General features: G+C 52.8%; 51 protein-coding genes and 3 tRNA genes (1 of these 54 running past the window's edge). 26 read left to right on the top strand and 28 right to left on the bottom strand.

Annotated elements, in window-relative coordinates:
* The first annotated feature begins 281 nt into the window (after positions 1-281).
* The 7 genes from AACU94_RS02705 to AACU94_RS02675 all read left to right on the top strand — a co-directional run bounded on the left by AACU94_RS02705 (position 282) and on the right by AACU94_RS02675 (position 9,363).
* Positions 282-1,466 (top strand): MFS transporter, encoded by a 1,185-nt coding sequence (locus AACU94_RS02705; protein ID WP_135488888.1) that lies wholly within the window; start codon positions 282-284, stop codon positions 1,464-1,466.
* A gap of 123 nt (positions 1,467-1,589) precedes the next feature.
* A complete protein-coding gene (ygaZ, locus tag AACU94_RS02700; protein WP_130210896.1) occupies positions 1,590-2,327 on the top strand; it encodes an L-valine exporter subunit YgaZ in 738 nt (245 codons plus the stop codon).
* Positions 2,317-2,652: an L-valine transporter subunit YgaH gene (gene ygaH, locus AACU94_RS02695; RefSeq protein ID WP_130210894.1), complete on the top strand. Its 336-nt coding sequence runs from the start codon at positions 2,317-2,319 to the stop codon at positions 2,650-2,652. The genes ygaZ and ygaH overlap by 11 nt, the downstream gene beginning before the upstream one ends.
* A gap of 90 nt (positions 2,653-2,742) precedes the next feature.
* On the top strand, positions 2,743-3,273 hold the full coding sequence (gene emrR, locus AACU94_RS02690) for a multidrug efflux transporter EmrAB transcriptional repressor EmrR (protein WP_000378441.1): 531 nt from the start codon (positions 2,743-2,745) through the stop codon (positions 3,271-3,273).
* A gap of 126 nt (positions 3,274-3,399) precedes the next feature.
* Positions 3,400-4,572: a multidrug efflux MFS transporter periplasmic adaptor subunit EmrA gene (gene emrA, locus AACU94_RS02685; RefSeq protein ID WP_001295175.1), complete on the top strand. Its 1,173-nt coding sequence runs from the start codon at positions 3,400-3,402 to the stop codon at positions 4,570-4,572.
* 16 nt (positions 4,573-4,588) lie between these two features.
* A complete protein-coding gene (gene emrB / locus AACU94_RS02680) occupies positions 4,589-6,127 on the top strand; it encodes a multidrug efflux MFS transporter permease subunit EmrB (RefSeq protein ID WP_135488887.1) in 1,539 nt (512 codons plus the stop codon).
* 623 nt (positions 6,128-6,750) lie between these two features.
* Positions 6,751-9,363, top strand: coding sequence for an autotransporter outer membrane beta-barrel domain-containing protein (locus AACU94_RS02675; protein ID WP_135488886.1), 2,613 nt, complete (start codon positions 6,751-6,753; stop codon positions 9,361-9,363).
* A 119-nt stretch (positions 9,364-9,482) separates the two neighbouring features.
* On the opposite strand, the gene luxS is transcribed toward AACU94_RS02675, so the two are convergent.
* The 13 genes from luxS to mltB all read right to left on the bottom strand — a co-directional run bounded on the left by luxS (position 9,483) and on the right by mltB (position 20,757).
* Complete coding sequence (luxS, locus tag AACU94_RS02670) at positions 9,483-9,998, bottom strand: S-ribosylhomocysteine lyase (protein WP_001130211.1); 516 nt, start codon at positions 9,996-9,998, stop codon at positions 9,483-9,485.
* A 148-nt stretch (positions 9,999-10,146) separates the two neighbouring features.
* Positions 10,147-11,703 (bottom strand): glutamate--cysteine ligase, encoded by a 1,557-nt coding sequence (gene gshA / locus AACU94_RS02665; RefSeq protein WP_087898588.1) that lies wholly within the window; start codon positions 11,701-11,703, stop codon positions 10,147-10,149.
* A gap of 72 nt (positions 11,704-11,775) precedes the next feature.
* Positions 11,776-12,204 (bottom strand): YqaA family protein, encoded by a 429-nt coding sequence (locus tag AACU94_RS02660; RefSeq protein ID WP_064529936.1) that lies wholly within the window; start codon positions 12,202-12,204, stop codon positions 11,776-11,778.
* Positions 12,201-12,767 carry a fructose-1-phosphate/6-phosphogluconate phosphatase gene (yqaB, locus tag AACU94_RS02655; RefSeq protein WP_000273309.1) on the bottom strand — a complete coding sequence of 189 codons (567 nt, stop codon included), beginning with the start codon at positions 12,765-12,767 and terminating at the stop codon, positions 12,201-12,203. The genes AACU94_RS02660 and yqaB overlap by 4 nt, the downstream gene beginning before the upstream one ends.
* A gap of 277 nt (positions 12,768-13,044) precedes the next feature.
* A tRNA-Arg gene (locus AACU94_RS02650) sits at positions 13,045-13,121 on the bottom strand.
* A gap of 64 nt (positions 13,122-13,185) precedes the next feature.
* Positions 13,186-13,262 (bottom strand) — tRNA-Arg (locus AACU94_RS02645).
* 3 nt (positions 13,263-13,265) lie between these two features.
* Positions 13,266-13,358 (bottom strand) — tRNA-Ser (locus tag AACU94_RS02640).
* A gap of 315 nt (positions 13,359-13,673) precedes the next feature.
* Positions 13,674-13,859, bottom strand: a complete 186-nt coding sequence (csrA, locus tag AACU94_RS02635) for a carbon storage regulator CsrA (protein ID WP_000906486.1) — start codon at positions 13,857-13,859, stop codon at positions 13,674-13,676.
* A 234-nt stretch (positions 13,860-14,093) separates the two neighbouring features.
* Positions 14,094-16,724 carry an alanine--tRNA ligase gene (gene alaS, locus AACU94_RS02630; protein ID WP_135488885.1) on the bottom strand — a complete coding sequence of 877 codons (2,631 nt, stop codon included), beginning with the start codon at positions 16,722-16,724 and terminating at the stop codon, positions 14,094-14,096.
* A 127-nt stretch (positions 16,725-16,851) separates the two neighbouring features.
* Positions 16,852-17,352 carry a recombination regulator RecX gene (gene recX / locus AACU94_RS02625; RefSeq protein ID WP_130221556.1) on the bottom strand — a complete coding sequence of 167 codons (501 nt, stop codon included), beginning with the start codon at positions 17,350-17,352 and terminating at the stop codon, positions 16,852-16,854.
* Between the two features lie 229 nt (positions 17,353-17,581).
* Positions 17,582-18,643 (bottom strand): recombinase RecA, encoded by a 1,062-nt coding sequence (gene recA / locus AACU94_RS02620; RefSeq protein WP_000963153.1) that lies wholly within the window; start codon positions 18,641-18,643, stop codon positions 17,582-17,584.
* Positions 18,644-18,722: 79 nt separating this feature from the next.
* Positions 18,723-19,220, bottom strand: a complete 498-nt coding sequence (gene pncC / locus AACU94_RS02615; protein ID WP_130214441.1) for a nicotinamide-nucleotide amidase — start codon at positions 19,218-19,220, stop codon at positions 18,723-18,725.
* A gap of 457 nt (positions 19,221-19,677) precedes the next feature.
* Positions 19,678-20,757: a lytic murein transglycosylase B gene (mltB, locus tag AACU94_RS02610; protein ID WP_135403802.1), complete on the bottom strand. Its 1,080-nt coding sequence runs from the start codon at positions 20,755-20,757 to the stop codon at positions 19,678-19,680.
* 253 nt (positions 20,758-21,010) lie between these two features.
* Between mltB and gutQ the strand changes: the two genes are divergently transcribed.
* Complete coding sequence (gene gutQ / locus AACU94_RS02605; RefSeq protein WP_001287397.1) at positions 21,011-21,976, top strand: arabinose-5-phosphate isomerase GutQ; 966 nt, start codon at positions 21,011-21,013, stop codon at positions 21,974-21,976.
* Here gutQ and norR read toward each other — a convergent pair.
* On the bottom strand, positions 21,973-23,487 hold the full coding sequence (norR, locus tag AACU94_RS02600; RefSeq protein ID WP_135488884.1) for a nitric oxide reductase transcriptional regulator NorR: 1,515 nt from the start codon (positions 23,485-23,487) through the stop codon (positions 21,973-21,975). The two genes, gutQ and norR, sit on opposite strands and share 4 nt — an antisense overlap.
* 186 nt (positions 23,488-23,673) lie before the next feature.
* On the opposite strand from norR, the gene norV reads away from it, so the two are divergent.
* Entirely contained in the window at positions 23,674-25,113 is a 1,440-nt protein-coding gene (norV, locus tag AACU94_RS02595) for an anaerobic nitric oxide reductase flavorubredoxin (protein ID WP_000029622.1), read from the top strand.
* Positions 25,110-26,243: an NADH:flavorubredoxin reductase NorW gene (gene norW / locus AACU94_RS02590; RefSeq protein ID WP_135488883.1), complete on the top strand. Its 1,134-nt coding sequence runs from the start codon at positions 25,110-25,112 to the stop codon at positions 26,241-26,243. Before norV ends, norW begins: the two co-directional genes overlap by 4 nt.
* Before the next feature lie 287 nt (positions 26,244-26,530).
* Here the strand turns inward: norW and hypF are convergent, their stop codons facing one another.
* The 3 genes from hypF to ascG all read right to left on the bottom strand — a co-directional run bounded on the left by hypF (position 26,531) and on the right by ascG (position 30,622).
* On the bottom strand, positions 26,531-28,783 hold the full coding sequence (hypF, locus tag AACU94_RS02585; RefSeq protein ID WP_135488882.1) for a carbamoyltransferase HypF: 2,253 nt from the start codon (positions 28,781-28,783) through the stop codon (positions 26,531-26,533).
* 152 nt (positions 28,784-28,935) lie between these two features.
* The gene (gene hydN, locus AACU94_RS02580; protein WP_001078777.1) at positions 28,936-29,463 is read right to left on the bottom strand and encodes an electron transport protein HydN; all 528 of its coding nucleotides are present in this window, start codon (positions 29,461-29,463) and stop codon (positions 28,936-28,938) included.
* Between the two features lie 148 nt (positions 29,464-29,611).
* On the bottom strand, positions 29,612-30,622 hold the full coding sequence (ascG, locus tag AACU94_RS02575) for a DNA-binding transcriptional regulator AscG (RefSeq protein ID WP_001374632.1): 1,011 nt from the start codon (positions 30,620-30,622) through the stop codon (positions 29,612-29,614).
* Positions 30,623-30,881: 259 nt separating this feature from the next.
* Here ascG and ascF point away from each other — a divergent pair, with 259 nt between their 5' ends.
* Together ascF and ascB are read left to right on the top strand one after the other, a co-directional pair.
* Positions 30,882-32,339 (top strand): PTS cellobiose/arbutin/salicin transporter subunit IIBC, encoded by a 1,458-nt coding sequence (gene ascF / locus AACU94_RS02570; protein WP_135488881.1) that lies wholly within the window; start codon positions 30,882-30,884, stop codon positions 32,337-32,339.
* Between the two features lie 8 nt (positions 32,340-32,347).
* Positions 32,348-33,772, top strand: a complete 1,425-nt coding sequence (gene ascB / locus AACU94_RS02565) for a 6-phospho-beta-glucosidase AscB (protein WP_135488880.1) — start codon at positions 32,348-32,350, stop codon at positions 33,770-33,772.
* Between the two features lie 157 nt (positions 33,773-33,929).
* On the opposite strand, the gene hycI is transcribed toward ascB, so the two are convergent.
* The 9 genes from hycI to hycA all read right to left on the bottom strand — a co-directional run bounded on the left by hycI (position 33,930) and on the right by hycA (position 41,792).
* On the bottom strand, positions 33,930-34,400 hold the full coding sequence (gene hycI, locus AACU94_RS02560) for a hydrogenase maturation peptidase HycI (RefSeq protein WP_000132961.1): 471 nt from the start codon (positions 34,398-34,400) through the stop codon (positions 33,930-33,932).
* Complete coding sequence (gene hycH, locus AACU94_RS02555) at positions 34,393-34,803, bottom strand: formate hydrogenlyase assembly protein HycH (RefSeq protein WP_001291925.1); 411 nt, start codon at positions 34,801-34,803, stop codon at positions 34,393-34,395. The genes hycI and hycH overlap by 8 nt, the downstream gene beginning before the upstream one ends.
* On the bottom strand, positions 34,800-35,567 hold the full coding sequence (gene hycG, locus AACU94_RS02550; protein WP_000067399.1) for a formate hydrogenlyase subunit HycG: 768 nt from the start codon (positions 35,565-35,567) through the stop codon (positions 34,800-34,802). The genes hycH and hycG overlap by 4 nt, the downstream gene beginning before the upstream one ends.
* On the bottom strand, positions 35,567-36,109 hold the full coding sequence (gene hycF, locus AACU94_RS02545) for a formate hydrogenlyase subunit HycF (protein WP_000493785.1): 543 nt from the start codon (positions 36,107-36,109) through the stop codon (positions 35,567-35,569). The genes hycG and hycF overlap by 1 nt, the downstream gene beginning before the upstream one ends.
* Before the next feature lie 9 nt (positions 36,110-36,118).
* A complete protein-coding gene (hycE, locus tag AACU94_RS02540) occupies positions 36,119-37,828 on the bottom strand; it encodes a formate hydrogenlyase subunit HycE (RefSeq protein ID WP_001288122.1) in 1,710 nt (569 codons plus the stop codon).
* Between the two features lie 17 nt (positions 37,829-37,845).
* Positions 37,846-38,769, bottom strand: coding sequence for a formate hydrogenlyase subunit HycD (gene hycD, locus AACU94_RS02535; RefSeq protein ID WP_135488879.1), 924 nt, complete (start codon positions 38,767-38,769; stop codon positions 37,846-37,848).
* Positions 38,770-38,771: 2 nt separating this feature from the next.
* Positions 38,772-40,598: a formate hydrogenlyase subunit 3 gene (gene hycC / locus AACU94_RS02530; protein WP_135488878.1), complete on the bottom strand. Its 1,827-nt coding sequence runs from the start codon at positions 40,596-40,598 to the stop codon at positions 38,772-38,774.
* Positions 40,595-41,206: a formate hydrogenlyase subunit HycB gene (hycB, locus tag AACU94_RS02525; protein WP_001079186.1), complete on the bottom strand. Its 612-nt coding sequence runs from the start codon at positions 41,204-41,206 to the stop codon at positions 40,595-40,597. Before hycB ends, hycC begins: the two co-directional genes overlap by 4 nt.
* A gap of 124 nt (positions 41,207-41,330) precedes the next feature.
* Positions 41,331-41,792, bottom strand: coding sequence for a formate hydrogenlyase regulator HycA (gene hycA, locus AACU94_RS02520; RefSeq protein ID WP_130207632.1), 462 nt, complete (start codon positions 41,790-41,792; stop codon positions 41,331-41,333).
* A gap of 211 nt (positions 41,793-42,003) precedes the next feature.
* On the opposite strand from hycA, the gene hypA reads away from it, so the two are divergent.
* The 7 genes from hypA to AACU94_RS02485 all read left to right on the top strand — a co-directional run bounded on the left by hypA (position 42,004) and on the right by AACU94_RS02485 (position 48,244).
* Complete coding sequence (hypA, locus tag AACU94_RS02515) at positions 42,004-42,354, top strand: hydrogenase maturation nickel metallochaperone HypA (RefSeq protein WP_130207634.1); 351 nt, start codon at positions 42,004-42,006, stop codon at positions 42,352-42,354.
* Positions 42,355-42,357: 3 nt separating this feature from the next.
* A complete protein-coding gene (gene hypB, locus AACU94_RS02510; protein ID WP_135488877.1) occupies positions 42,358-43,230 on the top strand; it encodes a hydrogenase nickel incorporation protein HypB in 873 nt (290 codons plus the stop codon).
* Positions 43,221-43,493, top strand: coding sequence for a hydrogenase 3 maturation protein HypC (gene hypC / locus AACU94_RS02505; protein WP_000334874.1), 273 nt, complete (start codon positions 43,221-43,223; stop codon positions 43,491-43,493). The genes hypB and hypC overlap by 10 nt, the downstream gene beginning before the upstream one ends.
* Entirely contained in the window at positions 43,493-44,614 is a 1,122-nt protein-coding gene (hypD, locus tag AACU94_RS02500) for a hydrogenase formation protein HypD (protein WP_130207636.1), read from the top strand. Before hypC ends, hypD begins: the two co-directional genes overlap by 1 nt.
* Positions 44,611-45,621 (top strand): hydrogenase maturation carbamoyl dehydratase HypE, encoded by a 1,011-nt coding sequence (gene hypE / locus AACU94_RS02495; protein ID WP_135488876.1) that lies wholly within the window; start codon positions 44,611-44,613, stop codon positions 45,619-45,621. Before hypD ends, hypE begins: the two co-directional genes overlap by 4 nt.
* A gap of 71 nt (positions 45,622-45,692) precedes the next feature.
* Positions 45,693-47,771, top strand: coding sequence for a formate hydrogenlyase transcriptional activator FlhA (gene flhA, locus AACU94_RS02490; protein ID WP_130207640.1), 2,079 nt, complete (start codon positions 45,693-45,695; stop codon positions 47,769-47,771).
* A gap of 44 nt (positions 47,772-47,815) precedes the next feature.
* Positions 47,816-48,244 (top strand): TOBE domain-containing protein, encoded by a 429-nt coding sequence (locus AACU94_RS02485; RefSeq protein ID WP_130221542.1) that lies wholly within the window; start codon positions 47,816-47,818, stop codon positions 48,242-48,244.
* A gap of 40 nt (positions 48,245-48,284) precedes the next feature.
* Here the strand turns inward: AACU94_RS02485 and AACU94_RS02480 are convergent, their stop codons facing one another.
* Positions 48,285-48,629, bottom strand: a complete 345-nt coding sequence (locus tag AACU94_RS02480; protein ID WP_130207644.1) for a nitrous oxide-stimulated promoter family protein — start codon at positions 48,627-48,629, stop codon at positions 48,285-48,287.
* 286 nt (positions 48,630-48,915) lie between these two features.
* Here AACU94_RS02480 and mutS point away from each other — a divergent pair, with 286 nt between their 5' ends.
* Positions 48,916-51,477, top strand: a complete 2,562-nt coding sequence (gene mutS, locus AACU94_RS02475; protein WP_135488874.1) for a DNA mismatch repair protein MutS — start codon at positions 48,916-48,918, stop codon at positions 51,475-51,477.
* 105 nt (positions 51,478-51,582) lie between these two features.
* Positions 51,583-52,239, top strand: a complete 657-nt coding sequence (gene pphB, locus AACU94_RS02470) for a protein-serine/threonine phosphatase (protein ID WP_135488873.1) — start codon at positions 51,583-51,585, stop codon at positions 52,237-52,239.
* Positions 52,240-52,289: 50 nt separating this feature from the next.
* Here the strand turns inward: pphB and ygbI are convergent, their stop codons facing one another.
* On the bottom strand, positions 52,290-53,057 hold the full coding sequence (ygbI, locus tag AACU94_RS02465) for a DNA-binding transcriptional repressor YgbI (protein WP_130214467.1): 768 nt from the start codon (positions 53,055-53,057) through the stop codon (positions 52,290-52,292).
* A 195-nt stretch (positions 53,058-53,252) separates the two neighbouring features.
* Here ygbI and ltnD point away from each other — a divergent pair, with 195 nt between their 5' ends.
* From ltnD to AACU94_RS02440, 5 genes are all read left to right on the top strand, one after another.
* On the top strand, positions 53,253-54,161 hold the full coding sequence (gene ltnD, locus AACU94_RS02460; RefSeq protein WP_135488872.1) for an L-threonate dehydrogenase: 909 nt from the start codon (positions 53,253-53,255) through the stop codon (positions 54,159-54,161).
* On the top strand, positions 54,158-55,420 hold the full coding sequence (otnK, locus tag AACU94_RS02455) for a 3-oxo-tetronate kinase (RefSeq protein WP_135488871.1): 1,263 nt from the start codon (positions 54,158-54,160) through the stop codon (positions 55,418-55,420). The genes ltnD and otnK overlap by 4 nt, the downstream gene beginning before the upstream one ends.
* Entirely contained in the window at positions 55,417-56,055 is a 639-nt protein-coding gene (gene otnC / locus AACU94_RS02450) for a 3-oxo-tetronate 4-phosphate decarboxylase (RefSeq protein ID WP_130214473.1), read from the top strand. Before otnK ends, otnC begins: the two co-directional genes overlap by 4 nt.
* Before the next feature lie 4 nt (positions 56,056-56,059).
* Positions 56,060-56,836, top strand: a complete 777-nt coding sequence (locus tag AACU94_RS02445) for an HPr family phosphocarrier protein (protein ID WP_135488870.1) — start codon at positions 56,060-56,062, stop codon at positions 56,834-56,836.
* Between the two features lie 88 nt (positions 56,837-56,924).
* Positions 56,925-57,287, top strand: the 5' end (the start) of a protein-coding gene (locus tag AACU94_RS02440) for a GntP family transporter (protein ID WP_130221535.1). 1,002 nt of this gene lie beyond the right edge of the window; the window shows 363 of its 1,365 coding nt (coding positions 1-363); its start codon is at positions 56,925-56,927; the stop codon falls past the right edge of the window.

Here is a 57,287-nt window from a genome sequence, read left to right as displayed (position 1 = left end):
GGGCGGATAGGCGTTTCGCTGCATCCGCCGTTCTGACTCAATGCCTGTATGCTCGACGCTGGCGCGTCTTATCATGCCTACAAACCCACTCATTCCGTAGGCCGGATAAGGCGTTTTTGCCTCATCCGCCGCTCTGTACACAATGCCTGATGCGACGCTAACGCGTCTTATCATGCCTACAAACCACACCGCACATTTCAACAATCTATCTTTCATCCCATATTCATCAACATCCGCTATTATTGATTTCCAGCTTAATCATCACCTGATGAACAAAAATAATGACTAAACCCAATCATGAGCTTAGCCCGGCGCTGATCGTGCTAATGTCTATCGCCACCGGTCTGGCGGTAGCCAGTAACTATTACGCACAGCCATTGCTCGACACCATCGCGCGTAACTTTTCCCTTTCCGCCAGTTCGGCAGGCTTTATTGTTACCGCCGCTCAGTTGGGCTATGCCGCAGGTCTGCTGTTTCTTGTTCCCCTCGGTGATATGTTTGAACGCCGCCGCCTGATTGTCTCGATGACCTTACTGGCGGCAGGCGGTATGTTGATTACCGCCAGCAGTCAGTCGCTGGCGATGATGATCCTCGGTACGGCATTAACCGGTTTATTCTCGGTCGTGGCACAAATTCTGGTTCCGCTGGCGGCGACGCTGGCTTCACCGGACAAACGCGGCAAGGTGGTTGGCACCATTATGAGCGGTCTGCTGTTGGGGATCTTGCTGGCGCGTACCGTTGCCGGGTTGCTGGCGAATCTCGGCGGCTGGCGCACCGTCTTTTGGGTCGCATCGGTGTTAATGGCACTGATGGCACTGGCGTTATGGCGCGGCCTGCCACAAATGAAATCTGAAACCCACCTCAACTACCCACAGTTGCTAGGTTCCGTTTTCAGTATGTTTATCAGCGATAAGATCCTGCGCACCCGCGCGTTGCTGGGCTGCCTGACTTTTGCCAACTTCAGCATTCTCTGGACCTCGATGGCCTTTTTGCTTGCCGCACCACCTTTTAATTACAGCGATGGTGTAATTGGTCTGTTTGGACTTGCAGGAGCAGCCGGAGCGTTGGGTGCTCGTCCAGCGGGCGGTTTTGCCGATAAGGGTAAATCGCACCACACCACAACGTTTGGTCTGCTGCTGCTGTTACTTTCATGGCTGGCAATCTGGTTTGGCCACGCTTCCGTACTGGCGCTAATTATCGGCATTCTGATACTGGATCTCACCGTGCAGGGCGTGCATATCACCAATCAAACCGTGATTTATCGTATTCATCCTGATGCGCGTAATCGCCTGACCGCAGGTTACATGACCAGCTACTTTATTGGCGGTGCTGCTGGTTCGCTGATCTCGGCATCCGCCTGGCAACATGCCGGTTGGGCTGGCGTTTGTCTGGCTGGCGCGACGATTGCCCTGGTTAACTTACTGGTCTGGTGGCGAGGTTTTCATCGTCAGGAAGTCGCAAATTAAGCAATCAGCAACCGTTTTCGTGGCTTTACACTTATAAGGGTGTTAAGAATCCCATCAGTCTGATAAGGTTAGGATATTCATCCAGACTATTAATAATATTAACAATCGTTAAGCGTACACTCTATGGTAAGCCCTACTCCACTGCCTGCTTCTGGTTCGGCGACCTTCATGGAAGGCTGCAAAGACAGTTTACCGATTGTTATTAGTTATATTCCGGTGGCCTTTGCATTTGGTCTGAATGCGACCCGTCTGGGATTCTCTCCCCTGGAAAGCGTTTTTTTCTCCTGCATTATTTATGCAGGAGCGAGCCAGTTTGTCATCACCGCAATGCTGGCAGCTGGTAGTAGCTTGTGGGTAGCCGCATTGACCGTTATGGCAATGGATGTTCGCCATGTACTGTATGGTCCATCGTTGCGTAGCCGCATTGTTCAACGCCTGCAAAAATCGAAAACCGCACTGTGGGCGTTTGGCCTGACGGACGAAGTTTTTGCCGCAGCAACGGCAAAACTGGTACGTAATAATCGCCGCTGGAGCGAAAACTGGATGATCGGCATTGCCTTCAGTTCATGGTCATCGTGGGTATTTGGTACGGTAATAGGGGCATTTTCGGGCAGCGGTTTGCTGCAAGGTTATCCCGCCGTCGAAGCAGCATTAGGCTTTATGCTGCCGGCACTCTTTATGAGTTTTCTGCTCGCCTCTTTCCAGCGCAAACAATCCCTTTGCGTTACCGCAGCGTTAGTTGGTGCCCTTGCTGGCGTAACGCTATTTTCTATTCCCGTCGCCATTCTGGCAGGCATTGTCTTTGGCTGCCTCACTGCGTTAATCCAGTCATTCTGGCAAGGAGCACCTGATGAGCTATGAGGTTCTGCTGCTTGGATTACTGGTTGGCGCGGCGAATTACTGCTTCCGCTATTTACCCCTACGCCTGCGAGTGGGCAATGCCCGCCCAACCAAGCGTGGCGCAGTGGGTATTTTGCTCGACACCATTGGCATCGCCTCGATTTGCGCTCTGCTGGTTGTCTCTACCGCACCAGAAGTGATACACGATTCACGCCGTTTCGTACCCACGCTGGTCGGTTTTGCGGTACTGGGAGCCAGTTTCTATAAAACACGCAGCATCATTATTCCCACTTTATTGAGTGCGCTGGCCTACGGGCTGACGTGGAAAGTGATGACGTTTCTATAGACCACAAGAATCATTTTTCTAAAACAATACATTTACTTTATTTGTCACTGTCGTTACTATATCGGCTGAAATTAATGAGGTCATACCCAAATGGATAGTTCGTTTACGCCCATTGAACAAATGCTAAAATTTCGCGCCAGCCGCCACGAAGATTTTCCTTATCAGGAGATCCTTCTGACCCGTCTTTGTATGCATATGCAAAGCAAGCTGCTGGAGAACCGCAATAAAATGCTGAAGGCTCAGGGGATTAACGAGACGTTGTTTATGGCGTTGATTACGCTGGAGTCTCAGGAAAACCACAGTATTCAGCCTTCTGAATTGAGCTGTGCTCTTGGATCATCCCGAACCAATGCGACGCGTATTGCCGATGAGCTGGAAAAACGTGGCTGGATCGAACGTCGTGAAAGCGATAACGATCGCCGCTGCCTGCATCTGCAATTAACGGAAAAAGGTCACGAGTTTTTGCGCGAGGTTTTACCGCCGCAGCATAACTGCCTGCATCAACTCTGGTCCGCGCTCAGCACAACAGAAAAAGATCAGCTCGAGCAAATCACCCGCAAATTGCTCTCCCGTCTCGATCAGATGGAACAAGACGGTGCTGTTCTCGAAGCGATGAGCTAACGCGTCATCTCGCTCAAAAATCCAGACTTATAAAAGAAAAACTGACCGGCCAGCATCGCAACGTGCTGGCCTTTTTGGCAAGCAGGTCGGCTCAGCCGATGAGTTAAGAAGATCGTGGAGAATACTATGAGCGCAAATGCGGAGACTCAAACCCCGCAGCAACCGGTAAAGAAGAGCGGCAAACGTAAGCGTCTGCTCCTCCTTCTCACCTTGCTCTTTATTATTATTGCCGTAGCGATAGGGATTTATTGGTTTTTGGTACTGCGTCATTTCGAAGAAACGGATGACGCATACGTGGCAGGAAATCAGATTCAAATTATGTCTCAGGTGTCAGGCAGTGTGACGAAAGTCTGGGCCGATAACACCGATTTTGTAAAAGAAGGCGATGTGCTGGTCACTCTCGACCCGACGGATGCTCGCCAGGCGTTTGAAAAAGCCAAAACTGCGCTGGCTTCCAGCGTACGTCAAACCCACCAACTGATGATTAACAGCAAACAGTTGCAGGCAAATATTGAGGTGCAGAAAATCGCCCTCGCCAAAGCTCAGAGTGACTACAACCGCCGTGTGCCGCTGGGAAATGCCAACCTGATTGGTCGCGAAGAACTGCAACACGCCCGCGACGCTGTCACCAGTGCCCAGGCGCAGCTGGATGTCGCCATTCAACAATACAATGCCAATCAGGCGATGATTCTGGGGACTAAACTGGAAGATCAGCCTGCCGTGCAACAGGCTGCCACTGAAGTGCGTAATGCCTGGCTGGCGCTGGAGCGTACCCGTATTGTCAGCCCGATGACTGGTTATGTCTCCCGTCGCGCAGTACAGCCTGGTGCACAAATTAGCCCAACCACGCCGCTGATGGCGGTCGTTCCAGCCACCAATATGTGGGTGGATGCTAACTTTAAAGAGACGCAGATTGCCAATATGCGCATCGGTCAGCCGGTTACCATCACCACCGATATTTACGGCGATGATGTGAAATACACCGGTAAAGTGGTTGGTCTTGATATGGGTACAGGTAGCGCGTTCTCGCTGCTTCCGGCGCAAAACGCCACCGGTAACTGGATCAAAGTCGTTCAGCGTCTGCCTGTTCGTATCGAACTGGACCAGAAACAGCTGGAGCAGTACCCGCTGCGTATCGGTTTATCCACGCTGGTGAGCGTCAATACCACTAACCGTGACGGTCAGGTACTGGCAAACAAAGTACGCTCCACACCGGTCGCGGTAAGCACCGCGCGTGAAATCAGCCTGGCACCTGTCAATAAACTGATCGACGACATCGTAAAAGCTAACGCTGGCTAATCCAGAGGTGCGTGTGATGCAACAGCAAAAACCGCTGGAAGGCGCGCAACTGGTCATTATGACGATTGCGCTGTCGCTGGCGACATTCATGCAGGTGCTGGACTCCACCATTGCTAACGTGGCGATCCCCACTATCGCCGGGAATCTGGGCTCATCGCTCAGCCAGGGAACGTGGGTAATCACTTCTTTCGGGGTGGCGAATGCCATCTCGATCCCGCTTACCGGCTGGCTGGCAAAGCGCTTCGGGGAAGTGAAACTGTTCCTCTGGTCGACCATCGCCTTCGCCATTGCTTCGTGGGCATGTGGTGTCTCCAGCAGTCTGAATATGCTGATCTTCTTCCGCGTGATTCAGGGGATTGTCGCCGGGCCATTGATCCCGCTTTCGCAAAGTCTGTTACTGAATAACTACCCACCGGCCAAACGTTCTATCGCGCTGGCGTTGTGGTCGATGACGGTGATTGTCGCGCCTATCTGCGGGCCAATCCTCGGCGGTTATATCAGCGATAATTACCACTGGGGCTGGATATTCTTCATCAACGTACCGATTGGCGTAGCCGTTGTGTTGATGACACTGCAAACCCTGCGCGGACGTGAAACCCGTACCGAGCAGCGGCGGATTGATGCCGTGGGGCTGGCGCTGCTGGTGATTGGTATCGGCAGCCTACAGATTATGCTCGACCGGGGTAAAGAGCTGGACTGGTTCTCATCACAGGAAATTATCATCCTTACCGTGGTGGCAGTGGTGGCTATCTGCTTCCTGATTGTCTGGGAGCTAACGGATGATAACCCGATAGTCGATCTGTCGTTGTTTAAGTCGCGCAACTTCACCATCGGCTGCTTGTGTATCAGCCTCGCGTATATGCTCTACTTCGGCGCTATTGTTCTGCTGCCGCAGTTGTTGCAGGAGGTCTACGGTTACACGGCGACGTGGGCAGGGCTGGCCTCTGCACCGGTAGGGATTATTCCGGTGATCCTGTCGCCGATTATCGGCCGCTTCGCGCATAAACTGGATATGCGCCGGCTGGTGACGTTCAGCTTTATTATGTATGCCGTCTGCTTCTACTGGCGTGCCTATACCTTTGAACCGGGTATGGATTTCGGCGCGTCGGCCTGGCCGCAGTTTATTCAGGGCTTCGCGGTGGCCTGCTTCTTTATGCCGCTGACCACCATTACGCTGTCTGGTCTGCCACCGGAACGACTGGCAGCGGCATCGAGCCTCTCCAACTTTACGCGAACGCTGGCGGGGTCTATCGGTACGTCCATAACGACGACGATGTGGACTAACCGCGAGTCGATGCACCATGCTCAGTTGACCGAATCGGTGAACCCGTATAACCCGAACGCCCAGGCGATGTACAGTCAACTGGAAGGTCTGGGGATGACGCAACAGCAGGCATCGGGCTGGATTGCTCAGCAGATCACCAATCAGGGGCTGATTATTTCCGCCAATGAGATCTTCTGGATGTCAGCCGGGATATTCCTCATCCTGCTGGGGCTGGTGTGGTTTGCTAAACCGCCATTTGGCGCAGGTGGCGGCGGAGGCGGTGCGCACTAAGGTTGTTCAAGGGAGCTGCGGCTCCCTTTTTTATATTCTCATTCTGTAAACGGTTGTTTAATCAACGCCAAATGATGCCATTATTGAGAGTTGCTTAATAAACAGTTCTGCAATCAAAAAAATAGACAATGTATTTATATTCTTCTTAAGAATTGTGTGCTTTATCTCATATTTTTATGCATTTTATCGATACACAGAAATCACATTTATATTATTTTTTTGATAAAAATCCTGGTGTTTACCCCCTTCTAAGAAGATGTGCAAACAATAAACACGCAATTAATTCATCATTTTTATTAAATTCAAAATAATATCTACATCATACATCTTAATGATTTTCCTCATTTTTCTTTTTATCATTTTTTACCGCTTAAGATATTTAAAGATTTTTGCCACAGAAAACTATGCAACTTATTTTTTAGCACAACGCCTAAACCATCAAAATAAATTAATATTAAATTAACCATAAATTAAACTGATTTATAAACATTGGTTTCACGCACTACTCTTCATTTGAAGAAACAGTAACCTGTTCCAAAGACGTTAAAATCTAATTTTCTTATGTGGTTACTGTGAGTTCATTATTTATCTAAAAATAAATCATAAGGATGAGAAGGAACTTTATGAACATCAAAAAGCATCCCTTGTCAACGCTGGCAATAGCTATTTCGACCGTGTTATCAATACCCGTTGCACTGGCATGGGCACCACCAACAAGTATCAACAGCGATGTTACTATCAACAATAATGATGTTGTAACGCTATCCTCATCCGAAAATAATTCATCAACCTGGGATCAATTTCGTTATCTTAATGTTGGAGCAACAAGTGAAGGAACATTAAATATAGACGGGCGTGATCTAACCACCTCCAAAATCACAATCGGTAATGCAACTTCAGGGATAATGAAATTAGAAAACAATGCTCATCTGACGATTAATAAGGCATCGCCTTATGAGCGCAATATTTATTTAGGTATCAATGGTGGTTCAGGAACCTTAATGGTGCTTAGCGGCAGTACTATCACCGATTTAAATGAATTCAGAATCGGTGAATATGATTACCAGGCACAAGGGCAAGTCATAATTGACGGTGCGGGTTCTTCCGTTTCTGCAACGTATGTGATGGTCGGCGATCAGGGAACAGGTAAACTCGAAATCACGCATGGCGGTCGTCTTACAGCATCAAAGGATGTGCTCATTGGTTTTACTGGAAGTTCACCTGATTTTCACGGGACTGGATACGGTGAAACTCTGGTTGATGGCGACAATTCTTCATTAACAGTGAATGAATATATCAACCTCGGAGGATTGAGTTCATTGCAGAACGAAGCCAAGGGGATACTTACCGTTAGTAATAATGCCACGGTCAGTGCTAATCAATTTATCTGGATTGGGATAGCAGAAACCAGCACCGGTATTCTAAACATTGGTGGAGCGCAGGGAGAAGCAGAACAGAAAGCGGGGATCATCAAGACGCCGATTATCCATATGGGAAGTGATGTCGGGGATAGTGCTGCACAAATTAATTTTAACCACTCCAGCGAAGATTTTATCCTGGCTGCAGATATAGTTGGTAAAGGCGAAGTTAACCAGGAAGGTTCCGGAGTCACGACGTTGACTGGCGCAAATACCTACTCTGGCCAAACGAATATAAATAAAGGCACCTTGCACGCCGGTATCAACGATACCTTCAGCCCAAACTCCGATTATGTTGTCTCCAGTGGAGGGAATATCGATTTAGACGGTTTTTCACAAACCTTAAATACACTGGATTTGGCGGGTACAGCAACACTATCTTCCTCAAAAAATGGCGACAAATTCACGCCTGCCACACTCACCATTAATGGCAATTACACTGCTAATAATGGTTTGTTAGTTATGCGTACCGAACTCGGCGATGATAATTCCGCGACTGATAAACTCATCGTAAAAGGGGATACTTCCGGTAGTACCCGCGTCATGGTCAACAATGCGGGCGGTCTGGGCGCGGATACTCTGGAAGGAATAAAAATTGTCGAGGTTGACGGCCTGTCAGAGGGCGTTTTCAGTAAAGAAGGTCGTATTGTTGCCGGTCCCTATGACTACAACGTGGTAAAAAGCGACAACCAGAACTGGTTTTTAACCAGTGAAATTCCCGCAGGACCGTATACTCCGGTACTACCCGTCATCCCGGAACCCGATCCTGAGCCACCTGTAACACCTGAGCCCCCTGTAACACCAGAACCGCCTGTGACACCGGAGCCGCCTGTTAGAAAACATCTGTATCGCCCGGAAATTGGTAGCTATCTGGCCAATATTCAGGCGGCAAATACGCTGTTTAATACCCGGCTGCATGACCGTCTGGGGGAAACACAATACACCGACCTGCTAACCGGCGAGCAGAAAGTGACCAGTTTGTGGATGCGTAACATTGGCGGACATAATCGCTTTAAAGATCGTTCGGATGAACTGAATACCCAGAGCAACCGTTATGTTCTGCAACTGGGTGGTGATCTCGCACAATGGAGCAGTAACGCACTCGATCGCTGGCATCTCGGCCTGATGGCTGGCTATGCCAACAGCAAGAGTCACACGCATTCCAGCCTGACCGGGTACAGCTCACGTGGGCAAATCGACGGTTACAGTGTGGGCGTGTATGGCACCTGGTACGCTAATGAAGCAGATAAAACAGGGACTTATGTTGACAGCTGGTTGCTCTATAACTGGTTTGATAACACCGTCTCCGGCGAGTACCTGCCCAGTGAGAAATATCACTCTGACGGCATCACCGCCGCCATTGAAGCGGGTTATACCTTCCGTCTTGGTGAAAGCGCAGATGCACGTACCAGCTACTGGTTGCAGCCAAAAATGCAACTGACATGGATGGATGTGAAGGCAGACAATCATACGGAAGACAATGGCACTCTGGTTGAGGACAGCACCGAAGGCAACCTGCAAACGCGTCTGGGGGTGAAAGCGTATCTGCAGGGTCATAATGCTATTGATGATCATAAAGAGCGTTCCTTCCAGCCTTTCGTGGAAGCCAACTGGATTTATAACTCCCGCAATTACAGCGTGAAGATGGATCACATCGGCGATGAGATCATCGGCGCGCGTAACACTGGCGAGTTAAAAGCGGGGGTGGAAGGTCAGATTACTCCGCGTCTGCAACTGTGGGGCAACGTCGCCCAGCAGTTGGGTGACAACGGTTACAGTGATACCCAGGGAATGTTGGGCATGAAATATCTCTTTTAATGCCACTTTGCCACCTGTCACGTACAGGTGGCATGCTCCCTGCGTCAACCAGATAAGCGTAGCGCACCAGGCAAGCCGGACGGTGCTGTTGCATCTCCGGCTGCTTCTGCACTAACCAACTAAATGTGCAGTTCCTGCAACTTCTCTTTCGGCAGCGCCAGTTCTTCATTGCTGTTGATGCGCACGTCACGTTCCAGAATGCTACGCGCAATATCCTGTGCTTCCTGCAAAGAGTGCATCTGGTAAGTACCGCACTGATAGACATTAAGTTCCGGGATCTGATTCTGATCCTGCACTTTCAGCACGTCTTCCATTGCCGCTTTCCAGGCATCAGCGACACGCTGCTCATCAGGCGTACCAATCAGACTCATATAAAAACCAGTGCGGCAGCCCATTGGTGAGATATCGATAATCTCAACGCCATTACCGTTAAGATGGTTACGCATAAAACCAGCAAACAGGTGCTCCAGGGTATGGATCCCTCTTTCTGGCATCACTTCTTTGTTCGGCACGCAGAAGCGAAGATCGAACACGGTGATTGCGTCGCCATGCGGGGTGTTCATTGTTTTCGCCACCCGAACTGCAGGCGCTTCCATCCGGGTATGATCGACTGTGAAGCTATCTAACAACGGCATTTAGCCACCTCCGGTAAATTTTTTTAAATATTCTGAACTCTTTCTTCCCAGGCGAGTCTGAGTATATGAAAGACGCGCATTTGTTATCATCATCCCTGAATTCAGAGATGAAATTTTGGCCACTCACGAGTGGCCTTTTTCTTTTCTGTCAGGCGTGTTTTTCCAGCCACACCGCAAACGGTTCGGTATCAGCGGCTTCCATTTCCTGCTGACGGCGTTCAGATGCCTCGCGCTCGGCTACAAAATCCTCTTCGCGCAGAATTTCCAGCGGCTCTTCACGCAGAAGATTACGGTAGGCTTCTGCAAACGCCTTACCTGTTCCGCCAATGCCAGTATCAATCATAGACCTTAAGATACGCGCAGAGAAAGTCAGATCAGGATTATCGAAGCAGGCGACCAGTTCATCACACACTTTCTGGTACGCTTCGCCGCCGTTAATGCTATCCAGCGTTTGCGCGACGCGTTTTAGATCGCGGAACAGATCTTTCCCCACCTGCGGCAACGGGAACTGCGCGGTTTCGCAACCGATCCCCAGCGTCAGGCCCGGTTTGCGACCTTCGAGGATCACCCGGTTCCAGTTAACGCGTGTACAGGCAAGTTCGCTACTGCTCATTTCCGGTGCATCAGCCAGCGCACACCAGACCATAAACAGGTCGAGGAAACGCACCTGCTGTTCATCTACACCAATCGGCGAGAACGGGTTGATGTCCAGCGAACGCACTTCAATATATTCAATGCCGCCACGTAATAGCGCATCAGAAGGTGACTCACCGCTGCGGGTAACGCGTTTTGGACGAATCGGCGCGTACAGTTCGTTTTCAATCTGCAGCACGTTGCTGTTGATTTGTAGCCGCTTACCGTCTTTCTCAATACCAATCTTCGCGTACTCTTCCGAGGGCGTTTTGATAGCCTGCTTGAGCCCTGCGACGTACTCGTAGAGATCGTTGAAGGTAATACCGAGATTGCTTTGCGATTTATTGGTATAGCCAAGATCGCTCAAACGAAGAGAGGTCGCATACGGCAGGTAATACATACCGCACTCGGTTTTCTCAAACGGCAGCGACGTTGGTTTTCCTTGCAGGAAAGAAGAACAAATCGCCGGAGACGCGCCAAACAGATAAGGAATGACCCAACCGAAACGATAGTAATTGCGGATAACGCGGAAATAGCCCGCAGAAATTTTCTCTTTGGCATCAACGCCAGAGATATCACCGCACTTCGCTTGCCAGAATGCCATTGGCAAAGAGAAATTGTAGTGCACGCCGGAAATGGTTTGCATCAGCGCGCCGTAGCGATTTTTCAGCCCTTCACGGTACAGCGTTTTAAAGCGTCCGGTGTTAGAAGTGCCGTACTGTGCCAGTTCGATGTCCTGACCTTCTGCGATGTAGCATGGCATGCTTAACGGCCACATCCGCTCATCGCCCATATTGCGCGCCGTATAACGATGCAGGTCGCGCATAAAGGTCAGCATATGTTCAATATCACCATCCACTGGTGTAATAAATTCCAGCAATGCTTCCGCAAAATCGGTGGTTATCCATTTATGCGTTAGTGCGGAACCTAATGCTTCAGGATGACCTGTTGTTGCCAGTGTGCCATCAGCATTAACACGCAAAGTTTCGCGCTCCAGCCCACGCTGTATCCCCTTTAACGCCTGAGGATGTTTTTCCAGCCAGGCCAGCGCCTGTGATACGTCCGGGATCAAATTGACCTCCCGCCTGTCAAAATCGTTTTATTTAGCATAACTGTAATGGTGGCCATGTGTGCAGGCCTACAATTAGTGCCACCACATCATGCCCTGAACGGTAGCTACTGCAATCGCAACATAGCGTAACGCTTTACCAAGGCACAAAAAAAAGATTACCGGTCCCCACGAGATGCGCATCCATCCCGCTAACAGACACAGTAAATCGCCAACCACGGGCATCCAGCTTAATAATAGTGTGATTGCACCATATCGTTTCAGCCAGCCGATGGCTTTCTCTTGCCAGCGCGATGTTTTGCGCAGTGGAAAGAAACGCCCAAGGATAACGTTAGTTAGCCCTCCAAGGCTATTACCCATTGTTGCTGTTAACACTAAAACCCAGGGGTGACTTACCCCGGAAAGTAACATTGCAACCAGGACGACTTCGGAATTACCGGGTAATAGTGTAGCGCTGAGGAAACTACTGGCAAACAACGAGAAAAGCGATAAAGCTTCACTCACAGCAAGCGAACATCCACTGCGTCCATGCCTGCAGCGCGAGCAGCCTGAATACCGAAATCAGCATCTTCAAAGACCACACACTGCGTTGGTTGCACGCCCATACGCTGTGCGCACAACAAAAATGTGTCTGGCGCAGGTTTATGGTGTTTGACGTGATCGGCGGCAACGACCGCATCAAAATAACGGCGTAATCCCAGGTGCGCCAGCAATGCCTCAGCGATGGCGCTTTCACTCCCCGTTCCAACAGCCATTGGTCGACGTCCGTGCCAGCTTTTCACCACTTCAACAAGAGGAAGCGGTTCGACGCTATCCAGCAGCATACTTCTTACTGCTTCTGTTTTTTCACGCGCTAACGCATGCGGGTCGAGATCGGCCTGATTCAGCTCAATAATCGCCTGAGCAATACGCCAGGTGGGCGAGCCATTAAGCGCAATCATCGCCTGAACATCGTACTGAAGACCGTAATGCCCTAATACTTCGCGCCACGCTTTACGGTGCGTAGGCTCCGTATCCAGGATTGTGCCATCCATATCAAAAATTAAACCTGCATAACGCTCGTACATGGTCTTCTCGCAAGTCGAAAAATATGACGCTACTTTAGCGTAATTGCTTGATTTTGTCGCTGATGGCGAAAGGGAAGATTATTCAGGATATGGATAAAATAGTTATTTAGAAATGAGATATTTTGAAGGAAATTTTTTGGAGAAGATGGTGCATCCGGGAGGATGACTCACTGGCGTTCGCCCTTCGGGCCGTTGCTAGCGCAACGTTATCCTCCCTGGTGCATACATCAATATTGCAGACCATGAAGATTATCAATCGTGAGTAATACAGAGAAGATGGTGCATCCGGGAGGATTCGAACCTCCGACCGCTCGGTTCGTAGCCGAGTACTCTATCCAGCTGAGCTACGGATGCATCGGGAAATTTATTTTACTGCTGATNTTTTGATACCGCTACTAAAGCCGTATCAAGTAAGAGATGGTGCATCCGGGAGGATTCGAACCTCCGACCGCTCGGTTCGTAGCCGAGTACTCTATCCAGCTGAGCTACGGATGCAAATGGCGGTGAGGCGGGGATTCGAACCCCGGATGCAGCTTTTGACCGCATACTCCCTTAGCAGGGGAGCGCCTTCAGCCTCTCGGCCACCTCACCACACGCCTCTTACGAGTGCTTCGAAGAACTTGTTTATCGCTCATCGTCGCTGCGTGGCGCACATATTACTTTCTGAGACTTATAAGTCAAACAATTTTTCCCACACTTTTATCGTTTGCACACTTCGCGCTCAATTAGTCTGTAAAAACGTCAAAAAGAGTGTTTTATCAACAGAAAAACAGGCCTCTGACAGGTAGCAGTGATAGAGAAAAATGAAGGCAAAAGTTAAATGAACGGGAGTAACGCGAAAAGAAAATGAAGTGAAGGAGAAATTTTGAGGGTGCGTCTCACCGTTAAAGATGAGACGCGGAAAGATTAGTAACTGGACTGCTGGGATTTTTCAGCCTGGATACGCTGGTAGATCTCTTCACGGTGAACAGAAACTTCCTTCGGGGCGTTTACGCCAATACGTACCTGGTTGCCCTTTACCCCTAAAACTGTCACGGTGACCTCATCCCCAATCATGAGGGTCTCACCAACTCGACGAGTCAGAATCAGCATTCTTTGCTCCTTGAAAGATTAAAAGAGTCGGGTCTCTCTGTATCCCGGCATTATCCATCATATAACGCCAAAAAGTAAGCAATGACAAACACATTACATCTAAGCAGTCATGGCATTACATTCTGTTAAACCTAAGTTTAGCCGATATACACAACTTCAACCTGACTTTATCATTGTCGATAGCGTCGATGCGAATGCCGTGAAGCAAGTCCACGGCATTGCCTGACACTTATATTATTGCAATTTCGCGCTGACCCAGCCTTTCACACTGGCTAACGCTGCAGGTAAGGCCGCAGCATCCGTACCACCGGCTTGCGCCATGTCAGGACGTCCACCACCCTTGCCGCCCACCTGCTGAGCGACCATACCAATCAGTTCCCCTGCTTTCACGCGATCTGTGACGTCCTTAGATACGCCTGCAATCAGAGAAACCTTACCTTCGGCTACCGTTGCCAGCACGATAATTGTCGACCCCAGCTGATTTTTTAAATCGTCAACCATGGTGCGCAACATTTTCGGCTCAACACCGCTAAGCTCACTAACCAACAGCTTAACACCATTAACATCAATTGCCTTACTGGAAAGATTTGCGCTCTCCTGTGCGGCAGCCTGTTCTTTAAGCTGTTGTAACTCTTTTTCCAGCTGACGCGTACGTTCCAGTACTGAGCGCACTTTATCAGCCAGATTATTGCTATCGCCTTTCAGCAGATGCGCGACTTCGCTTAAGCGATCGCTGTCTGCATGAACGGTGGCGATAGCACCTTCTCCGGTTACCGCTTCGATACGACGAACGCCTGCAGCAGTACCCGATTCAGAAATGATACGGAACAGACCAATATCACCGGTGCGGCTGGCGTGAGTACCACCACACAGCTCGGTGGAGAAATCGCCCATGCTCAGCACACGTACACGTTCATCATACTTCTCGCCGAACAGCGCCATCGCACCTTTCGCTTTCGCCGCTTCGAGATCCATGATGTTGGTTTCGATAGGCAAGTTACGACGAATCTGCGCGTTCACCAGATCTTCGACAGCACGAATCTCTTCTGGTTTCATCGCTTCGTTATGCGAGAAGTCAAAACGCAGCACCTTGTCATTAACCAGCGAACCTTTCTGGGAGACATGAGTACCCAGAACCTGACGCAGCGCAGCGTGCATCAGGTGCGTTGCGGAGTGATTCAGACGAATACGAGCGCGACGAGCTTCATCTACATCTGCCTGTACCGCGTCGCCCACTTTCAGAGAACCCGCAGCAAGTTTACCGATGTGACCAATCGCCTGGCCATATTTCTGCGTATCTTCCACCGCAAAGGAGAAGTTAGCGCCTTTCAGTTCGCCTTTATCGCCAACCTGACCGCCGGATTCTGCATAGAATGGCGTTTGATCCAGCACGACCACAGCTTCCTGGCCTGCATTGATGGCATCAACCGCTTTACCATCAACAAACAGCGCGGTCACTTTGCCGTTCAGTTCCAGATGATCATAGCCTTTAAATTCAGATGCGCTATCAACACGGATCATCGCGTTGTAATCGGCACCAAAGCCGCTGGCTTCGCGCGCACGACGACGCTGCTCTTCCATTGCTGCTTCAAATCCAACTTCGTCAACTTTGATGTTGCGCTCACGGCAAACGTCAGCCGTCAGGTCAACCGGGAAGCCGTAGGTGTCGTACAGGCGGAAAGCAGTTTCGCCATCCAGCGTATCACCAGAAAGTTTTGCCAGCTCTTCATCCAGCAGCGCCAGACCGCGCTCCAGAGTACGGGCAAACTGCTCTTCTTCAGTCTTCAGCACCTGCTCAACCTGCGCCTGCTGGCGCTTCAGGTCTTCACCCGCAGAGCCCATAACGTCGATCAGCGGACCAACCAGTTTGTAGAAGAAGGTTTCTTTCGCGCCCAGCATATTGCCGTGACGCACTGCGCGACGAATGATACGACGCAGTACATAACCACGGTTTTCGTTGGACGGCATTACGCCATCCGCGATCAGGAACGCACAAGAACGAATGTGGTCAGCGATAACGCGCAGCGATTTATTGCTCAGATCGGTCGCGCCAGTCACCTTAGCCACCGCCTGAATCAGCGTACGGAACAGGTCGATATCATAGTTGGAGTTTACGTGTTGCAGCACGGCGGCAATACGCTCCAGACCCATACCGGTATCTACAGACGGCTTCGGCAGCGGTTCCATCGTGCCATCTGCCTGGCGGTTGAACTGCATGAAGACGATGTTCCAGATCTCAATGTAGCGGTCGCCGTCTTCTTCGGGGCTTCCCGGAGGGCCACCCCAAATGTGGTCGCCGTGATCGTAGAAGATTTCGGTGCACGGGCCGCACGGACCAGTGTCACCCATCTGCCAGAAGTTGTCAGATGCGTATGGCGCACCTTTGTTATCGCCGATGCGAATAATACGTTCGCGCGGGATCCCTACTTCTTTTTCCCAGATTTCGTAGGCTTCGTCGTCGCTTTCATAGACGGTAACCCACAGACGCTCTTTAGGCAGGGCAAACCATTTTTCGCTGGTCAGCAGTTCCCATGCAAACTGAATGGCATCGTGTTTGAAATAGTCGCCGAAGCTGAAGTTGCCCAGCATTTCGAAGAAGGTATGGTGACGCGCGGTGTAACCGACGTTTTCCAGGTCGTTGTGTTTACCACCCGCACGCACGCAGCGTTGGGAAGTGGTAGCGCGGGAATAATTACGCTTGTCGAGCCCAAGGAAGACATCCTTGAACTGGTTCATCCCGGCGTTGGTAAACAACAAAGTTGGGTCGTTATGGGGTACCAGGGAGCTGCTGGCAACTACCTGATGTCCCTTACTATGGAAAAAGTCGAGAAACGCCTGACGGATCTCAGCGGTGCTCTTGCTCATAATTATCCTGAAATCAAGCTAACGAAATATCGCCACCAGCTACAGCGAGTCTTAACCGCCGGGCTGGTAACTGAAAAGTGGGAATAAGATAAGTTTTCTTGACTGGGAAGTAAAATACCGTATGCGTTCAGTCGGCAAAATTTCGCCAAATCTCCTGGATATCTTCCATCAGATAGCCACGATAGAGCAGAAAACGCTGGATCTTAACTTTTTCTGAAAAGACAGTTGGCAAAGGTTCGCCATATTTTCGCGTCGCCTGATCGCGCGCCAGTGCGCACCAGTCGATGTCACATTCACGCATCGCTTTTTCTGTCGCTTCGCGGGAAATACCTTTCTGATTCAGTTCCTGACGGATACGCGCAGGTCCATAACCTTTGCGGCTACGGCTGGCGATAAAGCGCGCCACAAATCGGCTGTCATCGAGATAGCCATGTTCATGGCACCAGGCAATAACGCGCTCGTAATCTTCTGCCGTGGCATCAATCTCTTCCGGGCCATTTTTGCCCATAATCGGTGCCGCGAGTTTACGTCGCAGTTCTTGCTCACTGTGATCGCGCACCGCCAGAATGCGTACCGCTCGATCCAACAGACGAGCATATGCCGGGCGACGGGATGTTGAGTCTGTCATGGCATATCCTTAAAACTTAAAAAGCAAAAGGGCCGCAGATGCGACCCAAGTTTTGCTGACAAAGTGGCGTTGTTCATGCCGGATGCGGCGTGAGCGCCTTATCCGTCCTACAAACCGTGCAACTTCAATACATTGCAGAGAACATGTAGGCCTGATAAGCGTAGCGCATCAGGCAATTTTGCGTTTGTCATCCGTCTCAGATGCGCCCCTTGAGTATCAAACAAGACGATTAAAAATCTTCGTTAGTTTCTGCTACGCCTTCGCTGTCATCTACAGAGAAATCCGGCGTTGAGTTCGGGTTGCTCAGCAGCAGCTCACGTACTTTCTTCTCGATCTCTTTCGCAGTTTCTGGGTTATCTTTCAGCCAGGCAGTCGCATTCGCTTTACCCTGGCCGATCTTCTCACCTTTATAGCTGTACCACGCGCCAGCTTTCTCGATCAGCTTCTCTTTCACGCCCAGGTCAACCAGTTCGCCGTAGAAGTTGATGCCTTCACCGTAGAGGATCTGGAATTCAGCCTGTTTAAACGGCGCTGCAATTTTGTTCTTCACCACTTTCACGCGGGTTTCGCTACCCACTACGTTTTCGCCCTCTTTCACCGCGCCGATACGACGGATGTCGAGACGAACAGAGGCGTAGAATTTCAGCGCGTTACCACCGGTAGTGGTTTCCGGGTTACCGAACATCACACCAATTTTCATACGGATCTGGTTGATGAAGATCAGCAGCGTGTTGGACTGCTTCAGGTTACCCGCCAGCTTACGCATCGCCTGGCTCATCATACGTGCCGCAAGGCCCATGTGAGAGTCGCCGATTTCACCTTCGATTTCCGCTTTCGGTGTCAGTGCCGCCACGGAGTCAACGACGATAACGTCTACTGCGCCAGAACGTGCCAGGGCGTCACAGATTTCCAGTGCCTGCTCGCCGGTGTCCGGCTGGGAGCACAGCAGGTTGTCGATATCGACACCCAGTTTACGTGCATATACTGGGTCCAACGCGTGTTCAGCATCGATAAACGCACAGGTTTTACCTTCGCGCTGGGCAGCGGCAATCACCTGCAGCGTCAGCGTGGTTTTACCGGAAGATTCCGGTCCGTAGATTTCGACGATACGGCCCATCGGCAGACCACCTGCCCCGAGCGCGATATCCAGTGAAAGCGAACCAGTAGAGATGGTTTCCACATCCATGGAACGGTCTTCACCCAGGCGCATGATGGAGCCTTTACCAAATTGTTTCTCAATCTGGCCCAGTGCTGCCGCCAACGCTTTCTGTTTGTTTTCGTCGATAGCCATTTTTACTCCTGTCATGCCGGGTAATACCGGATAGTCAATATGTTCTGTTGAAGCAATTATACTGTATAGTCATACAGTATCAAGTGTTTTGTAGAAATTGTTGCCGCAGCGTATTTAAGGCATAAGCCGTCGCCTTACGACGCACGGCATCGCGGTCGCCGCTAAAGCATTCCCGGCGGGTAATGCCTTCGCCGCGGGCTGTGGCAAAAGCAAACCAGACGGTGCCGACAGGCTTCTCTTCGCTGCCGCCATCCGGTCCGGCGATGCCACTGATAGCAACCGCATAATCAGCACGAGCCGCTTTCAGTGCGCCTATCGCCATTTCCACCACGACAGGTTCACTCACCGCGCCATGCTGCGCCAGCGTCTCTTCGCGTACGCCGATCATCTGCGCTTTGGCTTCGTTACTGTAGGTGACAAATCCGCGTTCAAACCAGGCGGAACTGCCGGCAATATCGGTAATCACTTTCGCTACCCAACCGCCAGTACAGGATTCAGCGGTTGTTACGGTTGCGCCACGGGATTTCAGCGCCAGCCCTACCTGCTCGCTTAACTGCATCAGTTCACTGTCAGTCATCACAACCTCTGTCAGTCAAAAATTTATGCCGGACAAGATAGCACTTTCCCGCAGAAGATGGGGATCAGCGATTCATTTTACGAGTCGCATTCCGAAATAAGACTGTTGCGGCCAACCGGTAAAGAAAAACGCTACCATGCAGCGTTCATATTGCCAGGTATTCACAGGGAGAGAAAAATAATGACAACAAAGAAAACGGATAACACCCCCCAAAACGTGCTTAAACAGACCACGCAAATACGTATGTGGGTCATCATTGGTGGCATCAGCGCACTGGTTTCAGTGATATGTAAGATTTTATCTTCTGGCTATCTTGAACCTTTCGACTTCGGTCAGGCTGCGTTAGGCGTTGTCTGCCTGGGATATGCGATATCGCTGTCAAAAAAATCAGGCAATTACGTCATTCGAATAAACAGTAAGAAAGCAGAGGGAAGTTTAACCTCCCTCTTGCAGATAGTTACTGTACGCGCGCCAGCGCCACCGCTTGTCCTAACTGCCAGACCGCCATTGCGTAATGGGTGCTGTGGTTATAACGGGTAATGGTGTAGAAGTTCGGCAGACCGTACCAGTACTGATAACCTGTTCCAACATCCAGACGCAGCAGGCTGGCCTGTTGATGGTTGCCCAGCGACTGCTGTGGCGTTAAACCTGCCGCAGCAAGCTGAGAAATGCTGTACTTGGTTTTGAAACCATTTGGCAAGCCTGGGGCCTGGCCGTTTGCCATCACCGCAACCTGATCACCTTTAACCCAGCCGTGCGCTTTGAAATAGTTCGCCACACTACCAATAGCATCAACCGGATCCCACAGGTTGATATGCCCGTCGCCGCTGAAATCTACCGCATATTGTTTGTAAGACGACGGCATAAACTGTCCGTAGCCCATCGCACCGGCAAAGGAACCTTTCAGATTGAGCGGATCGTCCTGCTCATCGCGCGCCATCAGCAGAAAAGTTTCCAGCTCGCCAGAGAAATACTCCGCGCGGCGTGGGTAGTTAAATGACAGCGTTGCCAGCGCATCGAGGATGCGGGTTTTCCCCATCACGCGCCCCCAGCGGGTTTCGACGCCGATAATCCCGACGATAATTTCCGGCGGTACACCATACACCTGCCACGCGCGATTCAGCGCATCTTCATACTGATTCCAGAAAACCACGCCGTTCTGCACGTTATCCGGCGTAATAAATTTTTTGCGATAACGCAGCCATGCGCCGTTCGGACCGGATGGCGGTTTCACCGATGTGGTTGGCGCCTGGTTATCCATCAGCCGCAGTACCGAATCCAGACGTTTCGCCTGAGAGAGAATTTCCTGCAACTGCTGACGATCGAAACCGTGTTTGTTCACCATTTTTTCGATGAACTGCTGGGCATTGGGGTTATTGGCAAAATCACCGCCCATCTGCATCACATTGTGCTGCGGCTCAAGCAGGAAGCCGCCGGACGGCGTTCCGGTGGTTGTCTCAGTCGGTTTTGGCTTGCTGCTACAGGCGGCAAGTAACACAAAAAGGGGAAGCAATGTTACATAACGATGCTTGAACATGAGGGGTCCATTTAACAAATTCAACCAGGGGCAAGTATGGTAAAGCATCCCGCCCAGCACAAGGAAGCGGTAGTCTGTTTTCGGCACTCAATTTCTCTTTAGTCTCTTCTTTCAGTTCATATTTTTTCTTAAAGTATGTTGTAACTAAATTCACATATGTTGTTTCCCTTCCCATAGCGCTGGATAATGAGCGCTCATTCCGGCCATCAATCCCTGGCTGGAATAAATAAATGGACCTTAACCGGAGAGAGCAATGAGTGAAGCACTACTGAACGCGGGACGTCAGACGTTAATACTGGAGTTGCAGGAAGCAAGCCGTTTACCGGAACGTCTGGGCGATGATTTTGTTCGCGCCGCCAATATCATCCTGCACTGCGAAGGCAAAGTGGTGGTTTCGGGAATTGGCAAATCGGGCCACATTGGTAAGAAAATCGCCGCAACACTTGCCAGCACCGGCACACCGGCTTTTTTTGTCCATCCGGCAGAAGCACTGCACGGCGATCTGGGGATGATTGAAAGCCGCGATGTGATGCTGTTTATCTCCTACTCCGGTGGCGCGAAGGAACTGGATCTGATTATTCCGCGTCTGGAAGACAAATCTATCGCGCTGCTGGCGATGACCGGCAAACCGACGTCACCGCTGGGCCTGGCGGCGAAAGCGGTGCTGGATATCTCCGTAGAACGCGAAGCCTGCCCGATGCACCTTGCACCGACCTCCAGCACTGTGAATACCCTGATGATGGGTGATGCGCTGGCGATGGCGGTCATGCAGGCGCGCGGATTTAATGAAGAAGATTTTGCCCGCTCCCACCCTGCTGGCGCACTGGGCGCTCGCTTGCTGAATAAAGTGCATCATCTGATGCGCCGTGATGACGCTATCCCGCAAGTGGCGTTAACCGCCAGCGTGATGGATGCGATGCTGGAGCTCAGTCGCACCGGTCTGGGGCTGGTGGCGGTATGTGACGCTCAACAACAGGTACAAGGCGTCTTTACCGACGGCGATTTACGTCGCTGGCTGGTTGGCGGCGGCGCACTCACCACGCCAGTTAATGAAGCGATGACGGTCGGCGGCACCACGTTGCAATCGCAAAGTCGTGCCATCGACGCCAAAGAGATCCTGATGAAGCGCAAAATCACTGCCGCACCGGTGGTGGATGAAAACGGCAAACTCACCGGCGCAATTAACCTGCAGGATTTCTATCAGGCTGGGATTATTTAATCCTTCAATCCCAGACGTTTCGCCAGCCGATGCAGGTTGGCGACGTCGGTTTCCAGCATCCGCGCGCAGGCAGCCCAGTTGTGATGATTTTGTGCCAGTGCCTGGCGAATGGTTTCACGCTGGAACGCTTCTGTCGCTTCACGCAGATTTTGCTTAACGACGGGCGTTGTCATCACTTCTGGCGGCGGCAATGCCTCCTCAGGAAAAGCAAAATGTTGCGCCTCAAGAGTCACTTCATCGCCGCTGCGAGTGGCTCTCGCCAGCACTACCGCCCGATGAATAGCATGTTCCAGTTCGCGCACGTTCCCCGGAAAACTGTAGTGTTGCAGTAATTTTCGCGCCCCGGCACTTAATACCACGCGGGAGAGCCCCAGCCGCAAACGACACTGCTCGCAGAAATACCCCGCCAGCAGAATGACATCATCGCCCCGCTCACGCAGCGGCGGCACCGAAAGCGGAAACACGCTCAGGCGATGGAACAAATCGGCGCGGAATCGCCCTGCCAGCACCTCTTCGCGCAAATCGCGGTTAGTCGCCGCCAGCACGCGCACATCGACCCGCAAACTGCGGTCATCACCAACGCGCTGAATATCGCCATACTGCAACACCCGCAGCAGCTTGGCCTGCAATGCCAACGACAACTCGCCGATCTCATCCAGAAACAGCGTGCCGTTATCCGCCATTTCAAACTTCCCGCTGCGGTTACTGATAGCGCCAGTAAACGCTCCTTTCACATGCCCGAACAACTCACTTTCCGCCACACTTTCCGGCAGTGCGGCACAGTTGAGATAGACCAGCGGATTCACCGCCCGTGGCGAGGCTTCATGAATCGCTTTCGCCACCAGCTCCTTACCGGTTCCCGTCTCACCGCTGATCAGGACGTTGAGATCGGACGCCGCCACAATCTCAATCTCTTTTTTCAGTTGCATCATGCCTGGGGACAGACCGATCATCTGCGTCTGTTTCACCGCTTCAAACGGCGCGGCATCGCCTGGCAGCATATTCTGGCTTTCCAGTTGCTCAATCAGCAACGCATTGCTTAACGCTCCCGCCGCCAGCGCAGCAATCAGCCGTAACTCTTCGTCGCTGAAAACATCGAACTGATCGGGCTGCATCCCGTCGAGCGTCAGTGCGCCGATCAGGTTTTGTCCGGCAAACAACGGCAGACCAACACAGGCGTGAACCTTCAGACTCTCCTGCCCTGGAATCAAACCGTCATAGGGATCGGGCAATTCGCTGTCTGCGGGAAAACGCACCACATCACCCGCGCGGGCAATCGCTTCCAGCCGTGGATGACCTTCCAGCGCAAAGCGTCTACCGAGTACATCCTTAGCCAGCCCGTCGATGGCAAGCGGAATAAACTGCCGCGAGTCGTAACGTAGCAACGCAGACGCATCGCACTCCAGCACCTGACGCAGCGTGGTGATCAGGCGCTGAAAACGATCCTGATGACCAATCCCACGCTGCAATTCGATGGCGATATTCGCCAGCACATCAACGGAAAAACTCATCTTTGCCTCACTGTCAATTTGACTATAGATATTGTCATATCGACCATTTTATTAATAGTCATTTTGACTACTCATTAATGAGCATAATTTTATTTATAGAGTAAAAACAATTAGATAAAAAACTGGCACGCAATCTGCAATTAGCAAGACATCTTTTTAGAACACGCTGAATAAATTGAGGTTGCTATGTCTATTGTGGTGAAAAATAACATTCATTGGGTTGGTCAACGTGACTGGGAAGTACGAGATTTTCACGGCACGGAATATAAAACGCTGCGCGGCAGCAGCTACAACAGCTACCTCATCCGCGAAGAAAAAAACGTGCTGATCGACACCGTCGACCATAAATTCAGCCGCGAATTTGTGCAGAACCTGCGTAATGAAATCGATCTGGCGGATATCGATTACATCGTGATTAACCATGCTGAAGAGGACCACGCCGGGGCGCTGACCGAACTGATGGCGCAAATTCCCGATACGCCGATCTACTGTACAGCCAACGCTATCGACTCGATAAATGGTCATCACCATCATCCGGAGTGGAATTTTAATGTGGTGAAAACTGGCGACACGCTGGATATCGGCAACGGCAAACAGCTCATTTTTGTCGAAACGCCAATGCTGCACTGGCCGGACAGCATGATGACTTACCTGACAGGCGACGCAGTGCTGTTCAGTAACGATGCTTTCGGTCAGCACTACTGCGACGAGCATCTGTTCAACGATGAAGTGGATCAGACGGAGCTTTTCGAACAGTGCCAGCGTTACTACGCCAATATCCTGACGCCGTTCAGCCGCCTGGTAACGCCGAAAATTACCGAGATCCTGGGCTTTAACTTACCAGTCGATATGATAGCGACCTCTCACGGCGTGGTATGGCGCGATAACCCGACGCAAATTGTCGAGCTGTACCTGAAATGGGCGGCGGATTATCAGGAAGACAGAATCACCATTTTCTACGACACCATGTCGAATAATACCCGCATGATGGCCGATGCTATCGCCCAAGGGATTGCGGAAACCGACCCGCGCGTGGCGGTGAAAATTTTCAACGTCGCCCGAAGCGATAAAAACGAAATCCTGACCAATGTCTTCCGCTCAAAAGGCGTGTTGGTCGGCACTTCAACGATGAATAACGTGATGATGCCGAAAATCGCCGGGCTGGTGGAGGAGATGACCGGTTTACGCTTCCGTAACAAACGCGCCAGTGCTTTCGGCTCTCACGGCTGGAGCGGCGGTGCGGTGGATCGTCTTTCCACGCGCCTGCAGGATGCGGGTTTCGAAATGTCGCTTAGCCTGAAAGCCAAATGGCGACCGGACCAGGACGCTCTGGAGTTATGCCGTGAACACGGTCGCGAAATCGCCCGTCAGTGGGCGCTCGCGCCGCTGCCGCAGAGCACGGTGAATACGGTGGTTAAAGAAGAAACCTCTGCCACCACGACGGCTGACCTCGGCCCACGGATGCAGTGCAGCGTCTGCCAGTGGATTTACGATCCGGCAAAAGGAGAGCCAATGCAGGACGTTGCACCGGGAACGCCGTGGAGTGAAGTTCCGGATAACTTCCTCTGCCCGGAATGCTCCCTCGGCAAAGACGTCTTTGACGAACTGGCATCGGAGGCAAAATGAGCAACGGCATTGTGATCATTGGTTCGGGCTTCGCCGCCCGCCAACTGGTGAAAAATATTCGCAAACAGGACGCCAGTATTCCATTAACCCTGATTGCCGCCGACAGCATGGATGAGTACAACAAACCTGACCTCAGCCATGTTATCAGCCAGGGGCAATGTGCCGACGACCTTACCCGCCAGACGGCGGGTGAATTTGCCGAGCAGTTTAATCTGCGCCTGTTTCCACACACCTGGGTGACGGATATCGATGCCGAAGCCCATGTAGTGAAAAGCCAGAATAATCAGTGGCAATACGACAAGTTAGTGCTGGCAACCGGTGCCAGCGCCTTTGTCCCGCCAGTGCCCGGGCGTGAGTTAATGCTGACGTTAAATAGTCAGCAAGAGTATCGCGCCTGTGAAACGCAACTGCGGGATGCCCGACGCGTGTTGATTGTTGGCGGTGGCTTGATTGGTAGCGAACTGGCGATGGATTTTTGTCGGGCAGGCAAAGCAGTCACGCTAATCGACAACGCTGCCAGTATTCTGGCGTCGTTAATGCCACCGGAAGTAAGCAGCCGCTTGCAGCATCGGTTGACGGAGATGGGCGTTCATCTGCTGTTGAAATCTCAGTTGCAGGGGCTGGAAAAAACGGATTCTGGCATTCTGGCAACGCTGGACCGCCAGCGTAGCATCGAAGTGGATGCGGTAATTGCCGCCACCGGACTGCACCCGGAAACAGCCCTGGCACGACGCGCCGGGCTGACGATTAATCGCGGCGTTTGCGTCGATAGTTATCTGCAAACCAGTAATGCCGATATTTATGCGCTGGGCGATTGCGCGGAAATTAACGGTCAGGTATTGCCGTTCCTCCAGCCGATTCAACTTAGCGCGATGGTGCTGGCAAAAAATCTTCTCGGCAATAACACGCCGCTGAAACTCCCGGCGATGCTGGTGAAAATCAAAACGCCGGAATTACCGCTGCATCTGGCAGGCGAAACCCAGCGTCAGGATTTACGCTGGCAAATTAATACCGAACGCCAGGGAATGGTGGCGCGCGGCGTTGACGATGCTGACCAGCTTCGCGCCTTTGTGGTCAGTGAGGATCGGATGAAAGAGGCATTTGGATTGTTGAAAACATTGCCGATGTAGGTGGCCTATTGTGCCTAAAATGTCGGATGCGACGCTGGGCGTCTTATCCGACCTACGGGGAGCGCACGTGTAGGCCACATAATGCGTTCATGTCGCATCCAGCTACCGTGCCTAAAATGTCGGATGCGACGCTGGCGCGTCTTACCCGACCTACGGGGACGCATGTGTTGGTCACATAATGCGTTCCGCATCCAGCTACTGTACCCAAAATGTCGGATGCGATGCTGGCGCGTCTTACCCGACCTACGGGGAGCGCATCCGGCAATGGTGTCCAAATGCAACACGCTTTATCCGTTCTGGACTTCACCCGCTAACCAACGCGCCGCAGCAATAACCCCCTGCCCCAGAGACAAGCCGCCATCACCCGCCGGTAAACTCTGTGGAAAGAGCAACGTGAAATCTGCGAGATAATGCGCCAGACGTGCACGCAGCAAACGGTTATGAATAACCCCGCCGCTAAATACCAGCGTAGTGATACCACGCATCGTGGCCTGCTCACGCATCAACGCGGCAAAACCCTGCGCCAGCGCATCATGAAACGCCCACGCGCGTTGATTAACCGGTGCCTGCCAGTTCAGCCACTGCTGCCAGAAAGTGGCGAGATCCAGTTGATTGTCCACCAGCGGCATCGTCACCGGATGCGTCACTCCCTGGCTCGAAGCTGCCAGCGCCTCGAGGGCGCAAGCCGCTTCACCTTCATAACTTAACGTGGCTGGCGCACAGCCCAGCGCCGCCGCTACGGCATCGAACAAACGTCCACACGATGATGCCTGCGGCGCGTTAATTCCACGCTCAATGGCCCGCGCCAGCACGCTCCAGTTTTGCTGTTGCACACTTGCCGTTTCAGAGTAATTCTGCCACTCCGGCACAAAGCGCAGGCACTGCGCCAGCAGGTTTCGCCACGGCTGCTTCGCAGCCAAATCGCCCCCCGGAAGCGCCACCGCGGGCAAGCCGCCCAGGTGCTGGCATTCACGATAGTTCACCCGCAAACACTCGCCGCCCCACAAAGCGCCGTTCTCCCCCATACCAATACCGTCGAGCGTCAACGCAATGACATCACTGCCATCCAGCGGCCAGTGGTGTTCTGCCAGACACGCCGCTGCGTGGGCATGATGATGCAGCACCGTTTGCGTCGGCAGATTCATTTCGCGCGCCCACTGGCTGGAGACATAGCCCGGATGCGCGTCATGCACAACGTATTGCGGGGTAAAATCGTAGATGTTTTGCATCAGGCGTAACGCTTCGCGCCACTGCATCTGGATGCCATCGTCACTTAAATCGCCCAGATGCTGACTCAACACCGCTTGTTCACCGCGCACCAGGCAGAAGGTATTTTTCAGATCCGCGCCGAGACACAGCACAGGCGGAACATTTTTAAAGCCCGGAGGCAAAGCCAGCGCATCCGGCACATACCCCCGCGAACGGCGCAGCATTTCGCCGCTTTCGCGCACCACTGAATCATCCATCCGCTGCACGATGTCGCGGTTATGTAGCAAGAATCCGTCGGCAATGCCCTGCAAATCCGCCAGCGCCTGTTCGTTGCTGATAGCCGGTGGTTTACCGCTCAGGTTGCCGGAGGTCATCACCAGCGGACATTGCAGTTCCTGTAACAGCAAATGCTGGAGCGGGTTCGCGGGCAACATTACCCCGACTTCGTTAAGGTCAGGGGCGATATCATCACAAAGCTCAGGAACGTATTTTTTATCCACCAGCACAATCGGCGCGGCGGGCGTGGTAAGCAACTGGCGCGCAGCGTCTGGTAAACCGTCAGCCACTGGCAACATGACCGCCAGCGGTTTCGCCGGGCGATGTTTGCGCGCCCGCAGTGTCGCCACCGCGTTACTGTTACGTGCATCGCAGGCAAGATGAAATCCGCCAATCCCTTTGATGGCGACAATGTTGCCCATTTTTAACTGTGCGATAGCTGCCTGTAATGCCGCCTCTTGTTCTGCATGTTCACCATGACTTACCCATTCAAGATGCGGGCCACACTCCGGGCAGGCCACCGGCTGGGCGTGGAAGCGACGATCGAGCGGGTCACGGTACTCTTTGTCACAGGCCGGACACAGCGGAAACGCCGCCATCACGGTAAACGGGCGGTCGTAAGGCATCGCGCGAATAATGGTGAAACGCGGGCCGCAGTGGGTACAGTTGATAAACGGATAACGATAACGCCGTTCGCCTGGGGTATTCATTTCGGCAAGACAGGCAGGGCAAGTAGCGGCATCGGGAACAATTTGCGTATTCATGACGCCGCCCGCGCTCTGGCGGATAGTGAACTCAGTGGGCAGTTGTGACCAGATAAACGGCTCACGCTCGACGCTATCAATACGCGCCAGCGGTGGGCAGTGCTGATGCAATTGAACAAGAAACGTTTCCGGGTCTTCCAGCAACCGGACTTCTACGCCATCGCCGTCATTACAGACATCGCCGTGAAGATTTAATTGCTGTGCCAGCTGCCAGACAAACGGACGAAAACCGACGCCCTGCACTTTGCCACGAATACGCAGTTGGACACCGCAAGATGTGTTTTTTGCCATTGAGTTATTCCCGCCATCATGAATTGCGTAACCCGTCCAGCCGGACACGACAGCGTCGCATCCGGCAGTCACAGGTCGGCGATACCGCCCGCTCCGTATTCTACGAATATTTCCGGGAATTCCTTTGATGCCAGAACAGTTCTGTAAGATTTTTAGAACATCAGCGCCGTGCGGCGGCGTTTTTCTGCGCTCAGTTGTTCAAGTTTATTACGATCGACACAAATCAGCGCATGAGTCGGGCAAGCCGCCATACACGCAGGGCCGTCTTCACGATGGTTACAGAGGTCGCATTTATTGGCTTCAGCTTTGTCAGCCCGTACATTCAGCCCCGCGCCGCTGTTGCGAATCACCGGACGCACCACCACTTCCATCGCGCCATACGGGCAAGCCACAACGCAGGTTTTGCAACCAATGCAACGTTCCTGCATCACATGAACAAACCCTTTATCACGGCTGATAGCACCATTCGGGCAGACGTTAGCGCACGGTGCATCTTCACACTGACGGCAAACTGTCGCCGTGGAAATGTTCACACCTTTAATGACATGGATACGCGGTAAAAATGTTTCCGGGGTCAGCGATGCACAGTCCTGATTTTCCTGATGAGAAACCACGCACGCCACTTCGCAGGTACGGCAACCAATACATTTACTCGCGTCAGCAATGATGAAACGGTTCATCAAATTCTCCAGCAATGACAGTTAATGCGCCGATACATTCACAAATCATGCCAGTTTTTAATTTACTGTTATTTAAGGAAATTAAATTCTGTGATGCAAGAAAAACGATGTCATCGACACTAGTGACGATGACATGTGATGACAATGTTTATCGCGAAAGAGCAATGAGTGAGTCGCGGCGGATCAGTTTTCCGCTGAAGGTTTTCGGCGGTGAGAAATCCCCGCCATCGAGCATAAAAATCAGCCGTCCAATAATTTCCTGAATCATCTCTGTTACCGGAATTTTTACGCTGGAGAGCGCCGGAACGGTGTAGGGGGCAATTGCGATATCATCGAATCCGATAACTGACACCTGCTCTGGCACCGCTACGCCGCGCTCGTGTAACGCTTTCATCGCACCTATCGCCATATCGTCGTTACTGGCAACTAACGCGCTAAATTTAGCCCCACGTTCGAGCAACGTTTCTACCCCTTCGGCCCCGCTGGCGGGCGTCCATTTACCGTTAGCGATAAGTTTTTCATTGAGCGCAATACCATGCTGCGCCAGCGCGTCTTTATATCCGGCAAGACGTTCAATGCTGGTGGGAGAATCCATCGAGCCGGTAAGGAAAGCAATCTCCTGATGTCCGGCGTTTATCAACTCTGCCACGGCGTTAAAGCTGGTCTGTTTATGATCGCACCAGACGCTATGGCTGCTGTTTTTGCGCAGGCGGCGATTAAGCACCATTATCGGCTGACTGTGCGCGTCAATGATGTCATCGATCTCATCCACGCTTAAAAAACGCGGGTAAATCATGATGGCGTCGCAGCGCAAATCCAGCAGATACTGAATCGCCTGGCGCTCTTCTTCGGCGCTGTGTTTGCCATCTGCCAATAGCAACTGTCGCCCTTTCTCTTCCGCCATTCGCGCGGCATGAAACAGTAATTCACTAAAATAAATGCCGTGGTAAAGCGTGTTGGTCACTACCAGCCCCAGCGTCTGCGTACTCTTCGCCGACAGATTGCGCGCCAGCAAGTTTGGACGGTAACCACTCTCTTCTACCGCCTGAAACACGCGATCTTTAGTCTCCTGGCTGACGTAGCCATTACCAGAAAGCACGCGGGAAACGGTCGCTTTTGAAACCCCGGCGCGCTTCGCCACTTCCAGCATCGTCGTCATCATTTTCATCCCTTTACACGCAATCAACGCAGTGTACTGCACCGTTTGCCGATTGTCCTTGCGCAATCAGCGGGAAAAATATTCAGGTGACCGGTTTCACAAATATAAAAAATGAACAATTCACTCTCTTGCTTATTTTTTGACAACTATTCATGATTTTGTGAAACCGGTTTCTTCATTCCGTTTCAGCATCGGCATTTTTCCGTCCCGTCGACTGATAACAACTACATCTACCCTACTGATAACAGGACAAAATCCGATGGCCAAAAATTATGCGGCGCTGGCACGCTCGGTGATAGCGGCACTGGGCGGCGTTGATAACATCTCGGCAGTCACGCACTGTATGACGCGTTTGCGCTTTGTTATCAAAGATGACCAGCTTATCGACAGCCCGACGTTAAAAACCATCCCCGGCGTGCTCGGCGTGGTACGTAATGACAACCAGTGTCAGGTGATTATCGGCAATACCGTTTCACAAGCCTTTCAGGAAGTCGTCAGCCTGCTGCCGGGAGATATGCAGCCCGCACAGCCCGTGGGTAAACCCAAACTCACGCTACGTCGCATTGGTGCGGGGATCCTCGATGCGCTGATCGGCACCATGTCACCGCTGATCCCGGCGATTATCGGCGGATCGATGGTCAAACTGCTGGCGATGATCCTCGAGATGAGCGGCGTGCTGACAAAAGGATCGCCGACCTTAACCATTCTGAATGTGATTGGTGACGGTGCTTTCTTCTTCCTGCCGCTAATGGTCGCGGCATCTGCCGCCATCAAATTTAAAACCAATATGTCGCTGGCGATTGCCATCGCGGGTGTGCTGGTACATCCGAGTTTTATTGAACTGATGGCGAAAGCGGCCCAGGGTGAACATGTCGAATTTGCCCTGATTCCGGTCACCGCGGTGAAATATACCTACACGGTGATCCCGGCGCTGGTGATGACCTGGTGCCTGTCATATATCGAACGCTGGGTGGACAGCATTACACCGGCGGTGACCAAAAACTTCCTCAAGCCAATGCTGATTGTGTTGATTGCCGCACCGCTGGCAATCCTGCTGATTGGCCCGATTGGTATCTGGATCGGTAGCGCCATTTCGGCGCTGGTTTACACCATTCATGGTTATCTGGGCTGGCTTTCAGTCGCCATTATGGGCGCGCTGTGGCCTCTGCTGGTAATGACCGGGATGCACCGCGTCTTTACGCCAACCATCATTCAGACCATTGCCGAAACCGGCAAAGAAGGGATGGTCATGCCGTCAGAGATCGGCGCTAACCTGTCGCTGGGCGGTTCATCACTGGCGGTGGCGTGGAAAACGAAAAACCCGGAACTGCGCCAGACGGCGCTGGCAGCGGCGGCATCAGCCATTATGGCGGGGATTTCCGAACCGGCGTTATACGGCGTGGCTCTTCGCCTGAAACGTCCGCTTATCGCCAGTCTTATCAGCGGTTTTATTTGCGGCGCGGTTGCCGGTATGGCGGGGCTTGCCAGCCACTCAATGGCAGCGCCGGGGCTATTTACCAGCGTGCAGTTCTTCGATCCGGCGAATCCAATGAGCATCGTCTGGGTGTTTGCGGTCATGGCGCTGGCGGTGGTGCTGTCGTTTATCCTCACACTGTTGCTCGGCTTTGAGGATATTCCTGTTGAGGAAGCGGCTGCCGAGGCGCGAAAGCATCAGAGCGCACAACCGACCGTCGCCAAAGAAGTAAGTCTTAATTGAGGATGAAAATGTCAGTATTTCCGCAAGGTTTTTTATGGGGCGGCGCGCTTGCCGCCAACCAGTCTGAAGGCGCGTACCGTGAAGGCGGCAAAGGGCTGACCACGGTCGATATGATCCCACACGGCGAGCATCGAATGGCGGTGAAACTGGGGCTGGAAAAACGTTTTCAGTTGCGCGATGACGAGTTTTATCCCAGCCATGAGGCGACGGATTTTTATCATCGTTATAAAGAAGATATCGCCCTGATGGCAGAGATGGGATTCAAGGTTTTCCGTACCTCAATTGCCTGGAGCCGTCTCTTTCCGCAGGGCGATGAAATCACGCCCAATCAGCAGGGCATTGCTTTTTATCGTTCTGTCTTTGAAGAGTGTAAAAAGTACGGTATCGAACCGCTGGTCACGTTGTGCCACTTCGATGTGCCGATGCATCTGGTCACCGAATATGGCTCCTGGCGTAACCGCAAGCTGGTGGAGTTTTTCAGCCGCTACGCCAGAACCTGCTTTGAAGCATTTGATGGTCTGGTGAAATACTGGCTTACCTTCAATGAAATCAACATTATGTTGCATAGCCCGTTCTCCGGCGCGGGTCTGGTGTTTGAAGAAGGGGAAAATCAGGATCAGGTGAAATATCAGGCCGCGCATCACCAGCTGATTGCCAGTGCATTAGCCACCAAAATCGCCCATGAGGTTAACCCGCAAAATCAGGTGGGCTGTATGCTGGCGGGCGGTAACTTCTACCCTTACAGTTGCAAGCCGGAAGATGTCTGGGCGGCGCTGGAGAAAGATCGGGAAAACCTGTTTTTTATCGATGTGCAGGCGCGGGGCGCGTATCCGGCTTACTCTGCCCGCGTATTCCGCGAAAAAGGGGTAACCATCGACAAAGCACCGGGCGATGATGAGATCCTGAAAAACACCGTCGATTTTGTCTCTTTCAGCTATTACGCCTCGCGCTGCGCCTCGGCGGAGATGAACGCCAACAACAGCAGTGCGGCGAACGTGGTGAAATCGCTGCGTAACCCGTATCTACAGGTAAGCGACTGGGGCTGGGGAATTGATCCACTCGGTCTGCGTATCACCATGAATATGATGTACGACCGCTATCAGAAGCCGCTGTTTCTGGTGGAAAACGGCCTGGGCGCAAAAGATGAATTTGCTGCTAATGGTGAGATTAACGATGACTATCGCATCAGCTATTTACGCGAACATATCCGCGCAATGGGCGAAGCGATTGCAGACGGCATTCCTCTGATGGGCTACACCACCTGGGGCTGTATTGATTTGGTTTCCGCCTCAACGGGTGAAATGAGCAAACGCTACGGTTTTGTCTTTGTTGACCGTGACGACGCAGGAAACGGTACGCTGACGCGCACGCGTAAGAAATCGTTCTGGTGGTATAAAAAAGTGATTGCCAGTAACGGTGAAGATTTAGAGTAAGCAACAGTGCCGGATGCGGCGTGAACGCCTTATCCGGCTTACGTGTCGCACGAACCAGGAAGGCCCGATAAGCGCAGCGCATCGGGCAATCTGGCGTTTGCTATCAGTTCTGATTCCCTCATCAAGAACATCCCTGTCCTGATTCCTTACTGAAAAACTACTCTTCTTCCACCGCTAACTGCGCGAAACCGCCGTTCCCTTCCCAGCCTTCCAGACGTTGATAAACGGTTTCAACCGCATCTTTAATCGGCTGGGTCATCGGGTAGTAAAAGCCGACGATATCCGGCTGGATGCCGAGGAAAATCACTTCGCCAATATCTTCTTTCAACTGATCGATAAGGTAGTTCAACGGCATATTATGGGTAGTCATCATAAACATCTCGGCAATGTCATCCGGGTCGATGATGCGGATCTCGCCGGGGTTTAACCCCATATCCGTGGCGTCGACAATCAGTAACCGCGTAGGGCGCAGTTCACGGATGGCGACGATGTCGTTTTCCGGTGCGCTACCGCCGTCAATCACCACCCAGTTACCTTTCGGCGCGGCGGCGCACTTTTCCGCCAGCAGCGGACCTGCGCCATCATCGCCCATCATGCTATTGCCAACACAGAGTAAAACGTCAGTCACGCAGTCTCCTCACCATCAAATAGATGGCGTTTTCCTGATGAATATCATGCAGCATACTCAACAGCATTGTACTCCATTCCTTCTGCTGTGAAGTTTGCACAGCCCGGGCTTTATCGAATGCGTTGGCCAGCATCGGCACATGGTTAATGTCGATGACGATCTCACCATATTTCGGCACGCCTTCCATTTTGCGGCGGGCTTCGCTGCCCGCCTCCAGAGTGGCAATCCATGCCAGATATTCATCCCACGGGCAGGTGAGCGCCGCTTCCAGGCAATCGATAACCCCAAGGTGGTGACCAATCGCCAGGCTGTAATAGACCACCTGCTGCGCCTCGGCGGGCGTGGCATCGTTCTCATCAATAAATTTACGGCTCAGTTGACTGAACACCACCTTTTCACTCATCGGATACGCGCCTCTTCAACAACATGATTCAGATGGCTGACAATCTCGTTCAGACGCGGATCGTTTTCCGCTTCCAGCCAGCGTGCAACCTGTTCTTCGCCCTGCCCTAACTGTGTCAGGAAGTCATCGGCAATCTGACGACCGTAGCGGTAACCCGCCAGGCGGCGTGCTTCGCGATCCACTTTCACGCGCAGCGGCTGCACCATATCGCCATGCAGGATCTCAGCCGGTTGTTCATCCTGCTCACCCGGGCCACGGGCGTGAATTTTCTGCTCCAGCAGGCCGAGTGCCATTGCAAAGCCGTACAGCGTGGCGGCTGGTGTTGGCGGGCAGCCAGGGATATAAACATCCACCGGGACGATTTTATCCGTACCGCCCCACACGCAGTAAAGATCGTGGAAAATGCCGCCGCTGTTGCCGCAGGCACCGTAGGAGATACAGATTTTCGGGTCCGGCGCGGACTGCCACGCACGTAGCGCAGGGGATCGCATTGCACGGGTGACCGCGCCGGTAAACAGTAAAATATCCGCATGACGCGGTGACGGAACGACTTTAATGCCGAAGCGTTCTGCATCGAAAAGTGGCGAAAGCGTGGCGAAAATTTCGATTTCGCAGCCGTTGCAGCCACCGCAGTCCACGCGGTAAACGTAGGCAGAACGTTTGATTTTTTTCAGTAACGACGCCTTCATGCTGGCGATGGATTCATCCACCGTCATCGGGACCGGAATGCCGTTGGCGTCACGGGGGCCTAATAAATTACTCATCAGATGGCCTCTTTCATATGGCGAGTCAGTTCAATACGGTCGGACGGCACCAGGCATTTCTGGCGCTTACATTCCGGGCAAGTCTCAAAGCTTTCGCGGTGGTTTTCCGCGCGGCTGTCACCGTTGTGCTTAAGCAGCGCAATGGCGTAGTCGATCTCTTTCTGGACGGCGAAAGGACGATTGCAGACGCGGCAGTTGCACAGCGCAAAGCGGGACTGTTGCAGGAAATCTTCTTTCTTCCACACCGCCAGTTCGTACTCTTGCGACAGTTTGATCGCCGCCGTCGGGCAGACTTCTTCGCAGCGTCCACAGAAGATGCAGCGCCCGAGATTAAACTCCCAGGCCAACTCACCGGTGGCGAGGTCAGTCTCAACCGTTAAGGCGTTTGACGGGCAGGCATTGACGCAGGCCGCGCAGCCGATGCACTGCTGCGGGTTCTGCTCTGGCTTACCACGGAAGTTTTTATCAACCGCAATCGGCTCCAGCGGATAAGACGAGGTCGCCGTGCCGGTTTTGATAACTTTTTTGATAAAGGTAAACATGGCGATTCCTTATTTCAGCGGCGAGTTTTTACGCTCAATGCTGTAGCGCTCGAGTTCTTTATACGGCACCACTTTGCTCTTCTTCTTACGCACATCGACCACGGTCATGCGGTCGGTACAGGAGTAGCAAGGGTCCAGGCTACCGATAATCAGCGGCGCATCGGAAACAGTGTTGCCACGCAGCATGTAGCGCAGGGTCGGCCAGTTCGCGTAGGTCGCGGCACGGCAGCGCCAGCGGTACAGCTTCTGGTTGTCGCCGGTCATGCTCCAGTGGATATCATCGCCGCGCGGCGCTTCGGCAAAGCCCAGCGCGAAACGGTGCGGAATGTAGGTAAAGCCTTCCACCATCAGCGGGCCGCCCGGTAGGTTATCCAGACCGTAGTCGATCATGTTCAGCGCGGTATAGACTTCGTTGATACGCACCTTCAGACGGGAAATAACGTCGCAGCCCTGCTCGCTGTGGACTTCCATTGGCAGCAGGCCATAACCAACAAACGGGTGATCGGCACGGGTATCACGGGCGTGACCGCTGGCACGGACCATCGGGCCAACGTTACTGAAGTCGCGAGCGATTTCCGGGTCCAGACGACCAATGCCGACGGTGCGCTGTTCCATGTTCGGTGTGCTCAGCAGCACATCCACCAGCTCCTGCACTTCACGACGCATCTGTTGTGCCAGCTGGCGGGTCTGGATCATGTCGTCTTTCAGCAGATCGCGACGAATCCCGCCGATCAGGTTCAGGCCGTAGGTTTTACGCGCACCGGTAAGGATCTCCGCCATTTTCATTGAGGTTTCACGCACGCGGAAGAACTGCATAAAACCGGAGTCAAAGCCAGTGAAGTGGCAGGCAAGGCCGAGGTTCAGCAGGTGCGAGTGCAGGCGCTCCACCTCCAGCAGAATGGCGCGGATCATCTGCGCGCGTTCTGGCACCTGAATACCCATCGCGTTTTCCACCGACGTGGTGTAGGCGGTGCTGTGGGCAAAGCCGCAGATCCCGCACACACGGTCAGAGAGGAACGTCACTTCGTTGTAACCCATGCGGGTTTCCGCCAGTTTTTCCATGCCGCGATGGACGTAGAACAGGCGGTAGTCGGCGTCGATAATGTTTTCGCCATCGACGAACAGACGGAAGTGGCCCGGTTCGTCAGAAGTGACGTGCAGCGGACCAATCGGCACGACGTTGTTTTTCTTGTCGCCCAGTTCGTTGATGAACTCGTAGGTTTCAGCATCGGTGGTCGGCGCCGGACGCTGACGATAATCCATGCTGTCTTTACGCAGCGGATAAAGTTCATCCGGCCAGTCATCTGGCAGCACCAGACGACGTTCATCCGGTAAACCAACCGGAATCAAACCGTACATATCGCGCACTTCGCGCTCGCCCCACACCGCCGCCGGAACGCGTGGCGTCACGGACGGATACTCCGGTTTGTTGGCGTCAACTTCGACGCGAACCGTAATCCAACATTTGGTGCCCTTCTCCATCGACAGCACGTAGTAAACGGCGTAATGACCGTTCAGTTTGCGTTCGTCGTTACCAAACAGCACCGACAGCCAGCCGCCCTGTTTGTAGTAGAGGAACTCCACCACTTCCGGCAGATAGTTCACCTTCACGGTGACAGTCAGCTGATCTTTGGTCTGCCAGGCGTGGTCCAGCACGACGCCCGGAAAAGCCTCATTCAGCGCGGCGAGATAATGTTGACCTAATTTTTCTTCAGACATGCTCAAACTCTCTTTAATCACGCCGCCAGCAAGGAGACGAACGCTAAAAATGCAAAGCCAAACCCAGCCCAGGTCATGCGTGGAGTAATATCAAGACGCAGACGGGCCATGCTGTTTTCGAATAGCGCGATAACCAGTACGCCGACTACCAGTTTGACGATGGCAATCACCAGCGCCAGCAGCAGCCCACCGACGGTGAAGGTTTCCATTTGTCCCCACGGAATAAACACCCCGACGAACATCTGCAACACCACCAGCTGTTTCAGGCTGATACCCCATTTCATGACGCCAAAGCCGCTGCCGCTGTACTCAGAGAGCGGACCTTCCTGCAACTCCTGCTCGGCTTCCGCCAGGTCGAACGGCAGTTTGCCCATTTCGATAAAAGTGGCGAACGCACAGGCACAAAGCGCCAGCACCAGCGGGATGCTCTGACTCAGCGGCCAGTGATAAACGGTGTCGGTGATGTTGCTGATGTTGGTGGAACCGGCAACCTGTGCGGCGACCCACAGACCTAGCAGCAACATCGGCTCGACCAGCACGCCAAGCATCGCTTCACGGCTCGCGCCGATAGCGGTAAACGGGCTACCGGTATCCAGACCGGAAATGGCAAAGAAGAAACGCGCGATGGCAAAGAGATACAGTAAGGTGATCAAATCGCCCAGTTGCGGTAGCGGAGAACCGACGGTCACCACCGGCAGCGCAGTAGCGATAGTCAGCATGACGCCCACCATCACATACGGCGTCAGGCGGAACACCCAGCCGGAGGCATCCGGGCCAACGCTCTGACGCCCCAGCAGTTTGATAATGTCGCGATACTCCTGCAACACGCCCGGCCCGCGACGGTTATGCAAGCGGGCGCGCGCCACGCGGGTTATACCGGAGAGCAGCGGCGCAACGGCAAATAACACCAGCGCCTGAATTAACGGATATAAAACACTCATTCTCAGGCTCCTCGTGAAACAATAATCACCACCAGTACCGCCAGTTCAACCAGCGCCATCCGGCGGAACAGCAACGCACTGCCTTCGCACTGCCAGCCCGGCACCAGCGACACCGGATTCAGCCATTTGCGCAGTTTCAGCACTGGCGCAAACGCCTGTTTAACCGGCATGGCAAAACCGTGAGCGGTAATCACCATTGATTTTTCGTGGTCGTAGCCGCACACCCAGGCCGCACCGCGGGAACGTGACGGCAAACGGTCGCCTTTGCAAATCGCCATAATGATGAATGGCAGCAGCGGGCAGGCAATCAGCAGCAACGTGATCATTGGTTGAGAAACGGTGGTGTTAGCAGGCTCCAGCGGCAGAGGTACAGCAGCAGACAGCATCGGCAGCAGCCACGGCGCAGCAACACCGCCAATTACGCAGCAAATCGCCAGTGCCACTACGCTTACGCTCATCAGGAGTGGCGCACAGGTGGCGTTTTCGGCTTCTGTGGTACGCGGCGCGCCGAGGAAAGTAACGCCATAAACTTTCGCCATACACATCACCGCCAGCGCACCGGTAATTGCCAGACCCACAGCGAGCAGCGGCCCGAACAGACGGGCAACAAACGCGCCACTATTGCTCAATTTGAAGAAGGATTGATAGATAACCCATTCCCCGGCAAAACCGTTCAGTGGCGGCAGCGCAGCCATTGCCATCAGCCCGACTAACATGGCGATGGAGATAACCGGCATTTTCTTGCCAATACCACCGAGTTTTTCGATATCGCGATGACCGGTACGGAACCAGACGCTCCCCGCCCCGAGGAACAGTACGCTTTTGAACAGGCTATGGTTAAGCAGATGGTACAGACCACCGACCAGGCCAAGAGCAATCAGTGCCGGTTGTTCGAGCGCGATACCCGTTACGCCAGCGCCCAGCCCCAGCAGGATGATGCCGATATTTTCCAGGGTGTGGTAAGCCAGCAGACGCTGGATGTTGTGCTCCATCAACGCATACAGACCGCCGACGAACGCGGTGATCATGCCGAGCACCAGCAGCGCGATCCCCCACCACAGCGGCGCGTTACCACCCAGCAGCGACAGGGTTAAAATGCCCAGCAGGCCAATTTTCATAACGACCGTAGAAAACAACGCGGCAGCTGGCGCAGAGGCGTTAGCATGTGCCTGTGGCACCCAGCCGTGCAGCGGGATAATCCCGGCCAGCAGGCCAAAGCCAATCACGCCGAGCAGCCAGATATCGGAACCGAGCGGCAGTTGCTGCACGCGCATATCCAGCAGGCGCAGATCCAGCGTGCCGTAACGCTGCCACAGTAGCCAGCAAGCAATCGCCAGCAGCAGAGTGCCAAGACGCCCCAGCGCAAACCACAGTTTGCCCTCTTTGCTGTTGCTGGTGAGGAACACTGCGCACAGGGCCATGATTTCGGCCATTACCACGAACATGCCGATGTTGCTGGCGATGACGGCGCACACGGCGGCAGCCATCAACATATTGATCTGCAAGCCGTTGCACTTCACCTGTGCGTGGCGATGCCAGTCAATGTTGTAGAGGCTGACAAACAGGCCGCACAGGCCGAGCGTAATCAGCCAAATCGCATTAAGCGGAGAGATTTGCACATCGTAGCTTACCAGCGACAGCGCACCGCTCACGCCAACCGCGCCAGTCAGTACAGTGAAGCCCGCGGCTGCCGTATACAGACTACCAACCGCGCCGCCAATTCCGGCTATCCAGCCGCTTAGTGCCTTATGAAAAGAAAAGAGAAATGCCAGAACAGCGGCGGCGACAAACCACGCCACGCCGCTATTGATCAGGGAAATTGCGCTCATTTAGCCTCTCCACTTTGAGCCTGCTGAAACAAGGTGAGATCGCCAAAGTCCGTGTTAAAGGTCAGCTCACGCTTACGTTTGCTAACGCGGGCGATATCGGTGTTATCCACCAGGTGCAGGGCTTTGGTCGGGCACATCCGCACGCAGGCCGGACCTTGTTCATCAAAGCTACAAAGGTCACATTTGACGGCGATCGCGCGAATACCCGGCACCCAGTCAAGCAATGTGCTGACACGCGCCGGAGCAGGCGGTGCCGGTGGCGCTTTCGGGGTATTGGCATTTGCAGGAATATCCAGCGGACGGCTGCCGGAAAATTCGATTGCGCCGAACGGACAGGCGATGCCGCACAGTTTGCAGCTTACGCACAGGCTTTCATTCAGCTGCACGGCCCCATCAACACGAGTGATAGCATTAACCGGGCAGACCACCGCACAGGGCGCATCTTCACAGTGGTGACAGAGCTGCGGCGCAGATTCTTTTTCATTTAGCATCACTCTCAGGCGCGGCATAGACTGAAGGCCGTGCTGGCGATGCGTCTCTGAACAGGCGGCCTCACAGGTGTGGCAGCCGATACAGAGCGTGGAGTCAGCAATTACAAAACGATTCACCGGGCATTCCTCAGGTGATTGTCATTTTTGACGAAAACATGCCGATGAAATGTCATTTTCGACACTCATCGACACGCCCATCCCCAAACAGGCATGATGCCTGCAAACCGGACAAAGCCTCAGCTCATGCTGCTGAGCTTTGTCCCTTTACCAGTTGGCTTAAATTCACCGGCGTATTGTTCTCAATGGCGGTGTATAAGTTGTCGTAAACACCAGCGATTTTTTCGAGATAGTGTTCCAGAACCTGTTCGCGATTGCGGATGTTGACCTTGCCATCAATCATGCCGTCAATGCTTAACTGAGCCTGTGCAATCAGCTGCTTGTCTTCGCCGTCTTTCGTTTCGACGTAGTACTCGATGGTGTGGCTGTTAAAACCATCCGCCAGGGTGACGTAGATGCGAAAATGTTCAAAAAGTACGAAACAGAGTTCTTTATCTGGCGCGCAACTCATGGCGTGGTGCAGACGCGCTTTTGATAACGTGATCCCCTGAACCAGCGAATTGCAGTAGATATGCCACTGGTCCTGTAGGCGACGATGCCGCTGTGCGATGTAATCGGCTTTCTCGCTTATTTCCCAAATAGTCATTGTCAGGTTACCCGTTTAACAGAGATGCCAGCCTTAAGCATTTTTTGTGCCAATTTTTATCTCATTGTTATTTATATATTTTTCATAAGACAACCGACTTTCGACGCCATGACGACGTGTCATTTCGACATCATCGACATTGTTCACATCAGGGATAATCAACACTGGCATAATTATTGCTTGTCACGGGCAACAGTTAATGGGAGGCGATATGCACGAAATAACCCTCTGCCAGCGGGCACTGGAATTGATCGAACAGCAGGCCATACAGCACGGCGCAAAACGCGTAACTGCGGTCTGGCTCAAAATTGGCGCATTTTCTTGTGTCGAAACCAGCTCTCTTGCCTTTTGTTTTGATCTGGTTTGCCGCGGCAGCGTGGCAGAAGGTTGTAAACTGCACCTCGAAGAACAAGAGGCCGAGTGCTGGTGTGAAACATGCCAGCAGTATGTGACGCTACTGACCCAGCGCGTCCGCCGCTGTCCACAGTGTCATGGCGACATGCTGCGCATTGTGGCAGACGACGGTTTACAGATTCGGCGGATAGAAATAGACCAGGAGTGAGCGATGTGTACAACATGCGGTTGCGGTGAAGGCAACCTGTATATCGAGGGTGATGAACATAACCCTCATTCCGCGTTTCGTAGCGCGCCATTTGCCCCGGCGGCACGGCCGAAGATGAAAATCACCGGCATTAAAGCGCCTGAATTTACCCCCAGCCAGACCGAAGAAGGCGACCTGCATTATGGTCATGGCGAAGCGGGCACTCATGCGCCAGGTATGAGCCAGCGTCGGATGCTGGAAGTCGAAATTGACGTGCTGGACAAAAACAACCGTCTGGCCGAACGCAACCGCGCGCGCTTTGCTGCCCGCAATCAGTTGGTACTCAACCTGGTTTCCAGCCCTGGTTCCGGTAAAACTACCTTGCTGACGGAAACCTTAATGCGCCTGAAAGACAGCGTTCCGTGTGCAGTGATTGAAGGCGACCAGCAAACCGTGAACGATGCAGCCCGCATTCGCGCTACCGGCACACCAGCGATTCAAGTGAATACCGGTAAAGGCTGCCATCTCGATGCCCAGATGATCGCTGATGCCTCACCGCGCCTGCCACTGGCCGATAACGGTATTCTGTTTATCGAAAACGTTGGCAACCTGGTTTGCCCGGCCAGCTTCGATCTCGGTGAAAAACACAAAGTGGCGGTGCTTTCCGTTACCGAAGGTGAAGACAAACCGCTGAAATATCCGCATATGTTTGCCGCCGCCTCGCTGATGCTGCTCAACAAAGTTGACTTGCTGCCGTATCTCAATTTCGACGTTGAGAAGTGCATCGCCTGCGCCCGCGAAGTCAATCCAGAAATTGAAATCATCCTTATTTCCGCCACCAGCGGCGAAGGGATGGACCAGTGGCTGAACTGGCTGGAGGCACAGCGATGTGCATAGGCGTTCCTGGCCAGATTCGCACCATTGACGGCAACCTGGCGAAAGTCGACGTCTGCGGCATTCAGCGCGATGTCGATTTAACGCTAGTCGGCAGCTGCGATGAAAACGGTCAGCCACGCGTGGGCCAGTGGGTACTGGTTCACGTTGGCTTTGCCATGAGCGTAATTAATGAAGCCGAAGCGCGCGACACTCTCGACGCCTTACAAAATATGTTTGATGTTGAGCCGGATGTCGGTGCGCTGTTGTATGGCGAGGAAAAATAATGCGTTTTGTTGATGAATATCGCGCGCCGGAACAGGTGATGCAGTTAATTGAGCATCTGCGCGAACGTGCTTCACATCTCTCTTACACCGCCGAACGCCCTCTGCGGATTATGGAAGTGTGCGGTGGTCATACCCACGCCATTTTTAAATTCGGCCTCGACCAGTTACTGCCGGAAAACGTTGAGTTTATCCACGGTCCGGGCTGCCCGGTGTGCGTTCTGCCGATGGGCAGAATCGACACCTGCGTGGAAATTGCCAGCCATCCGGAAGTCATCTTCTGTACCTTTGGCGACGCCATGCGCGTACCGGGGAAACAGGGGTCGTTGTTGCAGGCAAAAGCACGCGGTGCTGATGTGCGTATCGTTTACTCGCCAATGGATGCGTTGAAACTGGCGCAGGAGAATCCAACTCGTAAAGTGGTGTTCTTCGGCTTAGGGTTTGAAACCACCATGCCGACCACCGCAATCACGCTGCAACAGGCAAAAGCCCGCGATGTGCAGAATTTTTACTTCTTCTGCCAGCACATTACGCTGATCCCCACGCTGCGCAGTTTGCTGGAACAGCCGGACAATGGCATCGACGCGTTCCTCGCGCCGGGCCACGTCAGTATGGTAATCGGCACCGACGCCTATAATTTTATCGCCAGCGATTTTCATCGCCCGCTGGTGGTCGCTGGTTTCGAACCACTTGATCTACTGCAAGGCGTGGTGATGCTGGTAGAGCAGAAAATAGCGGCCCACAGCAAGGTAGAGAATCAGTACCGGCGAGTGGTGCCAGATGCGGGTAATTTGCTGGCACAACAGGCGATTGCTGACGTCTTCTGCGTCAATGGCGACAGCGAATGGCGCGGCTTAGGCGTGATTGAATCTTCTGGTGTGCACCTGACGCCGGATTATCAACGATTCGATGCCGAAGCACATTTCCGCCCAGCACCGCAGCAGGTTTGCGATGACCCGCGCGCACGTTGTGGTGAAGTATTGACCGGCAAATGTAAGCCGCATCAATGCCCGCTGTTTGGTAACACCTGTAATCCTCAAACCGCGTTCGGCGCACTTATGGTTTCCTCCGAAGGAGCATGTGCCGCATGGTATCAGTATCGTCAGCAGGAGAGTGAAGTGTGAATAATATCCAACTCGCCCACGGCAGCGGCGGCCAGGCGATGCAGCAATTAATCAACAGCCTGTTTATGGAGGCGTTTGCTAATCCGTGGCTGGCAGAACAGGAAGATCAGGCACGTCTTGACCTGGCGCAATTAATGGCAGAAGGCGATCGTCTGGCTTTCTCCACTGACAGCTACGTCATCGACCCGCTGTTCTTCCCTGGCGGTAATATCGGCAAGCTGGCGATTTGCGGCACGGCCAATGACGTTGCGGTCAGCGGCGCTATCCCACGTTATCTCTCCTGTGGATTTATCCTCGAAGAAGGATTGCCGATGGAGACGCTGAAAGCGGTAGTGACCAGCATGGCAGAAACCGCCCGCGCGGCAGGAATCGCCATCGTCACTGGCGATACTAAAGTGGTACAGCGTGGGGCGGCAGATAAACTGTTTATCAACACCGCAGGCATGGGCGCAATTCCGGCGAATATTCACTGGGGAGCACAAACTCTCGCCGCAGGCGATGTTCTGCTGGTTAGCGGTACGCTCGGCGACCACGGAGCAACTATCCTTAACCTGCGCGAGCAGCTGGGGCTGGACGGCGAACTGGTCAGCGATTGCGCGGTACTGACGCCGCTGATTCAGACGCTGCGCGACATTCCCGGCGTGAAAGCGCTGCGCGATGCTACCCGTGGTGGAGTGAACGCGGTAGTTCATGAGTTCGCAGCAGCCTGCGGTTGCGGTATTGAACTTTCAGAAGCAGCGCTGCCGGTTAAACCTGCCGTGCGTGGCGTTTGCGAATTGCTGGGCCTGGATGCCCTCAACTTTGCCAACGAAGGTAAGCTGGTGATTGCTGTAGAGCGTAACGCGGCAGAGCAAGTGCTGGCGGCGCTGCGTTCCCACCCACTGGGACAAGATGCGGCATTAATTGGCGAAGTGGTTGAGCGTAAAGGTGTTCGTCTCGCTGGACTTTATGGCGTGAAACGAACTCTCGATCTACCACACGCCGAACCGCTACCTCGTATATGCTAATAAAAATCTAGCCCCTGGAATTTGTCATTTACCTTTTGCACCGCTTAGCGGTGCTTTCCTGGAAGAACAACATGTCGTATACACCGATGAGTGATCTCGGGCAACAAGGGTTGTTCGACATCACTCGGACACTATTGCAGCAGCCCGATCTGGCCTCGCTGTGTGAGGCTCTTTCGCAACTGGTAAAGCGTTCTGCGCTCGCCGACAACGCAGCTATTGTGTTGTGGCAAGCGCAGACTCAACGTGCGACTTATTACGCGTCGCGTGACAAAGACAATCCTATTAAATACGAAGACGAAACCATTCTGGCACATGGTCCGGTGCGCAGCATTTTATCGCGCCCTGACACACTGCACTGCAGCTACGAAGAATTTTGTGACACCTGGCCACAACTGGCTACGAGTGGGCTATACCCCAAATTTGGTCACTATTGCCTGATGCCGCAGGCCGCGGAAGGACATATTTTTGGCGGTTGTGAATTTATTCGTTATGACGATCGCCCGTGGAGCGAAAAAGAGTTCAATCGTCTGCAAACATTTACGCAGATTGTTTCTGTTGTCAGCGAGCAAATTCAGAGCCGCGTCATCAACAATGTCGACTACGAACTGCTATGCCGGGAACGGGATAACTTCCGCATCCTGGTTGCCATCACCAACGCGGTACTTTCTCGCCTGGACATGGACGAGCTGGTCAGCGAAGTGGCTAAAGAAATCCACTACTACTTCGATATCGACGATATCAGCATCGTTTTACGCAGCCACCGCAAAAACAAACTCAACGTTTACTCTACTCACTATCTCGATAAACAGCATCCCACTCACGAACAGAGTGAAGTTGATGAGGCGGGAACCCTCACTGAGCGCGTATTTAAAAGCAAAGAGATGCTGCTGCTTAATCTCCACGAGCGAGACAATTTAGCCCCCTACGAACGCATGTTGTTCGACACCTGGGGCAACCAGATCCAGACGCTGTGCCTGCTACCGTTGATGTCTGGCAACACCATGTTGGGCGTGCTGAAACTGGCGCAGTGCGAAGAGAAAACCTTTACCACCACTAACCTGAGTTTGCTGCGCCAGATTGCGGAACGTGTGGCGATTGCCGTGGATAACGCCCTCGCCTATCAGGAAATCCACCGTCTGAAGGAGCGCCTGGTTGATGAAAACCTTGCTCTGACCGAACAGCTCAATAATGTGGATAGCGAATTTGGCGAGATTATTGGTCGCAGCGAAGCCATGTATAGCGTGCTCAAGCAGGTTGAGATGGTAGCGCAAAGCGACAGTACCGTACTCATTCTCGGTGAAACGGGGACAGGTAAGGAACTGATTGCCCGCGCGATCCACAATCTTAGCAACCGCAATGGTCGGCGAATGGTGAAGATGAACTGCGCCGCCATGCCTGCGGGATTACTGGAAAGTGACCTGTTTGGTCATGAGCGTGGTGCCTTTACTGGTGCCAGCGCTCAGCGCATTGGTCGTTTTGAACTGGCGGATAAAAGCTCGCTGTTCCTCGATGAAGTGGGCGATATGCCGCTGGAGTTACAGCCGAAGTTGCTGCGCGTATTGCAGGAACAGGAATTCGAACGCCTCGGCAGCAACAAAATCATTCAGACGGACGTGCGTTTAATCGCCGCGACTAACCGCGATCTGAAAAAAATGGTCGCCGACCGCGAGTTCCGTAGCGATCTCTACTACCGCCTGAACGTCTTCCCGATTCATCTGCCGCCGCTGCGCGAGCGCCCGGAAGATATTCCGCTGCTGGCTAAAGCCTTTACATTTAAAATTGCCCGCCGCCTGGGTCGTAATATTGACAGCATTCCTGCCGAGACTCTGCGCGCATTGAGCAATATGGAATGGCCAGGTAACGTGCGCGAACTGGAAAACGTCATTGAGCGCGCGGTGTTGCTGACTCGCGGTAACGTTCTACAACTCTCTTTACCCGATATCCCTCTGTCAGAACCTGAAACACCACCGGCCGCGACGGTCGTCGCCCAGGAAGGCGAAGATGAATATCAACTGATTGTCCGCGTATTAAAAGAGACTAATGGCGTGGTTGCCGGGCCAAAAGGCGCTGCACAACGTCTGGGGTTAAAACGCACCACTCTGCTGTCACGGATGAAGCGGCTGGGGATAGATAAAGCGGCATTGGTTTAACAGATGTGGTTATACTCGATCAACATTCAATGAAAGGAGGCAGTATGGCAGTTTCAGCAAGAAATCAATTAACCGGAACAGTTAGCGCAGTCGCAATGGGCGCGGTGAATGATGAAGTAGAACTGACGCTGGCAGGTGGCGCAAAGCTGGTGGCAATTGTTACCCACAGTAGCCAGCAAGCCCTGGGGCTGGCAAAAGGGAAAGAAGCGATTGCCCTGATTAAAGCCCCGTGGGTAACGCTGGCAACGGAAGACTGTGGACTGAAATTCTCCGCTCGCAACCAGTTTGCTGGCAGCGTGTCGAAAATCACCGAAGGCGCAGTGAATGCCACTGTCCATATCAAAACAGATGCGGGTTTTGAAATTGTGGCTGTGGTAACCAATGAAAGCCAGGATGAAATGAAACTCACCACAGGATCGCGCGTTATTGCGTTGATCAAGGCATCAGCAATCCTGATTGCGACCAAAGCGTAAGCGCCGTACTTGCCGGAGAGAATAAATTCCTCCGGCAAATTTATTTCTTCCGGCGATATTTTTCCGGCAGTTCTGGTACTGGACGTTTATCATCAATCAGATGACGCACGGTTAAGATCGGATGACGCCACAGCATTCTCGGCCCCGCCCACCGCATAATCTGCTTCATCTCTTCACGCTTCGCAGGCTGGTAACAGTGCACCGGACACTGTTTACAGGCCGGTTTCTCTTCGCCAAACACACATTTATCCAGCCGCTTTTGCGCGTAAGCAAACAGCGCATCGTAATGCTCCGGCTCCGCTGACGCCTGCGGGCATTTCGCTTGATAAAGATCGATCATTTTTTTAATCGTCAGTTTTTCACGAGAGATACGCTTGCCGGACATGCTGCCTCCATACTCTTAAGGTGCATTTATATTACAACTTAATTCTAAAGGGGACTATGGCTCTGAAGGAGGAGGTTTCTTCAACCGATGTAATTTTGCGATCTTGTTTCATAGTCATCACGCAAAAGCTGCAAAGCAGCATTTTTCGCGGAACCGGCATCAAGAACTCACCTTTCGCGTCTTCCCCTGAAATGATTAACTCCGGTATCATGTGCGCCTTATGTGATTACAACGAAAATAAAAACCATCACACTACATTTAACATCAGGGAACCGGATCTAATTCCATGAGTGTAATAGAAAATTTCGACGCCCATACACCAATGATGCAGCAGTATCTCAAGCTGAAAGCCCAGCATCCGGAGATCCTGCTGTTCTACCGGATGGGTGACTTTTACGAGCTGTTTTATGACGACGCAAAACGGGCGTCGCAGCTGCTGGATATTTCGCTGACCAAACGCGGCGCGTCTGCGGGCGAGCCGATCCCGATGGCGGGTATTCCCTACCATGCAGTGGAAAACTATCTCGCCAAACTGGTGAATCAGGGCGAGTCCGTCGCTATATGCGAACAGATTGGCGACCCGGCGACCAGCAAAGGTCCGGTTGAGCGCAAAGTTGTCCGTATCGTTACGCCAGGCACCATCAGCGATGAAGCCCTGTTGCAGGAGCGTCAGGATAACCTGCTGGCGGCTATCTGGCAGGACAGCAAAGGTTTCGGCTACGCGACGCTGGATATCAGTTCCGGTCGTTTTCGTCTGAGCGAACCGGCTGACCGCGAAACGATGGCGGCAGAGCTGCAACGCACCAATCCAGCGGAACTGCTGTATGCAGAAGATTTCGCCGAGATGTCGCTGATTGAAGGTCGTCGCGGCCTGCGTCGTCGCCCGCTGTGGGAGTTTGAAATCGACACCGCGCGCCAGCAGTTGAACCTGCAATTTGGCACTCGTGATCTGATTGGTTTCGGCGTCGAGAATGCGCCACGCGGGCTTTGTGCTGCCGGTTGCCTGTTGCAGTATGCGAAAGATACCCAACGCACGACCCTGCCGCATATTCGTTCTATCACCATGGAACGTGAGCAGGACAGCATCATTATGGATGCCGCGACGCGTCGTAACCTGGAAATCACCCAGAACCTGGCGGGCGGTGCGGAAAATACGCTGGCTTCTGTGCTCGACTGCACTGTAACGCCGATGGGTAGTCGTATGCTGAAACGCTGGCTGCATATGCCAGTGCGCGACACCCGCGTGTTGCTTGAGCGCCAGCAAACTATTGGCGCATTGCAGGATTTTACCGCCGAGCTGCAGCCGGTACTGCGGCAGGTCGGCGATCTGGAGCGTATTCTGGCGCGTCTGGCGTTGCGTACCGCTCGCCCGCGCGATCTCGCCCGTATGCGTCACGCTTTCCAACAACTGCCGGAACTGCGCGCGCAGTTAGAAACTGTCGATAGTGCACCGGTACAGGCGCTGCGTGAGAAGATGGGCGAGTTTGCCGAGCTGCGCGAGCTGCTGGAGCGGGCAATCATCGACACACCGCCAGTGCTGGTACGCGACGGTGGTGTTATCGCACCGGGCTATAACGAAGAGCTGGATGAGTGGCGGGCGCTGGCTGACGGCGCGACCGATTATCTGGAGCGTCTGGAAGTCCGCGAGCGTGAACGTACCGGCCTGGACACGCTAAAAGTTGGCTTTAACGCGGTTCATGGTTATTACATTCAGATCAGCCGTGGACAAAGCCATCTGGCACCAATCAACTACATGCGTCGCCAGACGCTGAAAAACGCTGAACGTTACATTATTCCAGAGCTGAAAGAGTACGAAGATAAAGTTCTCACCTCAAAAGGCAAAGCACTGGCACTGGAAAAACAGCTTTATGAAGAGTTGTTCGACCTGCTGTTGCCGCATCTGGAAGCGCTGCAACAGAGCGCGAGCGCGCTGGCGGAACTCGACGTGCTGGTGAACCTGGCGGAACGGGCCTATACCCTGAACTACACCTGCCCGATCTTTATTGATAAACCTGGCATTCGCATTACCGAAGGCCGCCATCCGGTGGTTGAACAGGTACTGAATGAGCCGTTTATCGCTAACCCGCTGAACCTGTCGCCACAGCGTCGGATGTTGATTATTACCGGTCCGAACATGGGCGGTAAAAGTACCTATATGCGCCAGACCGCACTGATTGCGCTGATGGCCTATATCGGCAGCTATGTACCGGCACAAAAAGTCGAGATTGGCCCGATTGACCGTATCTTTACCCGTGTGGGCGCGGCGGACGATCTGGCATCCGGGCGTTCAACCTTTATGGTGGAGATGACCGAAACCGCTAATATTCTGCATAACGCCACCGAGTACAGTCTGGTGTTGATGGATGAGATCGGGCGCGGGACGTCCACTTACGATGGTCTGTCGCTGGCATGGGCGTGTGCGGAAAATCTGGCGAATAAGATTAAGGCATTGACGCTGTTTGCCACCCACTATTTCGAGCTGACCCAGCTACCGGAGAAAATGGAAGGCGTCGCCAACGTGCATCTCGATGCGCTGGAGCACGGCGACACCATTGCCTTTATGCACAGCGTGCAGGACGGCGCGGCGAGCAAAAGCTACGGCCTGGCGGTTGCTGCTCTGGCGGGCGTGCCAAAAGAAGTTATTAAGCGCGCACGGCAAAAACTGCGTGAGCTGGAAAGCATTTCGCCGAACGCCGCCGCGACGCAGGTGGATGGTACGCAGATGTCTTTGCTATCAGTACCAGAAGAAACTTCGCCTGCGGTCGAAGCTCTGGAAAACCTCGACCCGGATTCACTCACCCCGCGTCAGGCGTTAGAGTGGATTTATCGGTTGAAGAGTCTGGTGTAAAAATAATTCCCGATAGTCTTTTGCTATCGGGAATATTAACGACAACTGACGAATCAAATAAAAATACCCTGTATAATAGTAGATATTATTTTACAGGGTAAAACCATGCCATCTACACGCTATCAAAAAATCAATGCCCATCACTATCGCCATATATGGGTCGTTGGTGATATTCATGGGGATTATCAATTATTACAATCCCGTTTACATAAATTATCTTTTTGTCCCGAAACTGACTTGCTTATTTCCACAGGCGATAACATTGATCGTGGGCCGGAGAGTCTTAACGTGCTGCGCCTGTTAAACCAGCCCTGGTTTAACACCGTAAAAGGCAACCACGAAACGATGGCGCTTGATGCATTCTCGACTGGCGATGGCAATATGTGGTTAGCCAGCGGCGGTGACTGGTTTTTTGATTTAAATGATACGGAACAACAAGAGGCAATAGATCTGTTATTGAGATTCCATAAACTTCCGCATATTATTGAAATTACCAACGACATAATAAAATATGTCATCGCACATGCAGATTATCCGGGGAATGAATATCAGTTCGGAAAAGAAATAGCGGAGAGCGAATTACTCTGGCCTGTTGAACGTGTGCAGAAATCGCTTAATGGCGAGTTACAAGAAATAAACGGCGCTGATTATTTTATATTTGGACATATGATGTTTGATAACATTCAGACGTTCGCTAACCAGATTTACATTGATACCGGATCGCCGAAAAGCGGACGGCTGTCATTTTATAAAATAAAGTAGTCTCATGCTTCTTCTGTGAAGCATGAGTAACCCGGTGTTATTGCAGGCCATTATTCATTTTTCGCTACCAGCAAAGAGAGATCCTGCTTCGCCAGCGCGCGACTGGCACTCTCCGGCAGACCGTCGTCAGTAATGATCTGATCAAACTCGCTTAATGGTAACGCCAGCCATGTCGCCACCTGACCATATTTCGTCGCATCACAGACCAAAACTCGCTGGCGGCTGGCACTGGCAATCGCCCGTTTCACCGTGACTTTATCTTCTGCTGGCGTAGAGATCCCCCGCACACTCCATGACGATGCAGAAATAAAAGCCTGATCAATCATCAGGCTGCGCAGCATGGTCGCAGCGGCTTCCCCGACACAGGAACGGTTTTCCCGACACACTGCACCGCCAGTGTGAATAATTGTGCAATTACTGTTGTCGAGCAAGTAGTCCGCAATAACGAAGTCGTTAGTAACCACTGTGAGTGGCTCCATGTGAATCAGATGCTGTGCTATCGCTAACGTGGTCGTTCCCGCATCCAGATAGATACAACTTCCCGGCTGAACAAGACTTGCCGCCAGCTTGCCAATCGCCGCTTTTTGCGTCATTGCCAGCGCAGTTTTTACCTGATGAGAAGGTTCATGCGCCACGCGTCCCGGAGACTGAACGCCTCCGGACACCAGCACAACGGCGCCCTGCTGCTCCAGTTTTTGTAAATCCCGACGAATGGTCATATGTGACACATTCATTCTGTCCGTCAGTTCAGCAATACTGACAATGCCTTTTTCAGCTACCATCTCAAGGATGATTTGGCGACGCTCTACGGGTATCAACTTTTGCTCCTTCCTTTGTCCTGCGGACATTCTACGCTATTTGCCTGCGAAACATGCGCAGCGCAACTATCGCTTAGTTCACATAAAATAACACACATTGTTAATTTTTGTGAATAAGCTCACCATATCGTTATCTCCTGGCGCTTATATTCACAACATCAAACAAAATATCACTTAAATTAACAAGGAGAGCAGATGAAGACGGGATCTGAGTTTCATGTCGGAATCGTTGGTTTGGGATCAATGGGAATGGGAGCGGCGCTGTCATGTGTCCGCGCAGGTCTTTCTACCTGGGGCGCAGACCTGAACAGCAATGCCTGCGCTACGTTGAAAGAGGCTGGTGCTTGCGGGGTTTCTGATAACGCCGCGACGTTTGCCGAAAAACTGGACGCTCTTCTGGTGCTGGTGGTCAATGCGGCCCAGGTTAAACAGGTGCTGTTTGGTGAAAAAGGTGTTGCACAACATCTGAAACCCAGTACGGCAGTAATGGTTTCTTCCACTATCGCCAGTGCTGATGCGCAAGAAATTGCTACCGCTTTAGCTGGGTTCAATCTGGAAATGCTGGATGCGCCGGTTTCTGGTGGTGCGGTAAAAGCTGCTAACGGTGAAATGACCGTCATGGCCTCCGGTAGCGATGTTGCCTTTGAACGCCTGGCTCCCGTGCTGGAAGCCGTTGCCGGAAAAGTTTATCGCATTGGCGCAGAACCGGGACTAGGTTCGACCGTAAAAATTATCCACCAGCTGTTAGCGGGCGTGCATATTGCGGCCGGAGCCGAAGCGATGGCGCTTGCTGCCCGTGCGGGAATCCCACTGGATGTAATGTATGACGTCGTGACCAATGCCGCCGGAAATTCCTGGATGTTCGAAAACCGGATGAGTCATGTGGTGGATGGCGATTACACCCCGCATTCAGCCGTCGATATTTTTGTTAAGGATCTTGGTCTGGTTGCCGATACCGCCAAAGCCCTGCACTTCCCGCTGCCATTGGCCTCGACAGCATTGAATATGTTCACCAGCGCCAGCAACGCGGGTTACGGGAAAGAAGACGATAGCGCAGTCATCAAGATTTTCTCTGGCATAACCCTACCGGGAGCGAAATCATGATCAAGATTGGCGTTATCGCCGATGATTTTACCGGCGCGACGGATATCGCCAGTTTTCTGATGGAAAACGGTCTACCAACGGTACAAATCAACGGTGTTCCAACAGGTGAAATGCCGGAGGCAATCGACGCGCTGGTAATCAGTCTGAAAACGCGCTCCTGCCCGGTGGCTGAAGCCACACAGCAATCGCTGGCGGCTCTTCGCTGGTTGCAACAACAAGGTTGCCGTCAGATTTATTTCAAATACTGCTCCACTTTCGACAGTACGGCGAAAGGTAATATCGGCCCGGTTACCGATGCATTAATGGATGCTCTCGACACGCCGTTTACAGTCTTTTCTCCGGCTCTGCCGGTCAACGGACGCACGGTTTATCAGGGTTATTTGTTCGTTATGAATCAACTACTGGCCGAATCCGGGATGCGCCATCATCCGGTAAATCCCATGACCGACAGCTACCTTCCCCGTCTGGTTGAAGCGCAATCCACAGGGCGCTGCGGCGTCGTTTCGGCGCATGTTTTCGAACAAGGTGTGGAAGCCGTGCGTCAGGAACTGGCTCGCTTACAGCAAGAGGGCTATCGCTACGCGGTGCTTGATGCGCTGACCGAACACCATCTGGAAATACAGGGAGAAGCCTTACGCGATGCCGCACTGGTAACGGGCGGTTCTGGCCTGGCGATTGGCCTTGCCCGGCAGTGGGCGCAAGAAAACGGTAGCCAGGCGCGCGAAGCGGGGCATCCGCTCGCTGGGCGCGGCGTAGTGCTCTCCGGGTCATGCTCTCAAATGACCAACCGCCAGGTGGCACATTACCGTCAAATTGCACCAGCCCGTGAAGTTGATGTGGCACGCTGCCTCTCAACTGAAACTCTGGCCGCTTATGCACACGAACTGGCGGAATGGGTTCTGAGCCAGGAAAGTGAACTTGCTCCTCTGGTTTTTGCCACCGCCAGCACTGACGCACTGGCAGCAATTCAACAGCAATACGGTGCACAAAAAGCCAGTCAGGCAGTGGAGGAGCTGTTTTCTCAACTAGCGACGCGGTTAGCAGCGGAAGGCGTGACACGTTTTATTGTCGCAGGCGGTGAGACCTCCGGCGTAGTCACACAGAGCCTGGGCATAAAAGGGTTTCATATTGGCCCAACCATTTCCCCCGGCGTGCCGTGGGTAAACGCACTGGATAAGCCTGTCTCACTCGCCCTTAAATCCGGCAACTTCGGCGATGAGGTCTTTTTTTCACGAGCCCAAAGAGAGTTTTTACCATGAGCGATTTCGCAAAAGCAGAGCAGTCTTTGCGAGAGGAGATGACGCGGATTGCCAGTTCATTCTTTCAGCGCGGCTATGCCACCGGTTCGGCTGGCAATCTGTCTCTGCTTTTACCTGACGGGAATTTACTGGCGACGCCGACAGGCTCTTGCCTGGGCAATCTCGATCCGCAGCGACTTTCCAAAGTTACCGCTGATGGTGAATGGCTAAGTGGTGACAAACCCTCGAAAGAAGTGCTCTTTCATCTGGCGCTGTATCGCAACAATCCGCGCTGTAAAGCGGTGGTGCATTTGCACAGCACATGGTCGACGGCGCTTTCCTGCCTGCAAGGGCTGGACAGCAGCAACGTTATTCGTCCGTTCACACCATACGTGGTGATGCGGATGGGAAATGTCCCGCTGGTGCCCTATTACCGCCCGGGCGATAAACGCATCGCGCAGGATCTGGCGGAACTAGCAGCAGATAATCAGGCTTTTTTACTGGCAAATCATGGCCCAGTCGTTTGCGGTGAAAGCCTGCAAGAAGCCGCCAACAATATGGAAGAACTGGAGGAAACGGCAAAGCTGATTTTTATTCTCGGTGACCGCCCGATCCGTTATCTGACCGCAGGTGAAATTGCGGAATTAAGGAGTTAATGCAATGCCTCGTTTTGCAGCTAATTTATCCATGATGTTCACCGAAGTGCCTTTTATTGAACGCTTCGCCGCAGCGCGAAAAGCCGGGTTTGATGCTGTGGAATTTCTGTTTCCCTATGACTATTCCACCCAGCAAATCCGGCAGCAACTGGCGCAAAATCATCTGACGCTGGCGCTGTTCAATACCGCTCCCGGAGATGTTAATGCGGGGGAATGGGGATTATCCGCCCTTCCCGGACGTGAGCACGAAGCACGCGCAGACATCGACCTGGCACTGGAATATGCATTGGCGCTCAATTGTGAACAAGTCCATGTGATGGCAGGCGTCGTGCCCGCAGGCGAAGACGCTGAACGGTATCGGGCTGTTTTTATCGATAATCTCCGCTACGCTGCCGACCGCTTTGCGCCGCACGGCAAGCGAGTTTTGGTTGAAGCACTCAGCCCCGGCGTTAAACCTCATTATCTCTTCTCCAGCCAGTATCAGGCACTGGCTATTGTTGAAGAGGTTGCGCGAGATAACGTGTTTATTCAACTAGATACTTTCCATGCGCAAAAAGTGGATGGCGACCTGACGCATTTAATCCGTGATTACGCCGGGAAATATGCCCACGTACAAATTGCCGGACTGCCCGATCGACATGAACCGGACGATGGTGAGATCAACTATCCGTGGCTGTTCCGCCTGTTCGATGAAGTGGGATATCAGGGCTGGATCGGTTGTGAATACAAACCTCGTGGCCTCACCGAAGAAGGGCTTGGCTGGTTTGACGCCTGGCGCTAATTCGCTCAATCCATAATTACAACGTACCCATACATCCCCCCATCTACGGATGGGGTAGGTTAACTATAACTTTCAGACAGGGTTTTCCATGTCCACAATTACATTGTTATGCATTGCGTTAGCTGGCGTAATCATGCTGTTGCTGCTGGTCATCAAGGCAAAGGTACAACCATTCGTTGCTCTGCTTCTCGTCAGCCTGTTAGTCGCACTTGCGGCGGGTATCCCGGCGGGCGAAGTGGGTAAAGTGATGATCGCCGGGATGGGCGGTGTGCTTGGCTCCGTCACCATCATTATCGGCCTTGGTGCCATGCTGGGTCGCATGATTGAACACTCTGGCGGTGCAGAGTCGCTGGCTAATTATTTCAGCCGCAAGTTAGGAGACAAACGGACTATTGCCGCACTGACTCTGGCAGCGTTCTTCCTCGGTATTCCTGTTTTCTTTGATGTCGGC

The sequence above is a fragment of the Escherichia sp. E4702 genome (assembly GCF_963883545.1).
GTDB lineage: Bacteria > Pseudomonadota > Gammaproteobacteria > Enterobacterales > Enterobacteriaceae > Escherichia.
This window is presented reverse-complemented; position numbering and strand designations above follow the sequence as displayed.

Excerpts from the sequence above, each read along its gene's own strand:
- norV (WP_000029622.1), top strand. The coding sequence starts at position 23,674 with ATGTCTATTGTGGTGAAAAATAACATTCATTGGGTTGGTCAACGTGAC.
- AACU94_RS02485 (WP_130221542.1), top strand. The coding sequence starts at position 47,816 with ATGGCAGTTTCAGCAAGAAATCAATTAACCGGAACAGTTAGCGCAGTC.
- gutQ (WP_001287397.1), top strand. The coding sequence starts at position 21,011 with ATGAGTGAAGCACTACTGAACGCGGGACGTCAGACGTTAATACTGGAG.
- hycC (WP_135488878.1), bottom strand. The coding sequence starts at position 40,598 with ATGAGCGCAATTTCCCTGATCAATAGCGGCGTGGCGTGGTTTGTCGCC.
- hycA (WP_130207632.1), bottom strand. The coding sequence starts at position 41,792 with ATGACTATTTGGGAAATAAGCGAGAAAGCCGATTACATCGCACAGCGG.
- recA (WP_000963153.1), bottom strand. The coding sequence starts at position 18,643 with ATGGCTATCGACGAAAACAAACAGAAAGCGTTGGCGGCAGCACTGGGC.
- mutS (WP_135488874.1), top strand. The coding sequence starts at position 48,916 with ATGAGTGTAATAGAAAATTTCGACGCCCATACACCAATGATGCAGCAG.
- hycD (WP_135488879.1), bottom strand. The coding sequence starts at position 38,769 with ATGAGTGTTTTATATCCGTTAATTCAGGCGCTGGTGTTATTTGCCGTT.
- norR (WP_135488884.1), bottom strand. The coding sequence starts at position 23,487 with ATGAGTTTTTCCGTTGATGTGCTGGCGAATATCGCCATCGAATTGCAG.
- ygaZ (WP_130210896.1), top strand. The coding sequence starts at position 1,590 with ATGGTAAGCCCTACTCCACTGCCTGCTTCTGGTTCGGCGACCTTCATG.
- hycH (WP_001291925.1), bottom strand. The coding sequence starts at position 34,803 with ATGAGTGAAAAGGTGGTGTTCAGTCAACTGAGCCGTAAATTTATTGAT.
- hypA (WP_130207634.1), top strand. The coding sequence starts at position 42,004 with ATGCACGAAATAACCCTCTGCCAGCGGGCACTGGAATTGATCGAACAG.
- ygaH (WP_130210894.1), top strand. The coding sequence starts at position 2,317 with ATGAGCTATGAGGTTCTGCTGCTTGGATTACTGGTTGGCGCGGCGAAT.
- otnK (WP_135488871.1), top strand. The coding sequence starts at position 54,158 with ATGATCAAGATTGGCGTTATCGCCGATGATTTTACCGGCGCGACGGAT.
- pphB (WP_135488873.1), top strand. The coding sequence starts at position 51,583 with ATGCCATCTACACGCTATCAAAAAATCAATGCCCATCACTATCGCCAT.
- flhA (WP_130207640.1), top strand. The coding sequence starts at position 45,693 with ATGTCGTATACACCGATGAGTGATCTCGGGCAACAAGGGTTGTTCGAC.
- AACU94_RS02480 (WP_130207644.1), bottom strand. The coding sequence starts at position 48,629 with ATGTCCGGCAAGCGTATCTCTCGTGAAAAACTGACGATTAAAAAAATG.
- recX (WP_130221556.1), bottom strand. The coding sequence starts at position 17,352 with ATGACAGACTCAACATCCCGTCGCCCGGCATATGCTCGTCTGTTGGAT.
- hydN (WP_001078777.1), bottom strand. The coding sequence starts at position 29,463 with ATGAACCGTTTCATCATTGCTGACGCGAGTAAATGTATTGGTTGCCGT.
- otnC (WP_130214473.1), top strand. The coding sequence starts at position 55,417 with ATGAGCGATTTCGCAAAAGCAGAGCAGTCTTTGCGAGAGGAGATGACG.
- norW (WP_135488883.1), top strand. The coding sequence starts at position 25,110 with ATGAGCAACGGCATTGTGATCATTGGTTCGGGCTTCGCCGCCCGCCAA.
- ltnD (WP_135488872.1), top strand. The coding sequence starts at position 53,253 with ATGAAGACGGGATCTGAGTTTCATGTCGGAATCGTTGGTTTGGGATCA.
- AACU94_RS02445 (WP_135488870.1), top strand. The coding sequence starts at position 56,060 with ATGCCTCGTTTTGCAGCTAATTTATCCATGATGTTCACCGAAGTGCCT.
- hycG (WP_000067399.1), bottom strand. The coding sequence starts at position 35,567 with ATGAGTAATTTATTAGGCCCCCGTGACGCCAACGGCATTCCGGTCCCG.
- alaS (WP_135488885.1), bottom strand. The coding sequence starts at position 16,724 with ATGAGCAAGAGCACCGCTGAGATCCGTCAGGCGTTTCTCGACTTTTTC.
- AACU94_RS02675 (WP_135488886.1), top strand. The coding sequence starts at position 6,751 with ATGAACATCAAAAAGCATCCCTTGTCAACGCTGGCAATAGCTATTTCG.
- pncC (WP_130214441.1), bottom strand. The coding sequence starts at position 19,220 with ATGACTGACAGTGAACTGATGCAGTTAAGCGAGCAGGTAGGGCTGGCG.
- hypD (WP_130207636.1), top strand. The coding sequence starts at position 43,493 with ATGCGTTTTGTTGATGAATATCGCGCGCCGGAACAGGTGATGCAGTTA.
- hycF (WP_000493785.1), bottom strand. The coding sequence starts at position 36,109 with ATGTTTACCTTTATCAAAAAAGTTATCAAAACCGGCACGGCGACCTCG.
- emrR (WP_000378441.1), top strand. The coding sequence starts at position 2,743 with ATGGATAGTTCGTTTACGCCCATTGAACAAATGCTAAAATTTCGCGCC.
- luxS (WP_001130211.1), bottom strand. The coding sequence starts at position 9,998 with ATGCCGTTGTTAGATAGCTTCACAGTCGATCATACCCGGATGGAAGCG.
- hypF (WP_135488882.1), bottom strand. The coding sequence starts at position 28,783 with ATGGCAAAAAACACATCTTGCGGTGTCCAACTGCGTATTCGTGGCAAA.
- hypB (WP_135488877.1), top strand. The coding sequence starts at position 42,358 with ATGTGTACAACATGCGGTTGCGGTGAAGGCAACCTGTATATCGAGGGT.
- ascB (WP_135488880.1), top strand. The coding sequence starts at position 32,348 with ATGTCAGTATTTCCGCAAGGTTTTTTATGGGGCGGCGCGCTTGCCGCC.
- AACU94_RS02705 (WP_135488888.1), top strand. The coding sequence starts at position 282 with ATGACTAAACCCAATCATGAGCTTAGCCCGGCGCTGATCGTGCTAATG.
- ascF (WP_135488881.1), top strand. The coding sequence starts at position 30,882 with ATGGCCAAAAATTATGCGGCGCTGGCACGCTCGGTGATAGCGGCACTG.
- hycE (WP_001288122.1), bottom strand. The coding sequence starts at position 37,828 with ATGTCTGAAGAAAAATTAGGTCAACATTATCTCGCCGCGCTGAATGAG.
- hypC (WP_000334874.1), top strand. The coding sequence starts at position 43,221 with ATGTGCATAGGCGTTCCTGGCCAGATTCGCACCATTGACGGCAACCTG.
- mltB (WP_135403802.1), bottom strand. The coding sequence starts at position 20,757 with ATGTTCAAGCATCGTTATGTAACATTGCTTCCCCTTTTTGTGTTACTT.
- yqaB (WP_000273309.1), bottom strand. The coding sequence starts at position 12,767 with ATGTACGAGCGTTATGCAGGTTTAATTTTTGATATGGATGGCACAATC.
- ascG (WP_001374632.1), bottom strand. The coding sequence starts at position 30,622 with ATGACGACGATGCTGGAAGTGGCGAAGCGCGCCGGGGTTTCAAAAGCG.
- emrA (WP_001295175.1), top strand. The coding sequence starts at position 3,400 with ATGAGCGCAAATGCGGAGACTCAAACCCCGCAGCAACCGGTAAAGAAG.
- csrA (WP_000906486.1), bottom strand. The coding sequence starts at position 13,859 with ATGCTGATTCTGACTCGTCGAGTTGGTGAGACCCTCATGATTGGGGAT.
- emrB (WP_135488887.1), top strand. The coding sequence starts at position 4,589 with ATGCAACAGCAAAAACCGCTGGAAGGCGCGCAACTGGTCATTATGACG.